The organism is Streptomyces mauvecolor (assembly GCF_039532965.1).
Classification (GTDB): domain Bacteria; phylum Actinomycetota; class Actinomycetes; order Streptomycetales; family Streptomycetaceae; genus Streptomyces; species Streptomyces violascens.
Genome location: NZ_BAAASQ010000057.1, coordinates 1 through 57,671, shown reverse-complemented (window position 1 = coordinate 57,671; position 57,671 = coordinate 1). Strand labels below are relative to the sequence as shown.

34 protein-coding genes and 3 pseudogenes (1 of these 37 running past the window's edge) are annotated in these 57,671 nt (G+C 70.3%); 20 read left to right on the top strand and 17 right to left on the bottom strand.

Features of this window, described 5'->3' with window-relative positions:
- The 8 genes from ABD346_RS38125 to ABD346_RS38090 all read right to left on the bottom strand — a co-directional run.
- A protein-coding gene (locus ABD346_RS38125; protein WP_344380906.1) for an ABC transporter ATP-binding protein crosses the window boundary here: on the bottom strand, nt 1-1,699 show its 5' portion. 5 nt of this gene lie to the left of the window's left edge; the window shows 1,699 of its 1,704 coding nt (coding positions 1-1,699); it begins with the start codon at nt 1,697-1,699; its stop codon lies beyond the left edge, outside the window.
- Nucleotides 1,686-12,587 (bottom strand): non-ribosomal peptide synthetase, encoded by a 10,902-nt coding sequence (locus ABD346_RS38120; RefSeq protein WP_344380905.1) that lies wholly within the window; start codon nt 12,585-12,587, stop codon nt 1,686-1,688. The genes ABD346_RS38125 and ABD346_RS38120 overlap by 14 nt, the downstream gene beginning before the upstream one ends.
- A gap of 57 nt (nt 12,588-12,644) precedes the next feature.
- Complete coding sequence (locus tag ABD346_RS38115; protein WP_344380919.1) at nt 12,645-14,339, bottom strand: ABC transporter ATP-binding protein; 1,695 nt, start codon at nt 14,337-14,339, stop codon at nt 12,645-12,647.
- Between the two features lie 90 nt (nt 14,340-14,429).
- Nucleotides 14,430-15,485: an iron-siderophore ABC transporter substrate-binding protein gene (locus tag ABD346_RS38110; protein ID WP_344380904.1), complete on the bottom strand. Its 1,056-nt coding sequence runs from the start codon at nt 15,483-15,485 to the stop codon at nt 14,430-14,432.
- A 104-nt stretch (nt 15,486-15,589) separates the two neighbouring features.
- Complete coding sequence (locus ABD346_RS38105) at nt 15,590-16,435, bottom strand: ABC transporter ATP-binding protein (protein WP_344380903.1); 846 nt, start codon at nt 16,433-16,435, stop codon at nt 15,590-15,592.
- A gap of 40 nt (nt 16,436-16,475) precedes the next feature.
- Nucleotides 16,476-17,537 (bottom strand): FecCD family ABC transporter permease, encoded by a 1,062-nt coding sequence (locus ABD346_RS38100; RefSeq protein ID WP_344380902.1) that lies wholly within the window; start codon nt 17,535-17,537, stop codon nt 16,476-16,478.
- Nucleotides 17,534-18,592 carry a FecCD family ABC transporter permease gene (locus ABD346_RS38095; protein ID WP_344380901.1) on the bottom strand — a complete coding sequence of 353 codons (1,059 nt, stop codon included), beginning with the start codon at nt 18,590-18,592 and terminating at the stop codon, nt 17,534-17,536. Before ABD346_RS38095 ends, ABD346_RS38100 begins: the two co-directional genes overlap by 4 nt.
- Nucleotides 18,593-18,783: 191 nt before the next feature.
- Nucleotides 18,784-20,151, bottom strand: a complete 1,368-nt coding sequence (locus ABD346_RS38090) for a lysine N(6)-hydroxylase/L-ornithine N(5)-oxygenase family protein (protein WP_344380900.1) — start codon at nt 20,149-20,151, stop codon at nt 18,784-18,786.
- 263 nt (nt 20,152-20,414) lie between these two features.
- On the opposite strand from ABD346_RS38090, the gene ABD346_RS38085 reads away from it, so the two are divergent.
- Nucleotides 20,415-21,362 (top strand): methionyl-tRNA formyltransferase, encoded by a 948-nt coding sequence (locus tag ABD346_RS38085; RefSeq protein ID WP_344380899.1) that lies wholly within the window; start codon nt 20,415-20,417, stop codon nt 21,360-21,362.
- 557 nt (nt 21,363-21,919) lie between these two features.
- On the opposite strand, the gene ABD346_RS38080 is transcribed toward ABD346_RS38085, so the two are convergent.
- Nucleotides 21,920-22,522: a DinB family protein gene (locus ABD346_RS38080; RefSeq protein WP_344380898.1), complete on the bottom strand. Its 603-nt coding sequence runs from the start codon at nt 22,520-22,522 to the stop codon at nt 21,920-21,922.
- 136 nt (nt 22,523-22,658) lie between these two features.
- The gene (locus ABD346_RS38075; RefSeq protein WP_344380897.1) at nt 22,659-23,606 is read right to left on the bottom strand and encodes an NmrA/HSCARG family protein; all 948 of its coding nucleotides are present in this window, start codon (nt 23,604-23,606) and stop codon (nt 22,659-22,661) included.
- A gap of 287 nt (nt 23,607-23,893) precedes the next feature.
- On the opposite strand from ABD346_RS38075, the gene ABD346_RS38070 reads away from it, so the two are divergent.
- On the top strand, nt 23,894-24,100 hold the full coding sequence (locus ABD346_RS38070; RefSeq protein ID WP_344380896.1) for a DUF5988 family protein: 207 nt from the start codon (nt 23,894-23,896) through the stop codon (nt 24,098-24,100).
- A gap of 205 nt (nt 24,101-24,305) precedes the next feature.
- Here ABD346_RS38070 and ABD346_RS38065 read toward each other — a convergent pair whose 3' ends face one another.
- Nucleotides 24,306-26,018: a purine-cytosine permease family protein gene (locus ABD346_RS38065; RefSeq protein ID WP_344380895.1), complete on the bottom strand. Its 1,713-nt coding sequence runs from the start codon at nt 26,016-26,018 to the stop codon at nt 24,306-24,308.
- Between the two features lie 192 nt (nt 26,019-26,210).
- On the opposite strand from ABD346_RS38065, the pseudogene ABD346_RS38060 reads away from it, so the two are divergent.
- Nucleotides 26,211-26,330, top strand: a pseudogene (locus ABD346_RS38060) (bifunctional ornithine acetyltransferase/N-acetylglutamate synthase); the annotation flags it as partial.
- A gap of 2,942 nt (nt 26,331-29,272) precedes the next feature.
- On the opposite strand, the gene ABD346_RS38055 reads toward ABD346_RS38060, so the two are convergent.
- Nucleotides 29,273-31,135, bottom strand: a complete 1,863-nt coding sequence (locus ABD346_RS38055) for an HSP90 family protein (RefSeq protein WP_344380894.1) — start codon at nt 31,133-31,135, stop codon at nt 29,273-29,275.
- 370 nt (nt 31,136-31,505) lie between these two features.
- On the bottom strand, nt 31,506-32,483 hold the full coding sequence (locus ABD346_RS38050; RefSeq protein WP_344380893.1) for a hypothetical protein: 978 nt from the start codon (nt 32,481-32,483) through the stop codon (nt 31,506-31,508).
- Between the two features lie 388 nt (nt 32,484-32,871).
- Here ABD346_RS38050 and ABD346_RS38750 point away from each other — a divergent pair.
- Nucleotides 32,872-34,006 (top strand): annotated as a pseudogene (locus tag ABD346_RS38750) (IS256 family transposase); the annotation flags it as partial.
- Between the two features lie 69 nt (nt 34,007-34,075).
- On the opposite strand, the gene gap reads toward ABD346_RS38750, so the two are convergent.
- Entirely contained in the window at nt 34,076-35,110 is a 1,035-nt protein-coding gene (gap, locus tag ABD346_RS38035; protein ID WP_344380892.1) for a type I glyceraldehyde-3-phosphate dehydrogenase, read from the bottom strand.
- Nucleotides 35,111-35,354: 244 nt separating this feature from the next.
- On the opposite strand from gap, the gene ABD346_RS38030 reads away from it, so the two are divergent.
- The 10 genes from ABD346_RS38030 to ABD346_RS37985 all read left to right on the top strand — a co-directional run bounded on the left by ABD346_RS38030 (nt 35,355) and on the right by ABD346_RS37985 (nt 48,617).
- The gene (locus tag ABD346_RS38030) at nt 35,355-37,292 is read left to right on the top strand and encodes a non-ribosomal peptide synthetase (protein ID WP_344380891.1); all 1,938 of its coding nucleotides are present in this window, start codon (nt 35,355-35,357) and stop codon (nt 37,290-37,292) included.
- A 65-nt stretch (nt 37,293-37,357) separates the two neighbouring features.
- Nucleotides 37,358-41,950 carry a type I polyketide synthase gene (locus ABD346_RS38025; RefSeq protein ID WP_344380890.1) on the top strand — a complete coding sequence of 1,531 codons (4,593 nt, stop codon included), beginning with the start codon at nt 37,358-37,360 and terminating at the stop codon, nt 41,948-41,950.
- Nucleotides 41,943-43,109, top strand: a complete 1,167-nt coding sequence (locus ABD346_RS38020) for a serine hydrolase domain-containing protein (protein ID WP_344380889.1) — start codon at nt 41,943-41,945, stop codon at nt 43,107-43,109. The genes ABD346_RS38025 and ABD346_RS38020 overlap by 8 nt, the downstream gene beginning before the upstream one ends.
- A 58-nt stretch (nt 43,110-43,167) precedes the next feature.
- Nucleotides 43,168-44,067, top strand: a complete 900-nt coding sequence (locus ABD346_RS38015; protein ID WP_344380888.1) for a diiron oxygenase — start codon at nt 43,168-43,170, stop codon at nt 44,065-44,067.
- A complete protein-coding gene (locus ABD346_RS38010) occupies nt 44,064-44,918 on the top strand; it encodes an aminoacyl--tRNA ligase-related protein (RefSeq protein WP_344380887.1) in 855 nt (284 codons plus the stop codon). The genes ABD346_RS38015 and ABD346_RS38010 overlap by 4 nt, the downstream gene beginning before the upstream one ends.
- Nucleotides 44,899-45,321 (top strand): 4'-phosphopantetheinyl transferase superfamily protein, encoded by a 423-nt coding sequence (locus ABD346_RS38005; RefSeq protein ID WP_344380886.1) that lies wholly within the window; start codon nt 44,899-44,901, stop codon nt 45,319-45,321. Before ABD346_RS38010 ends, ABD346_RS38005 begins: the two co-directional genes overlap by 20 nt.
- A complete protein-coding gene (locus ABD346_RS38000) occupies nt 45,318-45,578 on the top strand; it encodes a phosphopantetheine-binding protein (protein ID WP_344380885.1) in 261 nt (86 codons plus the stop codon). Before ABD346_RS38005 ends, ABD346_RS38000 begins: the two co-directional genes overlap by 4 nt.
- A 97-nt stretch (nt 45,579-45,675) precedes the next feature.
- Complete coding sequence (locus tag ABD346_RS37995; RefSeq protein WP_344380884.1) at nt 45,676-46,497, top strand: class I SAM-dependent methyltransferase; 822 nt, start codon at nt 45,676-45,678, stop codon at nt 46,495-46,497.
- Nucleotides 46,498-46,564: 67 nt separating this feature from the next.
- The gene (locus tag ABD346_RS37990; protein WP_344380883.1) at nt 46,565-47,797 is read left to right on the top strand and encodes an MFS transporter; all 1,233 of its coding nucleotides are present in this window, start codon (nt 46,565-46,567) and stop codon (nt 47,795-47,797) included.
- Nucleotides 47,798-47,813: 16 nt separating this feature from the next.
- On the top strand, nt 47,814-48,617 hold the full coding sequence (locus ABD346_RS37985; protein WP_344380882.1) for an alpha/beta fold hydrolase: 804 nt from the start codon (nt 47,814-47,816) through the stop codon (nt 48,615-48,617).
- Here the strand turns inward: ABD346_RS37985 and ABD346_RS37980 are convergent.
- Nucleotides 48,598-49,743: a helix-turn-helix transcriptional regulator gene (locus tag ABD346_RS37980; protein ID WP_344380881.1), complete on the bottom strand. Its 1,146-nt coding sequence runs from the start codon at nt 49,741-49,743 to the stop codon at nt 48,598-48,600. The genes ABD346_RS37985 and ABD346_RS37980 overlap by 20 nt on opposite strands.
- A gap of 1,460 nt (nt 49,744-51,203) precedes the next feature.
- Here ABD346_RS37980 and ABD346_RS37975 point away from each other — a divergent pair.
- The 3 genes from ABD346_RS37975 (at nt 51,204) to ABD346_RS37965 (ending at nt 53,457) form a co-directional block, all read left to right on the top strand.
- Nucleotides 51,204-51,680, top strand: coding sequence for a hypothetical protein (locus ABD346_RS37975; RefSeq protein WP_344380880.1), 477 nt, complete (start codon nt 51,204-51,206; stop codon nt 51,678-51,680).
- 108 nt (nt 51,681-51,788) lie between these two features.
- Nucleotides 51,789-52,310, top strand: coding sequence for a hypothetical protein (locus ABD346_RS37970; protein WP_344380879.1), 522 nt, complete (start codon nt 51,789-51,791; stop codon nt 52,308-52,310).
- Nucleotides 52,300-53,457: an MAB_1171c family putative transporter gene (locus ABD346_RS37965; protein ID WP_344380878.1), complete on the top strand. Its 1,158-nt coding sequence runs from the start codon at nt 52,300-52,302 to the stop codon at nt 53,455-53,457. The genes ABD346_RS37970 and ABD346_RS37965 overlap by 11 nt, the downstream gene beginning before the upstream one ends.
- A gap of 81 nt (nt 53,458-53,538) precedes the next feature.
- Here the strand turns inward: ABD346_RS37965 and ABD346_RS37960 are convergent, their stop codons facing one another.
- The gene (locus tag ABD346_RS37960; protein WP_344380877.1) at nt 53,539-54,357 is read right to left on the bottom strand and encodes an SDR family NAD(P)-dependent oxidoreductase; all 819 of its coding nucleotides are present in this window, start codon (nt 54,355-54,357) and stop codon (nt 53,539-53,541) included.
- Between the two features lie 393 nt (nt 54,358-54,750).
- Here ABD346_RS37960 and ABD346_RS37955 point away from each other — a divergent pair.
- From ABD346_RS37955 to ABD346_RS37945, 3 genes and pseudogenes are all read left to right on the top strand, one after another.
- Nucleotides 54,751-55,834, top strand: a pseudogene (locus tag ABD346_RS37955) (integrase core domain-containing protein).
- A gap of 32 nt (nt 55,835-55,866) precedes the next feature.
- Nucleotides 55,867-56,967, top strand: coding sequence for a recombinase family protein (locus tag ABD346_RS37950; RefSeq protein WP_344380876.1), 1,101 nt, complete (start codon nt 55,867-55,869; stop codon nt 56,965-56,967).
- Entirely contained in the window at nt 56,937-57,194 is a 258-nt protein-coding gene (locus ABD346_RS37945; protein WP_344380875.1) for a hypothetical protein, read from the top strand. Before ABD346_RS37950 ends, ABD346_RS37945 begins: the two co-directional genes overlap by 31 nt.
- Before the next feature lie 229 nt (nt 57,195-57,423).
- Here the strand turns inward: ABD346_RS37945 and ABD346_RS37940 are convergent.
- A partial coding sequence (locus ABD346_RS37940) for a DUF5915 domain-containing protein (RefSeq protein WP_344380874.1) occupies nt 57,424-57,671 on the bottom strand: 248 nt, incomplete at its 5' end.

Here is a 57,671-nt window from a genome sequence, read left to right as displayed (position 1 = left end):
TGGTCACCGCCAGGCAATACGCCTCGTCGGTGGTCAGCAGCCCGCGGTGGGTGCCCTCGGCCGTGACCACTCCGTCGTCCACGACGAGGACCCGGTCGGCTGCGTCGAGCAGGGCCGGACTGCTGGTGATCACGACGGTCGTACGGCCCCGGCGCAGCTTCGCGATGTTGCGGGCGACGAGCTGCTCGGTGACGGCGTCCACGGCCGTCGTCGGGTCGCGAAGGACCAGGACATCCGTGTCGGCGGCCAACGCCCGTGCCAGGGAAAGCCGTTGGCGCTGGCCTCCGGAGAGGTTCGAGCCCCGGTCGCGGACCTCGTAGTCGAGTCCTTGCCGGTGCAGGGCGACCACATCGGTCAGCATGGACGCCTCGACCGCCTCGGGCAGCATCCGGCTCGTCCCCGACGGGTCGATGTTCGAGCGGAGTGTCCCGGCGAAGATCTCCCCGTCATAGGGGTTCACCAGGATGTGCTCACGGACCGCCTCGACCGAGAGGCCCGCCAGCTCACGCCCGCCGACCCGCACCACCCCCTCATAGGCATCCGGCGGAACCTGCACGGCGAGGATCGACGCGAGCTCCGCCGCCGCACGCGGCTGATAGGCCGCGATCGCCGTGAACTCGCCCGCCGGAACCCGGAACTTCAGCCCCTGCAGGGACCCGTACCGGACGCAGTCGATCTCCAGGGTCTCGCCCGGGGCAGGACGCTCCGTTCCCGGGACCGTCACCGGCGGGGCGGACAGCACGAGGGCCATCCGCTCCGCCGAGGCGCGCGCCATCATCACGTACTTCGGCATGTCCGAGAACTGCCGGAGCGGCTCCATGATGAACTGCGCCAGACCCACCGCCATGACGAGCTGCCCGATGCTGATCTGCCCGTCGAAGGCCAGCCAGCCGGCCGTCAGGGTCACCGAGGCCGCGAGGGTGGCGTTCAGGCCCAACGCGACGCCCGCGTAGGCGCCGTTCACCCGGGCGACGGTGATCGACTGCTCCTTCGCCTGCGTACTGACCCTCCGATAGGACCGGAACGCCGCGTGGTTGCCGCCGAAGCCGTGCAGCGGGCGCAGGCCGGTGATGAGGTCGGCGACCTTCGCCCCCGCCCGCGCCACCCGGGCCTGCTGTTCCTTGGTGCTGGTGCCGATCCGCCTGGACATCACGCCGAGGACGGAGAGGATCGCCACCGTCCCCGCCATGACCAGCAGGCCGAGCGGAAGACTCGCCATGCCCAGCGCGACCGCCGCGATCAGCACCGAGATCATGGAACTGATCAGGATCGGCACCACCTCGACGATGTCGGCGGTCTGGTCGGCGTCCTCGGTGGCGATGGTGAGCACCTCGCCGGACTTCAGGCCGGTGTCCTGGGCCACCGGCTGGAGGCCGCAGGCCGCGACCCGCACCCTCCAGCGGTGCGCCTCGGTCGTGTTGGCCTTCTGCAGCACGCGCATCCCGAACCGCCACGACAGGGACACGATCGTGATGAGCACGGCAAGGACCCCGATCGACACCAGGAGCGATCCCGTGCTCCGCTCCCGCATCGTGTGCTCGACGATCTGGCCGAGCGCGATGGGGAACGCGGTCTCGCCGGCTTGGTAGAGGCCCATGAGGACGGTGCCCCAGACCATGGCGCCGACGTTGCGACGTATGGCCGTCCGGAGGATGTCGGATCCCGGGCGGCGGGATCGCTGGACGTCAGGAGTTGTCATCAAGGTGGCGGGCAATCGCTTCCGGGGTTCGCAGGGTGAACAGATCACGGATGGTGATCACGGGGCCGAACTCGCGGCGCAGGAGTCCGACCAGACGTACGGCCAGCATGGAGTGTCCTCCGAGAGACTGGAAGTCTCCCACCGCGCTCACCTCGTCGTCGTCCAGGTCCAGGGTCTCCGCGAAGTACTCGCAGACCACGGTCTCGGTCTCGGTCTGCGGGCCGCGCTCACCCGAAGTGGTCAGCGCTCCCAGCGGCTTGGGCTCGGGGAGTGCCGAGGTGTCGGCCTTCCCGTTGACCGTGAGCGGGATGCTGTCGACCTGGGCGTAGTGCGTCGGGCGCAGGAAGTCCGGCAGTCCGGAGCCCACCTCGGCGGCGACGTCCGCCAGATCGGCTCCGTCGAGCACGAGGTACGCGGCCAGCCGGTAGGCGCCGCCGTCGACCTGCGGGTCGGGCTGGGCGACGGCGGCGGCGAACCGTACCGCCGGGTGCGCCGCGAACGCGGCCTCGACCTCGCCCGGTTCGACCCGGTGTCCGCGGATCTTGACCTGCTGGTCGGTGCGGCCCAGGTACATCAGGTTGCCGTCGGGCCGCCGGATCACCAGGTCCCCGGTGCGGTACATCCGCTCGCCCGGCGCGCCGAAGGGCGAGGCGACGAACCGGTCCGCGGTCTGGGCCGGCCGGCCGAGGTAGCCCCGGGCGATGCCGATGCCCGAGACGTAGAGCTCGCCGGGCACTCCGTCCGGCAGCGGCCGCAGCCACGGGTCGAGGACGTACACGTCGGTGTTGTCGATCGCCACGCCCACCACCGGGTCCTGGCACTCGAAGGTGCCGACGCCCAGGGTATTGATCGTGTACTCGGTGGGGCCGTACAGGTTGTAGCCCACCGTCCCCTCGGTCGCCGCGAGCCGCTGCCACAGGGCCGGGGTGACCGCCTCGCCGCCGAGGAGCACCAGGGCGGGACGCCGGTCCGGGTTGTCGAGCAGGCCCTCCGCCACCAGTTGCTGCGCGTACGTCGGGGTCACGTTGACGACGTCGATGGCGTGCTCACCGCAGTACTCGACCAGGGCGGGCGCGTCGCGGCGCAGTTCCTCGTCGCAGATGTGCACCTCGTGGCCGTCGGCGAGCCACAGCAGTTCCTCCCACGACATGTCGAAGGCGAACGACACGGTGTGGGCGATCTTGAAGATCCGCTTGCCGTGCTCGGCGAGGACCGGTTCGAAGATGCGCCGCTGATGGTTGATCAGCATGTTGGTGAGCCCGGCGTACTCGGTCACGACGCCCTTGGGCTTTCCGGTCGAGCCGGAGGTGTAGATCGTGTACGCGGGGTGCCGCAGCCGCTGCGGGTCGTCCGGTGCGAAGGTCGTGAACGGCTCGGCCCGCGGCAGCGGGCGGTCCAGTTCGATGGTGTCGCCGGTCAGCCGGTGCGAGACGGAGCTGACGGTGAGGATCACGTCCGGGCGGGCGTCCGCGACGATCGAGGCGATCCGCTCGTCCGGGTGGTCGAGCTCCAGCGGTACGTACGCGGCCCCCGTGCGCAGCACGGCGAACAGCGCCACGATCGAGTCGAGCGAGCGCGGGATCGCGAGGCCGACGGTCCGCTCGGGGCCGAGGCCGCGAGCGGTGAGGACACCCGCCAACTGGCGGCTCCGATCGCGGAGTTGGGCGAACGTCATGCTCCGGCCGTGCGAGACGAGCGCGATCCGCTCCGGGGCCCGGTCGGCCGCCAGGTCGAACCGGTCGACCACGGTGTCCGTGCCGATGTCCGTGCGGACGGCGGGATCGGGCACGGGCCCGAGGCCCGGAAACGCGCCGACCGGCCCGGTCGAACCGACGAGATCGTCGAGGACGCGCACATAGTCGTCGAGGAGGCGGCGGGCGCTGTCGCTGTCGCCGTGGCGGTGCTCCAGCTTGACGGTGAGCCGGTCGCCGGGGGTGACGACCCAGGTGTACGGGTAGTGCGTGGAGTCGTCGGACTTCACCCCCGTGATGCCGTGGCGGGTGTTCATCTCGGCGAACGCGTCCGTGTCCAGGAAGTTCTGGAGCACGAAGAGGTTGTCGAACAGGGCGTCGTGCCCGCCGGCCCGCTGGATCTCGCCGAGCCCGATGTGCTCGTGCTCCATGGCCTCGACCCTGGCCGTCTGCACGGCCGACAGGTAGTCCGCGACGGTGTCGCCGGGCCGCGCCCGCGTCCACATCGGCACGGTGTTGAGCAGCACGCCGACGATGCCGGAGAGGGATGCGCCCTCGCGGCCGGAGACGGTCACGCCGAACACGGCGTCGCTGCGGCCCGTGTGAGCGCCGAGCAGAAGTCCGAACGCGCCGGTCAGGACGGAGTTCAGGGTGACCCCGTGCGTCCTGGCGGCCTCCCGCAGCTGCCGCGACTGCTCGGCGGACAGCGTGTGGACGAGCGCGGGCGGCAGGTCCTGGGAGAGGGACGGCGCCGGCCCGGCGAGCAGCGTCGGACCCGTGAGCCCGGCCAGGTGCCCGGCCCAGAACCGCTCCGAGGCGGCCTGGTCCCTGGCGGCCAGGGTCCGGGCGTAGTCCTCGAAGGAGGGTGTGGCGGGACGGGTGTCCGGCTGCTCTCCGGCGAGGACCGCCTCGTACGCGGCGAAGAGGTCGCGCAGCACGATCTCGCGGGACCAGCCGTCCCACAGCAGCAGGTGGTAGCTGAGGAGCAGGCCGTCGCGGCCGTCCGGCAGCCGGACGACGGTGAGCCGGATCAGCGGGGGTTCGGCCGGGTCGAAGCCGGTGGTGCGGTCGCGGACGCGCAGGGCCTCCACCTCCGCTTCGGTCGACAGCTCGACCGTGCGGACGCCGATCGGCCGTCCTGCCTTGAGGACCTGGACCGGATTCCCGTCGTCGTCGGTGGTGAAGCCCGCGCCGACCACGGGGTGCCGGGCGATCACCGAGGCCATCGCCTGGGCCAGCGCGCCGGTGTCCAGGCGCCGGTCGAAGGAGAAGTAGCTCTGCGCGACGTAGTGTCCGGCCGAGCCCGCCAGCTGGGACTGGAAGTACAGGCCCCGCTGGAGCGGAGTGACCGGCGCCGTGCGCTCGGCCGTCACGGCGGAGTCCACGATGGTCTCCAGGGCGCGCAGCCAGTGCGTGGTGATCTCGTCGGGGATCTCCTCGGCGAGGGTGAAGGCGGCGTGCAGCCTGCCGGTGGCCGCGTCCGTCCAGGCGTTGACCTCCACGGCGTACGGGCTGCCCTGGTCGCCGCCGGTGATGTGCGGGGCCTGCGATTCACTGCCCCGGCCGAGGTAGTTGAACAGCACCTGGGGACGGGCGGTCAGCAGCGGCGCGGTCTGCGGGTTGAGGTACCGCAGCCGGCCGTAGGCGAGGTGTCCGGCCTCGTCGGGCTGCCGCTCGGCGAGTTCGCGGGCGGCGGCGACGGGGTCGGTGTGCGCGGTGAGCCGGACGGGCGCGATGGCGGTGAACCAGCCGACCGTACGCGTGTAGTCGTGGTGTTCGAGGACCGGGAAGCGGCCGTGCCGTTCCAGCTCGATCGCGAGATCGGAGGGAGTTGCCTGGATCTCGGTCAGGGCGGTGCGCAGCGCGCCGCACAGCAGCTCGGTGAGCTGGACGCCGAGCGCGGCGGGAGCGGTGCGCGTGACCCGGTCGCTCGCGTCGGGCCCGAGCACCACGGTGGTGTCGCGCAGCGCGCCCACCGACGGCAGCAGCGCGGGAGCCCGCAGGGTGTCGATCCAGGGCCCGAGGCCGTCGGCGTCACCCGCGGACCGCAGGGTCAGCGCTTGCGCGTACTCGGCGTACGGCGTCGTCTCCGGTGCGAGGGGCTCCCCGCGCAGGGCGGCCGCCAGGTCGTCGAGCAGGATCAGCCAGGACACCGCGTCGACCGCGATGTGGTGCACGGTGATGACCAGGGTGCCGGTCGAGGCGAGCCACGAGAACGCGATGACGTCCCCGGCCTCCGGGTCGAGCAGCCCGGCCGCCTCGTTCGCGGCGGCCTCGGCGTCGGCGGAGACCGCGCGCACGAAGACGGCCTCGCGGGCCGGTTCGGTGCGCAGCGTCCACACCCCGTGCTCGGTGTTCAGCCGCATCCGCAGGGCGGGGTGGGCGGCGAGGACCGCGTTGGCGGCGCGCTCGGCGTCGGCGAGCGTGGTGCCCTCGGCCGGCCGCAGCGTCCGTGCCTGGGCGAACCGGGCCAGGGATCCGCCCAGTTCACGCTGGCGCAGGATGATCGGCGTGGGCGGCACGGGGCCGTCCTCGCGGTGTGCCGGTGCGGAGGCGGCCGCGGGGGTCCCCGGCTCGCGGGTGCCGAGGAGTTCGGCGAGGGCTCGCGGCGTCTTGTGCAGGAACACGTCGCGGGGCGCGATGGCCAGTCCGAGTGCCCTGGCCCGGTTGACCACCGTGATGGCGACGATGCTGTCGCCGCCGGCCCCGAAGAAGTCGGTGTCGGCGTCCGCGTCGGGGTGGTTCAGCGTGTCGGCGTAGATGCCGACCAGCGATCCGACCACGGATCCGGTGGCGGCCACCGGCGTCTCGTCCCGCGCGGCCCGGGCGGTCAGGGCCTTGCGGTCCAGCTTGCCGTTGACGGTCAGCGGCAGCGCGTCCACGTGCAGGATCCGGCCCGGCACCATGTGCACGGGCAGCTTGGCGGCGAGGAGCGCGGAGAGGTCTCCGGGCACCCGGCCCACGACGTGCGCGACCAGGTGGTCGCCGCTGTCCGCGACGGTGACGGCCACATCGACCACCCCCGCGAGGTCCCGGACCGCGGACTCGACCTCACCGAGCTCGATGCGGAAGCCCTTGAGCTGGACCTGGTCGTCGGCACGGCCGGCGAACTCCAGCTCGCCGTCGAGGGTGCGGCGGGCGAGGTCGCCCGTGTGGTACATGCGGGAGCCGTCGTTCGCGAACGGGTTCGCCACGAACCGGCCCGCGGTGAGGCCCGGCCGCCCCAGGTAGCCGAGCGACACCTGGTCGCCGGCCACGTAGATGGCGCCCACCCGGCCCGGCGGCACCGGCCGCAGCCGGTCGTCGAGCAGGTAGGTGGTCAGGCCCGGGACGGCGCCGCCGATGGGGCTGACGTCGCCGCGGGCGAAGTCGTCGGCGGTCAGCACCCGGTGGGTCACATGGACGGTGGTCTCGGTGATGCCGTACATGTTGACCAGTTCGGGCGAGGCGGCGCCGTGGCGCTCGACCCAGCCGTCCAGCCGCCCGAGGTCCAGCGCCTCGCCGCCGAAGATGACGCGGCGCAGGGCGGTCAGCGGTTCGGCGGCGTGCCGGTCGGCCTCGATGAACTGGTAGAAGGCCGACGGGGTCTGGTTGAGCACGGTCACTCCGCACTCCCGGACAAGGCGGTGGAAGTCCACCGGCGAGCGGGTCAGTGCGTAGTCGGGAACGAGCAGTTCGCCGCCGTGCGCCAGCGCGCCCCACAGCTCCCAGACCGCGAAGTCGAAGGAGTACGAGTGGAACTGGACCCACACGTCGTCCGGGCCGAAGTTCATGTCCGGCCGGGTGTTGGCGAGCAGGGTCACCACGCTGGAGTGCGGGACGACGACGCCCTTGGGCCGGCCGGTCGAGCCGGAGGTGTAGATCACGTACGCGGGGTCGTGCCAACTGACGGCGGGTGCCGTCAACTCCCCGTCGTCCTGCGGCAGTTCGTCGCCCTGCACGAGGACGCGGGCCGGGACTCCGGCCTTCGCGAGCAGCGCCGTGAAGCGCTCGCGCTGGTCCGGGTCGACGAGGACGGCCTGGGGGGCGGCGTCCGCCAGGACGTATTCCAGCCGGTCGTCCGGATAGGCCATGTCCAGGGGTACGTAGGCGCCGCCCGCGCTGACGATGGCGACCAGGGCCACGACCTGCTCGATGGTGCGCGGGACCGCGACGGCCACCCGTCGGCCCGGCCGGACTCCGGCCGCGCGCAGGGCGGCGGCCAACTCGTCCTTGGCAGCCGCCAGTTCACCGTAGGTCAGCGACCGGGTGGTGCCGTCGAGAGCGCACTGGGTGACGGCGGTCGCGGCCGGGTCGCGACGGGCCGCGGCGTCGAACAGGTCGCCGAGCGTGGCCGGGGTGATCGGTGACGGGGTCCGGGTCCCCGGCGGGACCAGGTCGCCGACCGGGGTGTCGGGCCGGTCGAGGAGGCCGGTGAGGGTGTGCGTGAACCTGCGCAGGATGTCCTGTGCGCTGCTCTCCCGCAGCAGTTCACCGTCGTAGATCAGGTTGAAGCCCGGGCGTCCGTCGAGGGACCTCTCCACGACCAGCGTCAGCGGGTAGTGCGGGGCTCCCTCGTTGACGAGTTCGGTGACGACGAGCGTGTCGCCGGGGCTGCGCAGGGCGGTGACATCGGTCGCCACGTCGAACACCACGAGGGTGTCGAAGAGGGACCCGACACCGGCCCGACGCCCGATCCGGGCCAGCGAGACGTGCTGGTGCGGCAGGACGGCGCCCTGGTGTTCGCGCACCGCGGCGAGGAGTTCGCGCGCCGTGGTGCCGGCGGCCCAACCGGCGCGCAGCGGGACGGTGTTGATGAACAGGCCGACCATGTCGCCGATGCCGGGCACGTCCGCGTCGCGGCCGGAGACGGTGGAGCCGAACACCACGTCCGTGGAGCCCAGGATGTCGCCGAGGGTCAGCGCCCAGGCGCTGTGCACGGCCACGCTCAGCGTGACACCCGCGGCCCGCACGGCCGCGTCGATGTCGCCCGCCGGCTCCGTCGAGGTGTCGGCGAACCGGTCGGACGGGGTGTGCTCCCCGGCCACCAGCGAGGGGCCGGGCAGCCCGTCGAGCTCGGCGGCCCACACACGGTCGCTCTCGTCGGCGTCGCGGCCGGCGAGCCAGCTCACGTAGTCGGGGAAGCCGCCCCGCGGGTACACGCTGCCCGGTGCGTGGTACTCGGCGAGCAGTGCGCGCAGCATCGGCGGCACCGACCAGCCGTCGGCGATGATGTGGTGCACGGTCTGCACGAGCACGTTGCGGCCCGAATCCGGGTCGCGGAACAGGGTGAACCGCATGAGCGGGCCGGTGGCCAGGTCGAAGCCGGTGCGGCGGTCGCGCTCGGCGTGCTCGCGGATCTCCTCGTCGGTGATGCCGGGCCGGTCGACCGTGGTGAACGGCGCTTCGGCGCCGCCTTCCAGGACGGAGACGACGCGGCCGTCGGCGAGGGCGACGAAGCGGGCGGCGAGGTTGGGGTAGAGGGTGAGCAGCCGGGTCGCGGCCGCCGCGAGCCGGCCGGCGTCGATGCCGCCCTCCAGCGTGAGCAGTTGCTGCTCGACGTAGCTGCCCGCGGAGTCGTCGTCGAAGACCGAGTGGAAGTACAGGCCTTCCTGGAGCGGGGTGAGCGGCAGGACGTCGCCCAGCTCGGGGCCGTCCAGGGCGTCGACGTCGTCCTGGGTCAGCCGCACCAGCGGGAAGTCGCTGGGCGAGTGGCCGCCCCGGTCGAGCGCGGCGAGACCGGCGAGGGCGCTGCGGAAGTGGCCGCCGAGCGTCTCCACGTCCTCGTCGCCGAACATCCCGTCGGGCCAGGAGACGGTGATGACGAGTTCGTACGCGCCATGGGCCGCGGGTTCGGCGATCGCGTTGAACTCCAGGGCGCGCGGCAGACGCATCCTCGGATCGCGCTTCTCCCCCAACTGGCCGGTGGTTCCGGCGAGTTGCCAGTCCTCGGGGGTGCCCGCGTCGAAGCGGCCCAGGTAGTTGAACAGGACCTGGGGCGCGGGGGCGGTGAAGGTGGCGTCCGTCAGGTGGCGCAGGGCGCCGTAGGACACGCCGTTGCTCGGTACGCGGGCCAGGTCCTCCTTGACCGCCTTGAGCGCGGCGGCGAGGTAGGCGGGGGCGGTGAAGTCGCCCGAGGTGCCGGGGTCCACGGTCACCGGGAAGAGCGTGGTGAACCAGCCGACGGTCCGCGACAGGTCCGGCTCGGCACCGGCCGCGACGTGGCGGCCTTCGCGTCCGTGGCCTTCGAGTTCGATGTGCGCGAACGTCTGGTCCTGGCCGCGGTCGCGGCGCCAGCGGGCGAGGGCGACGGCGAGCGCGGTCAGGAGCACGTCGTTGACGCCCGCGTGGAACTTCGCCGGGACCTCGCCGAGGAGCGCGGCCGTGAGGTCGGCGCCGACCGTGAAGGTGCGGTGCCGTTCCCGCTCGACCGTGTCGGCGTCGGACAGCGCCCGCCTGCCCAGCGGTGCGTCCGGCCCGGGCAGGGGACGTTCGAAGTAGGCGCGGTCCTCGTCGAAGGCGGCGCCTTCGAGGAGCTGCGTCCAGCGCCGGAACGACGTGCCCACCGGGGGCAGTTCGATCGTCTCGCCCGCACAGGCCCGGCGCCACGCGGTGGCCAGGTCCTCCATCAGGACGCGCCAGGAGACTCCGTCGATCACTACGTGGTGGATGACGACGACCAGCTGGCGCGCTTCCCGGCGCCAGACGGCGCGCAGCATCACGCCGTTGTCCGGGTCGAGCCCCGCGGTTGCGAGGTCCACGCACGCATCGAGCGGCCGGTCGCTCTCCTGCCAGTGGGCGGTGGCTCCGTCGGCCTCCGGGATGTCGAAGCTCCAGCGCTCGCCGCGTACGAGCCGGGCGCGCAGCATGTCATGCCGGGCGACCACGGAGGTGAGGACGGCGTCGAGGGTACCGGCGGTGAGGTCCGCCGGGGTGTTGAGGACGACCGACTGGACGAACCCGTCGATCGCGTCCGTGGTCTCGCCGAGCCACTGGAGGATGGGCGATCCCGTGACGGGGCCGGTGGCTACGTCGCCGCGGTCCACCGGCGTCACGTCCTCGCGGCTCGCCACGGCCGCCAGCGCGCCCAGGACGCTGTGGGAGAAGATCTGCCGCGCGGAGACGTACAGGCCCGCCTCGCGCAGCGCGCTCAGCAGGGAGATCGCGAGGATGCTGTCGCCGCCGAGCTGGAAGAAGTCCTGGTCGACGCCGACTTCGTCGAGGCGCAGTACGGAGGCGACGGCCGCGCACACGGCGCGCTCGTCGTCGTTGGAGGGCCGCACGAACGAGCCCGTCACGATCCGGGGCTCGGGCAGCGCCCGCCGGTCCAGCTTGCCGTTGGCGGTGAGCGGGAACTCGGCCATCACGACGATGTGGGCGGGCACCATGTACTCGACCATGTGCTCCACGGCCCAGGCCTTGACCTCGTCGGCGCTCAGGTTCTCGCTGCCGGCGGCGGGGATCACGTACCCGACGAGATAGGTGCCGCCCGCGCTGTTCTTCCTGGCGACGACGCAGGTGTGCCGCACCCGGGGGTGTTCGGCGAGGCCCGCCTCGACGTCCTCCAGTTCGAGGCGCATGCCGCGGATCTTCACCTGGTTGTCGGCGCGGCCGAGGAAGTCCAGGGACCCGTCCGGGGCGAACCGGGCGAGGTCGCCGGTCCGGTAGAGGCGCGATCCGTCGTTCGCGAAGGGGTTCGCCACGAACCGGGAGGCGGTCAGGGCGGGCGCGCCCACGTAGCCGCGCCCCAGGAGGAAGCCTCCCACGTAGAGTTCGCCGCCGACCCCGACCGGGACCGGGCGGAGCTCTTCGTCCAGGACGTAGAGCTGGGTGTTGGGGTTGGCCTTGCCGATCGAGGTCGACAGGCGCTCCGCCTCGCCCCGGTAGATGACGTGGGAGACGCCGATCGTGGTCTCGGCGGGCCCGTACCCGTGGTACATCGGGATGCCGAGGCGGGTGCGGAACCGTTCGTACAGCTCCGGGGTGAGCACCTCGCCGCCGCACCACACGTGCCGCAGGCTGTCCAGGCGCCCCGAGTCGCCCGCGATCTCCAGGAGGACGTCGAGCATGGACGACACGAGATAGGTGAACGTGACGCGCTGCTCGGCGATCACACCCAGCATGTGGTGCGGGTCGCGCTCGCCGCCGGGGCGCAGGACCACCAGGCGGGCGCCGCACACCAGCGGCAGGAAGATCTCGTTTATGGATATGTCGAAGGACAGCGGCGCCTTGAAGAGCGAGGCGTCGTCGTGGCCGAAGCCCAGGATCTCCTCGACCTGCCACAGCAGGCGCTCGCTGATCGCCTCGTGCCGGATCATCGCGCCCTTGGGGCGGCCGGTCGAGCCGGACGTGAAGATCACGTAGGCCAGCGAGTCGCCCCGGACGGTGACTTCGGTGCCTTCGACGGGGCAGCTGTCGTACTGCCAGTCGTCGAGGTCGACGGCGACGGCGGCCGGTTCGGCGGGGTCGTGCTCGCCGGAGTCGTTGAGCTGGACCACGACCCGCGCGTCGTCGATGACGACGGCGCGGCGGGCGGCGGGCCACTGCGGGTCGAGCGGCACGAACGCGCAGCCGGCCTGCAGGACTCCGAGCAGGCCGGTCACCATGTCGGCCGAGCGGCCAAGGGAGATGCCGACGACCTGTTCCGCGGCGAGTCCGCGGCCGAGCAGGTGGTGGGCCAACTGAGCTGACTTCTCGGCGACTTGACGGTACGTCATGGTCCGGTGTTCGTCGACGACGGCCACCGCGTCCGGCCTGAGCCGGGCCTGTTCGCGGAACATCTCCACGATGGTCGGCCGGACCCGGTCGGCCGCGGTGTCGTTCCAGCCGGCCAGTGTCCTGAGCCGCTCCGCCACGCCGGAGGGGCCGATGGTGCCGATGGGCCGGTCCGGGAAGTCCGCCAGGTCGTCGAGGGCGAGCTGCGCGTCGGACGGCAGGACGCCCTCGGGGACGGCGATGGGGATGCCCTCCGCGGCGGCTTCGCCGACCGCCCAACCGCTCGGCGCGCCACCGCCGTTGTCGACCCAGCCGAGCACGTCCGCGAACAGCGTGTGGGGTGCGAGCTCAATGCCGTCCGGGCTCTGGCCAGTTGCCCAGTACGCGAGACCGGTGGCTGCCGCCTCGGCGACGGTCCGGTCGGAGTAGCCGGCCAGGCGCCGGCGCACGTCGGCCAGACGCGCGGGAGAGAACAGCACGAGACGAGCGCTCGGTTCCATCATCGAAGACTCAACACCCTTCCAAGGCACATAGGTAACCCTAACCTAAATTAGGGTTACCTAACTACCTTCTCTCCAGGCCCGCCAGAGCCGCGCGTAGCGGCCACCCAGAGCCACCAACTCCTCGTGCGTGCCCTGCTCCACGACCCGTCCCGCGTCCAGCACCGCGATACGGTCGGCGGCCACCGCCTGGGTCAGCCGGTGGGCCACGAACAGCGTGGTGCGGCCCGCGCAGGCGGCCTGAACGGCGCGTTCCAGTTCGGCGGCGCCTTCACTGCCGGCCTCCGCGGTCGACTCGTCGAGCACCACCACCGGCGCCCGGCCCAGCACGAGGCGAGCCAGGGCGACATGGGCGACCTTCATGCCGTCCAGGCGCTCCCCGCCCTCGCCGACCTCTGTGTACAGCCCGTCGGGAAGGGCCTCGACCCAGGTGTCGGCGCCCACGGTGCGCAGCGCGTCGGTCAGTTCGGCGTCGCTCGCCTCCGGTGCGGCCAGCCTCAGATCGTCGGCGAGCGGGCCGGAGAACACGTGCGTCTCCTGGGTCAGGACGCTCACCAACGCCCGCGCATCGACCTCGTCCAGATCGGCGAGATCGGTCGCCCCGACGCGCACCGAGCCGGACTGCGGGGTCTCTATCCCGGCGACGAGCGCGGCCAGCGTCGTCTTGCCTGCGCCCGTGGCTCCCACGAGGGCCAGTGAGCCGCCCGCCGGGATCGTCAGGCTGACGTCCCGCAGGACCGGCTCCTCGGACCCGGGGTATCCGAACGTCAGCCCCTCCACCGCCACCGGGTAGGGGGTGCCGTCCCGCGGCGCGGCGGCCGCATGACCCACCAGGCGCTCCGCCGCGGGCTCCGTCAGCACCCCGACGAGCCGCGTCAGACTGGCGCCCGACTTCTGCGCCTCGTCGAAGGTGAACATGATGGCGCCGAGCGGCGTGAACAGCCGGTGGAACACCAGCGGAGCCGCCGACACGTCGCCGAGGCTGGCACTGCCGGTCTCCAGCAGGACGTAGCCCACCACGAGGATGAGAACCAGGCCGATGAACTCCGCACGGTTCTCCCGGCCGACGAACCGGCCGAAGAAGCGGAACACCTCGATCCCGTAATCCCGTACCCGCTGCGAGTCGTTGGCGACCTTCTCGCGGAACGTCTCCTCCAGGCGGTACGCCCGCACCGTGTCGATGCCGTTCAGACCGCTGATCAGGGCCTGCGCGCGGTCGGCCTGGGCGAGCCGCTGTCTGCGGTAGAGCGGGGCGGACCGGGGCAGGTACCAGCGCAGGGCCAGTGCGTAGGCGGGCAGCGCGCAGGCTCCCGCGAGACCGAGCCGCCAGTCGAGACCGAACATGCCGATCGTGGCGACGGCCACCAGCACACCCGCGGAGAACACCGTGGGAATGGCCGAGCGGATGCCCTTGGACAGGACGGCCACATCGTCGCCGACCCGGGACAACACGTCACCGCGGCCCACCTGTTCGACCCGGGCGATGGGCATCCCGAGCACGGCCCGCACAGCGCCTTCCCGTAGGTGGGCGAGCAGATCCGCACCGAGGCGCCCGATCAGATACGTCGACACCGCGGTGGCCGCCGCGCCGAGCAGCGCGGCGTCCACCATCACCACTCCGGTCGTCAGCAGGGCCGAGCGCGGCTCGCCGCCGACCACTCCGTCGACCACCCGGCCGAGCAGCAGGACCGGGAGCATCTGGAGCGCGGCTCCGGCCACCGTGCTGAACACGGTGGCGGCCGTCAGCCACGGCATCTCGCGGCAGCGGGCCGCGACCCATCCGGCCGCCTCACGGCCACCCGTCGTGCGCAGGGTGGCCGGGGCGGCGTGCGTCTGCGTGGTCACCTAGCCGACCGACTTGACGAGCTGGTCGATGGCGTACGGCAGGGAGAGCAGGGTGGCCTGCGACATCGCCGCGCCGGCCGCCGGGCCCTCGCTGTCGAGCAGGTAGGACACCTTGTTGGCCTTGTAGACCTTCAGGTTGCTGAAGAGCTTGTCCTGCTTCAGGGCGTCCGTGTCGGCCTTGTCGTTGATGACGAAGACGCGGTCGACGTCGACGAGGTCCATGCGCTCGGGCGAGAGCTGGGTGGAGAAGCCGGACCCCGCGATCCTGTCGATCTCGGTCTGGCCCTTGAAGCCCATGCCGGTCAGGAGCTGGCCACGCACGTCGGCGGTGGTGAACGGCGTGACCGAGTTCTTGTACCAGGACAGCGCGACGGCGGTCTGGCCCGCGAACTCGGGGTGCGCCTTCTTCACGCCGGCGAGCTTGTCCTGGATGCCCTGGACCATCTTCTTGCCGTCGTCGGCCCTGCCGAGCGCCGCGGCGATCTGGAGGGCGTTGTCCTGCCAGGGAGCGCTGAACGGCTCCTTCTCGGCCTTCGTGCGGCCGACCGTCGGCGCGATCTTGGAGAGCTTGTCGTACGCGGCCTTGTCGATCTCGGAGTAGACCGCGACGATCAGGTCGGGCCGAAGGGCGGCGATCTTCTCGAAGTTGGGGCCGGTGTCGCCGTTGTTCATGACGACGTCGGGCTTGGCGCCGCCCCACTTGTCCTTCACCCAGGGCCACTGCGTGTTGATGTCGGGGCTCCGGTCCGACGGGTTCGGGTACTGGTCGACCATGCCGACCGGCTTGACGCCGAACGCGAGCACGGTCTGGTCGTCGGTGTAGCCGACGGTCACGACCCGCTTCGGAGCCTTGTCGATCTTCGTGGATCCGAAGGCGTGCTCGACGGTGACAGGGAAGGCACCGGCGGCGGCCGGGGTGTTGGCGCCGTCGTCCTTGCCCTGGTCCGCCGATTCGGAACCGCATCCCGCGAGGAGTCCTGCGCCGAGGGCCGCGGCGGACACGGTCGCCGCCAGCCGCCGCCAGGGCTTCATGCGTGTCGTTCGGTCGAGGAGCATCCGGAATCCCTTGCTTTCTTGCTGTCCACTGCGGCCCGAATCGGGCAGGCAGACCTTAGCCGCTTCAGTAAGGTAAGCCTAGCCTAAGTCGCAGTGCGGACGGCTCAGCGGACCGGACTCCGGACGTGGGTGCGGCCGATCGGCACGATGAGCGGCCGGTCCCCCACCGGATCGTCAATGACCTGCGCCCGCAGGCCGAATGCCTCGTGCAGCAGCTCGGAGGTCACCACGTCGCGCGGGTGCCCCTGCGCCAGGACCGCACCCGCCTTCATCACGATCAGGTTGTCGCTGTAGCGCGCGGCCAGGTTGAGGTCGTGCAGCACCATCACCACGGTGCAGCCGGACTCGTGCAGGTCGTCGACGAGGTCGAGCACGTCGACCGCGTGCGCCAGATCCAGGTACGTGGTGGGCTCGTCGAGCAGCAGGAGATCGGTGCCCTGAGCGAGCGTCATGGAGATCCAGGCGCGTTGGCGCTGGCCCCCGGAGAGCGAGTCGACGGGGCGGTCGGCCAGGTCGGACACCCCGGTCAGGGCCAGCGCGCGCTCCACCACGGAGACATCGTCCGAGGACCACTGCCGCAGCCAGCTCTGGTGCGGATGACGGCCCCTGGCGACCAGATCGGCCACGGTCAGGCCCTCCGGCGCGACCGGCGACTGCGGCAGCAGGCCGAGCTTCTTCGCCACGTCCCTGGTCCTGAGCCTGCCGATGTCCTCACCGTCCAGGACGACCGATCCCCGGGTGGGCTTGAGCAGCCGCGAGAGGGTCCTCAACAGGGTTGATTTCCCACAGCCGTTGGGGCCGATGATGGTGGTGACCACCCCCGGCGGGATCGTCACGTCCAGCGCGTCGATGACCGTCCGTTCGCCGTAGCCGACCGTGACGCCCTTGGCCGCCAGCCTCGGAACGTCGGCGACTGCGGACTCGATCCCGGTGATGTACTCAACGGCCATGGCTACCCCTCTATTTAGGCTTGCCTAACCTTTCTATCACCTAGCGGCGGTTCGCCCGCACCAGGAGGTGGATGAGGAAGGGCCCGCCGATCGCGGCGGTGACGACGCCGACCGGCAGGGTGATCGGCAGCGCGGTCCGGGCGACCAGGTCCGAGCCGATCAGCAGCAGCGCGCCCACTGTGGCGGAGGCCACCAACGGCGGTGTCGGGTGCTTCGTCAGACGCATCGCCACCTGCGGCGCCACCATGGCGACGAACGGGACAGGACCCGCCGCGCTCACGGCGAACCCGGCAAGCAGCACCGCACACAGCAGCAGCACCGCGCGCACTCGCGCGTGCCGGACGCCGAGGCCCGCGGCCACGTCGTCGCCGAAGTGCAGCGGCTTGAACTGGAAGGCCGCGCCCAGCACGATGGCCATGAGGGCGAGCGTGCCCCAGAGCGCCACCGACACGTCGTCCCACGACCGGTTGTCCAACGAGCCCACCAGCCAGGCCTGAGCCCGCGCCACGTCCTTGATGTCGGCGGTGACGAGCAGCCAGGTCGTGATCGCCTGCATCACCGCGCTCACGGAGATGCCGATGAGGATGAGCCGGAATCCGTCGACGCCGCGCCGCCACGCCATGAAGTACACGAGCAGTCCCGTGGCGAGACCGCCCGCGAGCGCCGCCCCGGACAGGCCGACCGAGCTGGTGACCGCGGCGGCCGCACCGCCCGACACCGTCACCAGGAACACCGCCACCGCGCTCGCGCCTGAGGTGATCCCCAGGATGTCCGGACTGGCCAGCGGATTGCGGGCGATGGACTGGGTCAGCGCCCCGGACACCCCGAGCGCGATGCCCACGACGAGTCCGGCCAGGGCCCGCGGCATGCGCAAGTCCATGATCACGAAGTTGTCGACCCGCTCGCCTCCGCCGAAGAGCGTGGCGATCACCTTCGGCAGGCCGACGGGGAAGTCCCCCACGGCGATGGACAGGCAGAACAGGAAGAAGGCCGCCGCCATCAGCAGCAGCGTGACCAGGACGACCCTGAGCCGCCAGACGAACGACACGCGGCCGAGCCGCACTCCCGGCGCCACGGCCGGCTTCATCACTGTCTCGTTCATGCGCTCTTGAACTTTCCCCGCCACACCAGGACGGCGAAGAACGGGGCGCCGAGGAGGGCGACGAGGACGCCGGCGTCCAGCTCACCCGGGCGCACCACGACGCGTCCGACGATGTCGCAGACCAGAAGGACGACCGCGCCGAGCAGACCCGCGTACGGCACCAGCCAGCGGTAGTCGGGCCCGGCCAGGTACCGGGCCACATGCGCCACCATGAGCCCGAGGAACGCGATGGGACCGCACGCCGCGGTGGCCGCCCCCGCGAGCAGGGTGATCGCGACGATGCCGACGGTCCGGATCAGCGTGATGTTCACGCCGAGTCCCCGCGCCACGTCGTCACCGAGGTTGAGCAGGTTGACGGACGGCAGGAGGACCAGAGCCAGCACGAGCCCGACGACGATGAACGCGGTCATCGGCCAGATGACGCGGAACGGGACACCGGCCACCGAGCCGACGTTCCAGAACCGCAGCGCGTTCAGGGCCGCCTTGTCCGACAGCGCGACCGCCGTGGTCATCGCCGCGAGGAACACCGTGACCCCCTGCCCGGCCAGGGCGAGGGTGAGCGGATTCCCGGCCCCCCGGCCGATGCTCGAAAGCCCGAACACGACGCCACCGGCGAGCGCGGCCCCCAGGAAGGCGAACCAGATGTACTGGAAGGGGTCGGCGAGCCCGAGGACGGAAATGGCCGACACGACGGCGAACGAGGCGCCGGTGTTCACCCCCAACAGGCCGGTGTCCGCGATGGGGTTGCGGGTGAACCCCTGAATCAGCGCACCGCCGACGCCCAGCGCGATGCCCGCCACGATCGCGAGCACCGTACGGGGTACGCGCACGGTCTGCACGATGAGCCGGATGTCCGTGGCCTTCTGGTCGCTGTCCGGCCCCGCGAACAGCCCGTGCCACACCTCGGCCGGGGTCAACGCCCGTGCGCCCACGGCTATGGAGACGACGGCGGCGACCACGAGGATCGCGACGACAGCCGCCAGACCCACGATCCGCCGCTGTCTTGCTCCTACGATTCCGGACGGTGCGGGTCGTTCCACTGTCGTCGTGCCCATGTCGAAAGAGGCTACCCGGGCACCTGCGCCGGGCCGTTGGGGCGTCTCGCCCTCGCCCGAGGGCGGGCCGCCGGCGTGGCGACGAATGCCAGGGAGCACAGGCCTTCCTTTCTCGTGCCTGATGCGTACGCACCGCTGCCGTGCCTGGGCGGCGCGAACGCCACGAGCACGGCAGCGGGCCGAAGGACAGGTCAGCGGGCCGCCTGCCCGACTCCGCCGTCGGCCACTTCCGCGACAGGGCCCGTCGCGTCGGGCACGTCCTTGAGGTCGCGGTCGAGGATCGAGTCCAGGATCTCGCCGACGCGTATGGCGGTGTTGGACAGCAGGGAGGAGGTGATGCCGTGAGTGTGCTCGGTGCCGCCCTGGAGGTAGATGGCGCAGCGCAGTTCGGGGTCGGTCGCCACCCGGTAGTCGCGCTCGACGCGGACGCGCCCCTCGCCGTCACGGTGGCAGCGGTCCGCGACCGAGCCGAGCAGGCCCAGGCCGTCGGCCTGCAGGTACCCGGTGGCGCAGACGACGACGTCGGCGTCCACCAGGCTCTCCTCGCCGGTGACCAGGGACTTGACGGTGGCGCGCACCCCGTCGGCGGTCTCCTCGACGGCGGTCAGGCGCGAGACGTTCAGGAAGCGCAGCCGCTCCTCGCCGAGCACCTTCTCCTGGTACGCCTGCCGGTACAGGTCGTCGATGAGGTCGATGTCCACCACGGAGTAGTTGGTGTTGCCGTGATAGCCCATCAGCTGTCGCTTGACGTCCTCCGGCGCCGTGAAGTACTCGTCGACCGCCTGGGGGTCGAAGATGCGGTTGGCGAAGCTGCTGTCGTCCGCCGGGCTGTAGCCGTAGCGGGAGAAGACCGCGCAGACCTCGGCCTCGGGGAAGCGCCGGTGGAGGTAGGCCACGTTCTCGGCGGCGCTCTGGCCGGCGCCGACGACGACGAAGCGCGTGGGCTCGGTGCCCTCCAGCTCGTCGACCTTCTTCAGCAGATCGGAGTTGTGCCAGACGCGGTCGGTCCGCTCGATGCCCTCGGGCATGACCGGGCGCAGTCCGGTGCCGATGACGAGATTGCGGGCGCGGTGCACGACGACCTCGTCGCCGGAGCGAGCCGTCACGTCGAGGTACTCCACCACGCCGTCACGCACGACGGGTTCGACGGAGACGACCTGGTGGCCGTAGGAGACCATGTCGTCGACCTTGGCCGCCGCCCACTCGAAGTAGTCGTGGAACTCCACCCGGAGCGGGAACAGGTTCTTGTGGTTGACGAAGTCGATCAGCCGCCCCTTGCTCTGCAGGTAACAGAGGAAGCTGTACTCGCTCGACGGGTTCCGCAGCGTCACCAGGTCCTTCATGAAGGACACTTGCATCGTGGCGTCGTCGATGAGCATGCCCCGGTGCCACCCGAAGCTCGGCTGCTGCTCGAAGAAGTGAGCGGTGACCGCCTCATGCCTTCCGACGCGCGCGTTGTGCTCGCTGAGCGCGATCGCCATGGCGACGTTCGACGGCCCGAAGCCGATACCGATCAGATCGTGGACCAGTGGTGCGTCGCCAGGAAGAGCCTGTGACATGTCACTCCCATTCGTGCGGGACAGCCGCCTGTCAGGCGTCGTGTCGGGGGGTGGAAAAAAGGGGGGAGTCCAGGCACACCGTGACCGGCAGCCGATCGGAACTTAGGTGAGGCTAACCTGATTCAGTCGCCGCTGTCGAACAGACAACCCGCACATATCGCCCACCCCCGGGTCAATCAAGCCCAGAATTGGCGTCGTTGCGATGTTAGGTAAGGCTTGCTTTACTTAACCTGATTGTTTCGCTCTTCTGAGGAGGAACCCCGATGCGGGTCGTCATGTTCGGCTATCAGACCTGGGGCCATCGCACCCTGAAGGCGCTCCTGGACTCCGAGCACGACGTCGTGATGGTCGTGACACACCCCCAGAGCGAGCACGCCTACGAGAAGATCTGGAGCGACTCGGTCGCCGAACTCGCCGAGGAGCACGGCGTTCCGGTCGTCATCCGCAACCGCCCGGACGACGACGAGTTGTTCCAGCGGCTGAAGGAGGCCGACCCGGACATCATCGTCGCCAACAACTGGCGCACCTGGATCCCGCCGCACATCTACACCCTGCCCAGGCACGGCACCCTCAACGTCCACGACTCGCTGCTGCCCAAGTACGCCGGCTTCTCGCCGCTGATCTGGGCTCTCATCAACGGCGAGTCCGAAGTCGGCGTCACCGCGCACATGATGGACGAGGTGCTCGACGCCGGCGACATCGTGCGCCAGGAGGCGATCACCGTCGGCCCGACGGACACCGCCACCGACCTCTTCCACAAGACGGTCGACCTCATCGCCCCGGTCACCATCGGCGCCCTCGACCTGATCGCCGCCGGACAGACCGAGTTCGCCAAGCAGGACCGGACGCAGGCCAGCTTCTTCCACAAGCGGGCCGAAGAAGACATCCGGATCAACTGGGACTGGCCCGCCGACGTCCTGGCACGCCTGGTCCGCGCCCAGTCCGCCCCGTATCCGGCCGCCTTCACCTTCCACCGGGGCAAGCGCCTCGAGGTGCTCTCCGCCGTCGTGTCCGAAGGCGTGTACGGCGGCACCCCGGGCCGCATCTTCTACCGCGAGGGCGAGGGTGTCGCGATCGTCGCCGGCGCCGACGCCCGCACGGGCCGCAACCACGGCCTGGCCATCACCCGGGTACGCACCGAGGACGGCCGGGAACTGCCGGCGACGGAGTACTTCAAGTCCATGGGCGGCTACCTCACCGACCGCCCCTGACACCGGCGGCACGCTTGCCGCCCCTGATCACTGGCCCGCCCGGACGGTCCCGGGAGGGCCGGTGCGGGCCGCCGCACGGACCGTCCCTCCGCGCGGCGGCCCGGGTACCCCCGGCCGACGGTGGGTGCTGGTCTGCTCCCGGCCCCGCCCTGACAGCGGCGCCGGCCATCGCCCAGTCATGCATGCATGTCGCAGGACGCTGAGGTCTGGCACGCCGAATTCTCGGCCGTCCCTCCAACCAACTGCGTCCGCCGGTCCACCAGGAGGCGATCGTTCGGCTCCTGCCGGGCCGTCCTCAAAGGCATTCCGGCGAGTTCGGCGACGTCACCACAGAAGTCGAGGTCGCCGGGTCCGACATCGATCCCGCAACCGCATTGCCGGGTGGAGAACCTGACAGGCAGCAGACTCATCGGCCACATCACGCTCGTGGTTGTCAGGTCCTGGCACGCCGCCTCCTCGCCAGGGCGCTCGGCAGGTTTGCCGTGGACGAACACCGCTCCGGTGCGGACGATGCCACGAGGTCGGGCGCGCTCACGGCCCGCCGGCGCTGCCGGACATCAAGTCGCTTGAGAACTCCGAGCCTTGATCGGTGCGGCCGACCTGGCAGCCTGCTCGATCTTCGCGCGGTGGGCCGCACGAGCTTCCTCGTCGATCTGCTTCTCGTGTTCGGGGCGCAACCCGGTCCGGCCGTCGAGGCTCTCGCGCAGGATGTCGGCGTGCCCGGCATGCCGGACGGACTCGCCGAGGACATGGACCATGATGGCGAACAGGTTCGTGTTGCGATAGGGCTCCGGCCACCACGGAACGTGGCCGGGGGCGTCGAGGGGAAGATCGTTGATCGTCGCGTCCGAGTGTTCCCACGTGCGCCGGTAGAAGCCGATGATCTGTTCTCGGGTCTCGTCCTCGGTCGCCCACAGATCGCTGCCGTCGGAGTCCTGCCACCGGGGCAGCGCTTCCGGGGAAGGGCGGTCGAAGACCTCGCCGAAGTACCTGGCCTCGACGGTGGCCACGTGTTTGACCAGGCCGAGAAGACTGGTCCCGGTAGCTGTCAAAGGGCGGCGGGCATCGTATTCGGACAAGCCGTCGAGCTTCCAGAGCAGCGCCTCGCGGTCCCGCCGCAGTCTCCCGTGCAGGTTGTCCTTCGCGAACTCATCGATCATGCGGCATGAGCCTGCCATGGGCTGCTCGTGGCCTCAAGATCCCGTACGTGGTCCACAACGACTCGCGGAGCCGCGGCCTGGCCATGGCCGCCGCCCTGACCTGACGACCTGGAGGACGTGATGGTGCTCGCAGCCTTCAGTCCCAGTGGAATTTGTCCCGGTGAGCGGCCAGCCAGGTGGAGAAGTCCTGGAGGGCCGGGTTGAGGGCGCGAACGGCGTCGAGGTCGCGGGCGCCGGTGAAACGGGCCTCGCAGTCGGCGTAGAACTGGAACATGTTGCCGGCTTCGTCGGCGCCGGGGAACGCGAGCGCGCGGAAGGCGTCCGGTGTCAGGGGCCGGTAGCGCACGGGCCGGCCGAGTGACTCGGAGAGGGCCGCGGCCATGTCGGCGACGGGCAGGTGTTCACCCGCGATGCTGACCGTGGCGGGGATGAAGTCGGTGCCGCGCTTGAAGATGGCAAGCGCCGTCTTGCCGATGTCATCAACGGCGATGCCGGAGAGCCTGCTCTCGCCCATCGGGATGTTCAGTTCGAACGTGCCGTCCTCGCCGCGCTGCGGGGCGAACGCGCCGAAGAGGTTCTCCCAATAGAAGGTGGTGCGCAGGAAAGTGGTCGGTACGCCGTCGTCGGTGAAGTAGTGGTCGGCTTCGGCCTTTCCGTCGAAGTGCGGGACTTTGTAGGAGCCCTGGAGCGTGGGCATCCGGTCGTCGTCCAGCGGAATGCACTCGCGGGTGTCCTCCAGGGTGGACCAGATGGCGTGCTGCACACCCGCATGCCCCGCCGCCCGGGCCAGGGCCGCCGCCTGGGCCTTCTCGTGCGCCGCGTCCATGTCCTCCCAGAAGTTGGTCACCAAGTACGCCCCATACGTGCCGTCGAGTGCCGCGACCAGGCTCTCCTCGTCATCCAGATCGGCCTGGACCACCTCGGCCCCCAGCCGTTGCAGTTCCTTGGCCCGGTCCGAGTCCGGCCGGCGGGTCACCGCGCGGACCGCGAAGCCGCTGTCCCGGTCCGCGAGGATCGCCCGAACGAGTGAGCCTCCCTGATTACCCGTCGCGCCGAAGACGGTGACGGTGCGCTGCTCGGTCATCGCGGGCACTTCCCTTCCTGCTTCCTCTGGCACCTTGCTGTGCCCGGCCAGGCGTATTCCGCTGCGAAACCTATGCCGACGGGGCGGTCCCGGTCGGCGGTAACACGCCGCCCGCAGGTTGAGTCCTTCCTCGTACATGCTCATGGCGTGCCCGTCGGCTGTGTGCGGGACAGACCTGCCCGCGCCTGACCAGGCGCGGACCTTCATGGGAGGCGAGGCTCCCGGGATCGGGGCGGGTCGGCGTGCCGAGGAGGAACGACCGGGCGTTCTGTGGGAAGACTGGGGGCATGAGTAGCACTGCCAGAGCATTCCTCGAAGGTGGGCCGGACGATCTGCCCGAGCGGATCGTGCCGGTCAGTCCGCCCGGGACCGAGCTGAAGATCCCTCACCGTGGCGGGTACGAGCACTTCAAAGTCACGTCACGGCACCAGGAGACCGAGCAGGGTCTCCTGGTCGTCTACGAGTGGTGGGAGCGGACCGAGATCGCGGAGTAGGGGCGGGAACGAGATCGACACCCGCACGCGCTCCCGCCGCTCGATCCGAAAGCTGCCCTCGACGGCCAGCGTCCGGTGCGCACCACAGGCGGACCGGATCGCTCACCTGGGGAGTCCTCCGGCCCCGCCGGAGAGACCCGGCAGGCCGAACGAGCCGACAGCACGCGCCCTCTTGGCCGCGCCCGTCGCTCCGGAACTCCGGCCCTCAAACAGCGGTGCGCACGGTCGGCAGCGGCATCAGGACCGGGCCTGCCGCCGGGTTCTTGCGGCAGGCGTCGCCGCATTCGGCGTCGAGTGAGCAGCACAGCGAGCAGATCGGCCCGGCTTGCACCGGGCAGTCGGCGATGTCCGGGAGTTCGTAGGCCGTCTCGCAGACCGCGCAGGTGTGGGTGGCCGTCACGTCCGCCACAGCCGCCTCCGGTCCGTTCACCGGGTTGGGACGGGCGAGGTAGTACCTGCCTTTGGTGGCCCAGGCGGTCAACGGGCAGAGGACGAGCGCGAGTCCGGCCGCGATGAAGGTCGAGAAGGCTTCGGCGTACCGGCCGAACAGACCGAAGAAGGCCAGGATGGAGACGGCCGAGGCGATCGCCATCGAGCCGAACCCGGCCGGGTTCACCGCGTACAGATAGGCCCTCTTGAACTCGATGTACTTGGGGCTCCAGCCCACCCGCTTGTTGATGACGAGGTCCGCGGCGACCACCGTGATCCAGGCGATGCCCACGTTCGAGTAGAAGCCGAGCAGCTTGTTGAGGGCCGCGAACATGTTCATCTCCATCAGCGTCAGCGCGATGGCGAGGTTGAGGAAGATGTACCAGACCCGGCCCGGGTGGCGGTGGGTGAGCCGGGAGAAGAAGTTCGACCAGGACAGCGAACCGCTGTACGCGTTGGTCACGTTGATCTTCACCTGCGAGACGATCACGAACAGCGCGGCGGCCGGCAGCGCGAACGAACCGAGCCACGGGCGCAGGGCCTCGATCTGCGGGGCGATCGGTTCCAGGGCGTGCGTCTTGCCGACCGCCTCCAGGGCCACGAAGGCGAGGAAGGCGCCGCCGAGCTGCTTGGCCGCACCGATGATCACCCAGCCGGGTCCGGCGGCCAGCACGGCGAGGTTCCACCGGCGCCTGTTCGCCTCGGTCTTGGCGGGCATGAACCGCAGGTAGTCGGCCTGTTCGCCGATCTGCGCGATGAGCGAGAGCGCCACGCCCGTGCCGAGCCCGAAGCCGATCCAGGAGAAGCCGGAGCCCGCGCCCTCGGTGCCGCCGAAGGAGCCGAACGCGCCCCAGGCCTCCGGGGCCTCGAAGGCGAGCACCAGGAACGGCAGGACCATGCCGATGATCCAGAGCGGCTGGGTCCAGGCCTGCACCTTGGCCAGCGCCCCCATTCCGCGGAACACGATCGGGATCACGATGAGCGTCGTCACCAAGTACCCGACCTGGACCGGGAGCCCGATCGCCTGGTGCATGGCCTGGGCCATGATCGAGCCTTCGAGGGCGAAGAAGATGAAGGTGAACGAGGCATAGATGAGGCTGGTGAGCGTGGACCCGAAGTAGCCGAACCCGGCCCCGCGCGTGATCAGGTCCATGTCCAGGCCGTACTTGGCGCAGGCTCGCGCGATCGGTATCCCGGTGACGAAGATGATCGTCGCCGCGGTCAGGATCGAGGCGAGCCCACTGGTGAAGCCGTAGGTGAAGACGATGGACGCACCGATCGCGAAATCGGCGAGGTAGGCGATGCCGCCGAGCGCGGTGGACGCCACCATCGTGGGCGACCAGCGCCGGAAGGAGTGCGGGGCATAGCGCAGCGAGTAGTCCTCGCGGCTCTCGTCGGCGGCCATCCTGGCGTAGCTGCGCCGGGGCCCGCCCTCCGGCGGCGGCTGCGCGCCCGCCTTGGCGGATGGTGCGGCAGCGGTGTCCGTCATCGCGGCTCCCCGTTCGTCGGTCCGGTGTGCGGTACGGACCGGAAGGTAGGAGCCGGACATGACGGCACGCCGCCGCCCGGGATTGCCTGCGCGTTAAGAGAGCCCGCCGCGGGTTAACTCCGCATCACAGGGAGCGGACGCGGGCCGTGGAACACCGGTAGCTGATACGCAAGTTGCGGACCGTCGCTCACTGGTGCCCGCGTGCNCGCCCCGGGCCTGGCCACCATGCTGGTCGTGCTCACCACGGACGCCGACGTGGACGCGGCCGGCCTGGATGCGGCGCTGCGCGATGCGACCCGGCAGACCTTCGACTCCGGGAGGTCCGCCTTTCGGGCTCGCTCCGCCGCCGTCGCCAGGCGGGCGATGGCATCCTTGAACCGGCCGAGGCCGTTGCCCTCGACCAGGGCGGCGATCCGTACGGTTTCGGCGCGTGGCACTTCGCCGTCCTCCCCGCCCTGTTCATAGGCGGTGATGGCGGCCTCCGCCTCGGCCAAGGCCTTCGGGAAGGCTTCGGCTTCCGCCAGGACGCGGGCGCGGCGGTAGTGCACGGCGCCCGTCTCGCACCAGGGGACAAATCCCTCGGTACCGTCCGGCACAGCAGCCTGGACCGCGTCGGCCCGGGCCAGGTGGTCCAGTGCCGTGTCCAGGCCGTCGGCCCCGCGGGCCAGCATGACCAGGCGCGCGAACTCGCACATCATCTGCATGACCAGGGACGGTCTCGGCGCCTCGGCGTGCGAGGCGACGGCACGCTCGTACGCCGCGTCCGCGGCGTCCCAGCGGTCGGCCAGAGCCAGCGTGACGGCCGTCTCCGCGGCCACCATGGTCTGAAGCCCCTGCTCGCCCTCCCAGCCGGCGATGGTGTCCGCGAGCCGCAGGAACTCCTCGGCCGCCGGCAGGAATTCCTCCAGCTCCCGCAGCCCTCGCGCCAGCGTCAACCGCGTCTGGGCGACGAGCCGTTGGTCGAGCGAGGAGGCCTCCCCGTCGGACAGGACGGACTCCAGTACGGCCACCGCGTCGGCCTGCTGCCCTGCGCCCGCCAGGACGTCGGCGAGCTGGAGGCGGGTGCTGGCGGCCTCGTCGTGGTCCCCGTCCTGGTCGAATCGGGCGGCCGCCTCCGAGAGATGGCGTACGGCACTGCCCGCGTCCCCGAGATGCGAAGTGGCGTGGCCGAGCAGCGCGTAGGTGGGAGCCATGGCGAAGTCGCGGTCGTCGTACCGTACGGCGTCGGCGATCGCCTGGTGCAGCAGTTCCACCGCCTCGGCCGGCTCGTTGGAGGCCATCAGGAACTGGGCGAGCAGGGCACGCGGGCGCGAACCGCGCCAGGGCCGTCCGGATGCGTCCACGTCCTTCAGGGCCGCACGCAGCTCGGCCACGGCGCGCTCGACGTCGCCGCGGCGGCCGGCGATGTCGGCCACGAACTGCCGTGCGTTGGCGATGTGGTGAGGGATCGTCAGGCGCTCGGCCTCGGTGTGCAAGGTCCGCGCGAACTCCTCGAACCGGGCCACGGCCGAGTCGGAGGGTTCCGGCAGCTGCCGCAGAACCTCCCGGAAGGCCGCGAAGGTGCAGGAGTACAACACCGTGAGGTACTCCAGCACACGTGCCGCGACCGGGTCCTCTTCGGAGGCCGCTTCTCCCACGCCGAGGGCTCCCCCGCTGAGCGGGGCATCGGTCTTGAGGCGTTCCGCCTCGCGCAGGGCTTCGTCGATGCCGGCTCGGACGGAGTCCGTGTCCACCTCTTCGGTTGAGGCTTCGTTTTCTGCGTCGCCGCCGAAGACAGTCGCCCACGCGAGGACTCGGCTGCGTGCGGAGAGGCCGTGCCAGGGCATGCCCAGCTGGTCGAACAGCGCGGCGGCCCGCTTCAGTTCGCTGATGTTTTCCGGGTGGCGGTCCTCGCGCGAGAGCAGGTAGGCGCGCTGCTCGGCGAGCTCCGCGTGCAGAAGGTCCTGCGGGCCGAGCCGGTCGTCATGGATGGTGGCGCCGTCGGCGAGGCGTTCGGCGATCTCGGCCCACAGCCTGTCGGCCCCCGGGTACCCGGCGGCAGCCAGGCGCCGGGCCTCGCGCACCAGGGAGACGTAGTCCTGGGGCGTGTCCGGTTCGGCGGCGGGCGTGACGGCGGCCGTCGAGCCCGTTGCGGCGGAGGGGCGGGGCAGGGAGGTCCGCAGTCCGAGCGGCAGCGGCTCGTCGAGCAACGGCCTTTGTGCGAGGCGCAGTTGACGGCGCTGTCCGACGGCTGTGGTGCCGTTGCGCTCGTCGAAGGCGTTGGTGAGCCGGTCCGCCTCGGAGCGTACGTGGGTGAGCAGTTCGCCCGTCGTCCAGTTCCTGCCTGGTGGGCCTGCGACGGCGGTGCTGTCGTGCCCTTCCGCGACGAGGCGGCCGAGCAGGACTTCGGCACCGGTGAGGAAGTCGAGGTGGGCCAGCGGAGCGCCCGTCGCCTCGAACAGGGAGCGGTTCTCCGCGAGGATCTCAAGGCCCCGGCCCTCATTGCGGGAGAGCGCGCAGAACTCCATGTGCAGACCGACCTCGTCCTGCATGCCCGTGTTGCCCCGCACCCGCCGGTAGCCGGTGAGGTGGTGGGAGCGGGCCTCGTCGAAGCGGCCCGTACGCAGCAGGGGCAGCAGGGCGCGCGCCTGGCTCATCTGCGGCTCCTCGGTGCAGCCCATGCCGTCGGCGAGGACCGGCCGCCAGGTGTCGAGCGCCCCGGCGTCGTCGCCCGCCAGCACCTGGTGCCGGGCGAAGTGCCGGGTCTCGCACGCCTGGCAGTCGCTCAGCTCGGTGCGGGGACGGGTGGCCCACAGGTCGTAGGCGTCCGCCACGCCCTCACCCGTGTGGGACGCCACGTGGTAGCGCATCGCGGCCACCGGCTGCAGCCCGTGGTCGGCCCCGTCGTAGCGGATACGCATCTGGTCGATCCAGCCGTGGACGGTGGCCAGCGGCACCTCCGGCACCTGGAGCAGGGACGTCGTCACCCACTTGAACCGCCAGAAGACCTGGTGGGCCTCCCACTCGCTGAACGGTGCGGGAGTCGCGTCCCACAGCTTGAGCAGCCTGGCGAAGACGACCGGTGACTTGCGGTGCTCGCCGGTGAACTCGTACGCCGACATCAGTTCAAGGAGGGCCGTGACGAGGACGTCGGGCTCCTCGAAGGGCTCGGCCGCCTCGACGAGTTCTTCGGCGGTGACGGTGCGCTGCCGTCCGTGCGCGCGGTCGTTGTTCTCGCGCAGCGCCTCGACCACGGCCTCGGGGGTGTCCAGCATTTACAGTTCCTTCCTCGGCTCGGAGCCGGGTGCCGCCGTGCCGGGCTGGTGCATGGCGTGGGTGAGCAGGCCGATGAACGCCCGGTTGAGCAGAGCGCTCTCACTCGCGCGCAGCGGGCGCCGGCTGAGCAGCAGGGCCTGCCCGTACAGGGCTTCGGCGGCGGCCACGGCGAGTCCGCGCTCACTGATCGTGAGAGCCTGGCGGACCAGCGGGTTGAGGTGGTTGAGGACGAGCTGGGCGCGCGGGGACTCCTGGCGCAGCGAGCCGAGGATGTCGGCCCACAGCCCGTCGCTTTCGGCCGCGAGGCTCGACCGGGTCCGCTCGTGGCGTGCCTCCCGGTTGTCGAGCAGCAGCGCGGGAGCGGTGACGGGCTGGAAGTCGCGCAGGACGACATCGCAGTCATGGACGCCGATGGTGTCCCGCGCGACGGCGAGGAAGGTGGCCGCGCGCAGTTCGGCGGCCGGGTCCACGGCGTCGAGATGCGCGGTGACGGTGGCCGGGTCGAGGTCGGTGACGGCCGTGCCGGGGCGGATCTCGGGCAGCCGGTGCACGAGGTCGCGGTCGTAGGTGTAGCCGCCGTTCACGACGCCCAGCCCTGCGGCCGCCGCGATGGGAGCGACCTGGCGGAACTCCTCGACGCTGCGGGTGACCAGCAGGGTCGGGTGGGTCCGCGCGAACTCCTCAAGCGTCACGTTGCCGTCGGTGGTCTCGAACGGCAGCCACGGCAGCACGATGCGCAGCAGCTCGTCGTCGTAGCGGGCCAGCGCCTTGACCGCGAGGTGGTGCGTGTCGATGAAGCGGTGCAGCAGGGACGGGTCGCTTGCGGCGAGCCCGGTGAGCCAGTCCCGAATCCGCTCCCCCAGGGCGTCCCGTACGGCCGACAGCGTGCCGTCCTCGTACAGCGCCTCCCGGGAGGCGGTCGGCCGCAGGCTGGTGGTGTCGACCACGCAGCGGACGAAGAAGGCCCATTCCGGCAGCAGTTCGGGGGCCTGGTCCGTGAGCAGCATGCCCTTGAGGTGCACCCGGTGTCCTGCGCGCTGCGCCGGGCTCATGGCCGTGGGCAGCACATACGCGACGCCGCGCAGGCCGGCCGCCGGAAGGTCGAGCTCGATGGTGTCGAGCGGGGTGAAGTCGAACAGGGTGCGGCAGTACGCGGTCATCGCCTCGCGGCGGGCCAGCGGCGAACGGTGGGTCTGTTCCCACGGGGGCGTCTCGTTGGCCTTGTGTGTCTCGCCTCTGGGCCCGACGACGGTGACCTCGTGCCTGAGCAGGCCGCCGTAGTGCCGGGCCAGGGCGACGACCTGCTCCGGGCTCGTCCACTCGGCGGTGTCGGCGCGCGGGACGAGCCGGACGGTGGTGCCGGGCTCCGGGACGGCCGAGGCGGGCAGCGTACGGATGGTGTAGCGGCCGTCGGAGTGGCCGCGCCACTCGACGGCGGGCGCCGACGGGTCCGCGGCGGTGCGGCTGAGCACCGTGATCTCGTCCGCGACGACGAAGCACGCGAGGAGCCCGATGCCGAACTGGCCGATGAACTCCCCACGGGCGGCGTCGAGTCCGGCGCCGTCCAGGGCGCCTTCGGTGGTCCGCTTGGAGCTGCGCCCGATGGTGGCGAGGAACCGGTGGACATCGGCCTCGGTCAGCCCGATGCCGGTGTCCGTGACGGTGAGCGTGTCACCGGTGCGCACCGTGATGGTGCCGCGAGCGCCGGGCTCGATCGCCTGCCGGGCCGTGATGGCGTCGACGGCGTTCTGCAGCAACTCGCGCAGGTAGACGCGGGGGCTTGAATAGAGATGGTGGGAGAGCAGGTCGACCAGGCCGCGCAGGTCGACCTGGAAGGTGTGAGCGGTCTCGGAGTGAGGCACCTGGTGAAGTCTTTCGGTGAGGTGAGCGCGCGCCCGCACCGGGCGGCGGAGCGGGGCGAACGCGGACGGGAGAAGAAGAGAGAGCGGGAGCCGGGCGCCGCGCGTGGTCGGGCGGGGCGCGGCGGCTGACTTGGGCCGTGAACGGACAAGGACCGAAGGCGGGTCGGGCCCGATCCGCGTCGAACCTGCTGTCCGGGCGCATCGCCCGGACCGGAGGGCCGAACGGATGGGTCGCGGTCAACAGCCGCCTTGCTGCGGGACGTTGCCGAGTACGGGCCCGGGTGCGGTGACGACGGGATCGAAATCCGGTCCGGGTGCGGCAAGGGGTATGAACGCACTGGGCCGAACGGGGCGTCTCGGCCGCTTCGGTTCAGCGCTTGGCCGCCGAGCGCCGCTCCCGGTACGCCTCGGCCGGATCGGAGCCGTTGAGGTAGTGCCAGGGGGACTCGGTGACCCGGCCCTCGGTGGCGTCGAAGCACTCCCGTGCACTGCCGTGATCACCGGCGAGCGAGAACGCCATGGCGAAGGTGTTGAGGACCTGGAGCCATCCTCCGGACCGCACGAAGTCCGGGTGCCTGAACGAGTGGTCGGCAGCCTCCCGCAGCGAGGCCGACACCGCGGGCTGTCGGATGTACGAGGCATCCGGCCCTGAATCCAGCGAGAGCCACTGCTCGATGTGCGCCATCGCGACGAGCTGGCCGAGCAACGTGCCCCCGGGCGCGCCGAACGCGGACTCACGCGCGAAGGCGTGCATCTCCTCGTGCGATCCGCTCCACTTGTCGCAGACCTGCTGCAACTGCTGCTGGTGTGCGCCCAGATGGAACCGGTCGCGCCGTACGGCCGCCTCGAACCGCCGCCGCGCGACGTCCTGGCCCACCTGCAGGCCACGTCCGGTCATCTGGAGGCCGAGCCAGGGCGAGGTCCACAGCGGCTCGCGCTCCGCCACCTCGTACAGCTGCCGCTCGGCCGTGCGCAGCCGCGTGTGGAACACCTCGAACTGCTCACGGGAGACGTGCCTGGCCGAGGCACCTGTCCGGGCCTCCCACCCCCAGCTGATGTAGCGGAATCCCGCCACAAGGCGGGGCAGCGCCGCCAGGGGTTCCGCTTCGACGACCCGGTCGATCCATTTCTCCACCCCCGCCGTGTCTCCGGCGGCCCGGACCAGCTCGGTCCGGTCCTCGCTCTCGGGACGCGCTTCGAGCAGGCCCCGCAGCGTGTCCCAGTCCCCCGACGCCGCGGCTTTGCGAACCAGCGCGACATCGGGATCCCCCGAATCCTTCTGTACGCGCGGTACGAGCCGACCGGCCCGTCTCCCCAGCGTGAGCCCCCAGCCACGGAGCACCGCCATGTCCCCACCCCTTGTTGTGTTCGAACGGGGAGGTTCATGGTCACTCCCCCGTGAAGGTAGTGACTATCACGCGTGACTGACAATCGCACACCGATTCCCCTCCGGGGCTGCAGCCTCCGGCCGACCGCGCACGAGGCCGAGGAGCCCTCTCTGCGTCGGCCGTCCCGGCAGGGGCGACTTTGTGGTCGCGGTCAGCAGCCGAGTGGGACGTCATGGAACGTCCTCGTCCGAGGACGAGCCGAAAGTCGCGGAGCCGAAGCAGGTCCGATCGCGGGAAGACCGGGCGGCTCCCGCTCAAGGGCAGAGTTGCAGCGGTGACCTTGCCCACCCGGGACAGGTAGGTACGCTCGCGAACTACCTTGTCGAAGGCCGGGCTTCGACGTCCTTCCCCAAGGCCGTGCTGGAGCGGGCCCTGGAAGCCGAGATGAGCGAACACCTCGGATACGAGCGGGGAGATCCTGGAGGTAACGGGTCGGGGAACTCCCGCAACGGCACCTCACCCAAGACCGTCCTGACCGACGCCGGCGCGGTCACACTGGCGGTTCCGCGGGACCGCAATGGTGACTTCGAACCGCGTCTGGTCCCGAAGAACGCCCGTCGGCTCGCGGGGTTCAACGACCGGATCCTGTCCCTATGCGCGCGTGGGATGAGTGTGCGCGACATCGGCTCCCACCTCGCCCAGACCTACGGCGTCGAGGTCAGTCCCGATGTGGTCAGCAAGGTCACCGACGCCGTGGTCGACGAGCTGGTGACCTGGCAGAACAGGCCCCTCGACACCGTCTGGCCGATCATCTACATCGACGCGCTGTGGGTGAAGATCAGGTCCGGATCCGTGGTCTCCAAGCCGGTCTACCTGGCCGTCGGCGTCGACATGGACGGCCGCAAGGATGTCCATGGTCTGTGGGTCGGAGCCGAGGGCGAGGGAGCCACCACCTGGATGGCAGTCCTGTCCGAACTGCGAAACAGGGGCATCGAGGACGTCTGCATCGTCGCCTGCGACAGCCGGAAAGGCCTGCCCGACGCGGTCACCGCGACCTGGCCCAAGGCCACCGTCCAGACCTGCGTGATCCACCTGACCAGAGCCTCGCTCCGGCTCTCGTCCATGCGGGACCACCCCAAGCTGGTGCCGGCCCTCAAGCCGTCTACACAGCCCCGACCGAGTCGGCCGCAGAACAGGCCCTCGACCTGTTCGAGGCTTCTGACCTGGGTGAACGCTACCCGCGATCGTGCGGACCTGGCGGTCGGCCCGGCCGGAGTTCACGCCCCACCTGGCGTTCCCGTCGGCCATAAGGACGGTGGCCTACTCCACGAACATGGTCGAATCGATCAACTCACGGCTCCGCAAAGCCACCCGCAACCGCGGCCACTTCCCCTCGGAGCAGGCCGCCTTGAAGGTCCTCTACCTCGCGGTCCGAGAACAGATCAACCCCAAAGCGCGCGACACGAACCACGTCGCCGCACACTGGAAAGAGGCGCTGAACCAGTTCTCACTGTTCTTCGAGGACCGGCTCAGCATCCAATGAAACCAGCCGACTTACACAAGATCGCTGACACGTCCCACACTCCCTTTGCCAACTGAGTGTTCGAGCCACTCACAACCCCGGTCGGTCCAGGCTTGCCAGCAGGTGGGCCACGTCGACTGTGCGGTGGGAGAAGCCGGACTCGTTGTCGTACCAGCCGACGACCTTGACCAGGGAGCCCCGCCCTCCGGGGGTGCCCTCGTTGACGACCATCGTGAGTGGGGCGTCGAAGGTGCAGGAGGCGGAGGTGCCGATGATGTCGGAGGAGACCAGGGGGTCCTCGCTGTAGACGAGGAGGTCCTTGAAGGGGCCCCGGGCGGCCTCGGCGAAGGCGGCGTTGACCTCCTCGACGGTGACCGTGCGCTCGACCTCGACGGTCAGGTCGACGATGGAGCCGTCGATGACCGGGACCCGCATCGACAGGCCGTCCAGCCGGCCTGCCAACTCGGGCAGGACGACGCCGATGGCACGGGCGGCGCCGGTGGTGGTGGGGACGATGTTGTGGGCGGCGGCGCGAGCGCGGCGGAAGTCGCGGTGCGGGGCATCGTGCAGGCGCTGATCGCTGGTGTAGGCGTGTGAGGTGTTCATCAGGCCGCGGCGGAGGCCGAAGTGCTGGTGCAGGACGTGGGCGAGGGGGGCGGCGCAATTGGTGGTGCAGGAGGCGTTGGAGACGATCCTGTGGGAGGCATCCAGCTCCCCCTCGTTGATGCCGTAGACCACGGTGTGGTCGACGTTCTTGGCCGGCGCCGAGATCAATACCCGGCGGGCGCCCGCCTCCAGATGGGCCGCGGCCTCGCGTGCGTCGGTGAAGACGCCGGTGGACTCCACGACCACGTCCACGCCCAGCTCGGCCCAGGGCAGGTCGGCCGGGCGCTGCTCGCGGTAGGCCGGAATCGCGCGCTCGCCGATCACTATCCGGCCGTCCTCGACGCCGACCGGTTCAGCCAGTCGACCGTGCACGGAGTCGTAGCGCAGCAGGTTGGCGAGGAGTTCGGGGTCGGTCAGGTCGTTGACGGCCACGAGCTCGATGTCCGGGCGGCCGAGGGCGACCCGGGCGACCATCCGGCCGATGCGGCCGAAACCGTTGATGGCGAGGCGGATTGCCATGGCGAGGTGCTCCTTCGCTCTGTTACCGAGATATGGATTTCGAATGGCGGAGAATTCCTTTTAGAGGCTAATTCCTGGCCCCACTCGTGGGGCGTTCCACACGATGACCGCTTCCGGCCTGACCGCTTGCGGACATTGAATCGCGCAGCCCCACCTGCATAACGTCACTCCGGCGCCACGGAACCGGATGAACGTCCACGGCGTCACTCGCCTGAGCAACTGAGCGCATGGCGGGGGCCGGAGCATGAAGCAGCTCTCAACTGCGGGGGAATGCGCAGTGTCATCAGCAACACCAAAGGCTGTCAAGACGCTTGCCACTGTCATCGAGCAGGTGCGTCGAATAGCCGTCGACAACCCGGAGGCGCCGGCCGCGTCGGACTCCCGGGAATCCCTTTCGTATGCGGAACTTTGGCGGCGCGTAGAAGCGCTCGTTCGGCTGCTGCGGGCCGGCAGGGCCCGGGCCGGAACGCCGGTCGGGGTCTGCATGACGCCGACGGTGACCCGGCTCGCCGCCCTGCTGGGGACGATGGGCATCGGCGCCCCCTATATCCCGCTCGACCCGCACTTCCCGGATGACCGCATCCGGGCCGTCATGGCGGGGGCCGGGGCGGAGCTCGTGGTCGTCGACGGGGCCACCGCGGGTCGATTCGCCGGCCTGCCGTACGGCACCGTTGACGCCTCGGAGCACCCCTCGTACGCCGCCGCACCCGCCGGGGAGCCCGCCCTCGCCGGGCCAGAGTCCTCCGCGCTGGCCTACGTCATCTACACCTCGGGCTCCACCGGCACCCCCAAGGGCGTCGGGGTGGAGCACGGCAGCGTGAGCCATCTGCTGCAGGCCCTGGACGCGGTGCTCCCGCAGATGGCGGACCGTGCCGCGCAGCGCTGGCTGGCCGCCTCGAACTTCTGCTTCGACATGTCGATCGCCGATCTGTACTGGCCGCTGACCCGGGGCATCCCCCTGGTCATCGCCGACATCGACGCGCTGTCCGGACGTTCCGCCCAGGGTGCCGAGTTCCTGCTCGGGACGCTGACCGGCGGCGGTGTCACGCACTTCCAGTCGACGCCCTCCCTCGTTCAGCTGATGCTGCAGGACCCGGCGCCGGCCGCCGCGCTCCGCGGGCTGCACATGGTGCTGATGGGCGGCGAGATCGTGACGCCTGAGCTGGTGGCCCAACTGCGCCCGGTGCCACACGTTCTCAACGGTTACGGGCCCACCGAGGCCACCGTCTACACCACCATCCACGCCTGCTCCGACCGGGACACCGAGCATGTGCCGATCGGCCGACCGCTGCCCGGCGTGCAGCTGCGGGTGGTCGGCGAGGGCGACCGCGAGCAGCCGCCCGGCTCCCCCGGCGAGCTGCTGATCGGCGGCCCGGGGCTGGCCCGCGGCTACCTCAACGACGCGGAGCTCACCGCCCGCAAGTTCCCCGTCCTTGGCGAGGGGGAGCAGCGCGGGCGCTGGTACCGCACCGGCGACCTGGTCACCATGGCCGCGGACGCGACGGTCCGCTACCGAGGGCGGATCGACAGCCAGGTCAAGGTCCGCGGCTACCGGGTCGAGCTCGGCGAGATCGAGGCGGCGATCCGTGCCGTCCCGGGTGTGGAGGAGGCCGCGGTGTTCCCTGTCCGGGACGGGACCGGGCGGGTCACCGGACTGACCGCGGCGGCGAAGTCCGCGGCACACGGGGTGACCGGGGCGACGGTGCGCGCCGGAATCGGCGGGAGGCTCCCGTCGTACGCCGTGCCGGGGACGGTGCGGATCCTGCGCGAGCTGCCGCTCGGCGTCACCGGGAAGCTCGACCGCAAGGCCCTCGAACGACAGCTGACGGAGCCTCCGGCCCGCACCGCCGCCTCCGGCAGCCACGAGCACGTCATCGCCGAGACCTGGGGCGCGGTCCTCGGCGCCGAGGTTGCCCTCGACGCGGACGGCAACTTCTTCGACCTCGGCGGAAATTCCGTCCAGCTCGGCTCGGTCCTCACCCGGCTTCGCGAGAGCTTTCCCGAGGCGAAGCTGCAGTTGGTCGAGATGTACCGGTATCCGACCGTCATTGCGCTGGCCGAACGGATCCGGAGCGGACCACCGTCGGCCCGCAAAGCGCACGGCCTGCCTCGTCCCGCCGGAAATCGACGTACCCCACTCAGTGCGGCAGACCGCAGGCGGCTGGCTCGTCGTACGACATAGCTGTACGCAGCAACCGTACGCAACGGCAGCCGGACGAACAGCAGGCAGGAGAGGGGATCCCACACATGAGCCAGCAGGACTTCAGCGAACTGAGCGGCCTGGACGACTTACAGCCTGAGGCGGCACCGGAGGCGCAGGGTATCGCCATCATCGGCATGGGCTGCCGCTTCCCGGACGCGGACTCCCCGGACCGTTTCTGGCAGAACCTGCTGGACGGCGTCGAGTCGATCAGAGTCGAGGACAGCAACGCTGCCGCGGACGGCGCGGGCTGGGTGGGTGCCCGCTCCACCCTCGACGCCATCGACGCCTTCGATGCCGGCTTCTTCGGTTACAGCCCCCGCGAGGCCGCCCTGCTCGACCCGCAGCACCGGCTGTTCCTGGAGGTGTGCTGGGAGGCCTTGGAAGACGGTGGGGCAGCCGGGCAGCGGAGCACCCCGGAGGTCGGGGTGTACGGCGGCTCCGGCACCAGCCTCTATCTGATGCACCACCTGGGCGGCCAGGCCAGCCGCCCCCGGGCCAACTTCCTGGACACCACCGAGGATCTGCAGCTGCTGATGGCCGCCGACCGCGACTATCTGACCAGCCGGGTCTCGTACAAGCTCGGACTGAACGGGCCCAGCGTCAGCGTGCACGCCGCCTGCGCCACCTCGCTCTACGCGGTGCACCTGGCCTGCCAGGCGCTGCTGGCCGGGGAGTGCGACCTGGCGCTGGCCGGCGGGGCGCACGTGCCGGTCCCGCAGATCGACGGCTACCGGCCGGAGCCCGGCCTGGTGATGTCGCAGGACGGCCACAACCGGACCTTCGACGCGCGGGCCACCGGCACCGTCTTCGGCAGTGGCGTCGGCGTCGTCCTGCTCAAGCCCCTCGATCGGGCCCTCGCCGACAACGACCGGGTGTACGCGGTGATCCGCGGCACCGCGGTCAACAACGACGGCGCGGAGCGGCCCGGCTTCTCCGCCCCGTCCGTCGCCGGACAGGCCGCCGTGATCCGGCAGGCCCTCGCGGCCGCCGACGTCGACCCGGCCACCGTCTCCTACGTCGAGGCGCACGGCACCGCCACCCCGACCGGCGACCCGATCGAGGTCGCGGCGCTGGCCGAGGCCTTCCAGGGCGCGCCGCCGCAGTCCTGCGCACTGGGCTCGGTGAAGACCAACATCGGCCATCTGAGCTGGGCCGCCGGGATCTCCGGGCTGATCAAGACAACACTCTCGCTGTGGCACCGCACGCTGCCCGCCTCGCTGCACTACGCGGAGCCCAACCCGGCGATCGACTTCGCCGGCTCCCCGTTCTACGTGCAGTCCAAGACCTGCGACTGGCCGGTGACCGAGGGACCGCGGCGGGCCGGGGTCAGCGCCTTCGGGCTCGGCGGCACCAACGCCCACGTAGTGCTGGAGGAAGCACCCGCAGCCCCAGCCACAGCAACCCCGGAGACAGCAGCCGATCCCGTGGTGCTGCCGGTCTCCGGACGCTCCGAGACCGCCCTGCGTGAACTGGCCGGCCGGGTCGGCCGCGCGCTGGAGGTCGGCTCGGCGCCGGAGGCCGTCGACGCCGCGTACAGCCTCGGGGTCGGACGGCGGCACTTCGCCCACCGGGCCGCGGTCGTCGCCCCGGACCGCAAGACCCTCGCCGCGGTGCTGGACGCCGTGGCCGACGGCTCAGCGGACGCCGCCGACCGGTTCGAGGGCGAGCTCGGCCTCGCCGTCGGCCGGGCCCCGGCCGTACCGCCCCGTCTGACACTGCTCTTCTCCGGGCAGGGCGCGGAGTATCTGGAGGCCGGCCGGGACCTCTACCGCGCAGAGCCGGTCTTCCGGGACTTCCTCGACGTCGCCGACCCGCTCGTCGAGGGGCACACCGGGGTGCGGATCACCGATCACCTCTATCAGGACCCCGCCCGCCGCGGCATGCCGCTGACCGACATCCGGCTGGCCCAGCCGCTCGTCTACACCCTGCAGTGCGCCCTCGCGCAGCTGTGGCGCAGCTGGGGGCTCACCCCGGACGCCCTGATCGGGCACAGCCTGGGCGAGTACGCCGCCGCGCACTGCGCCGGCGTCTTCGACTTCGCCACCGGGCTGCACCTCGTCAACGAGCGCGCCAAGCTGCTCGACTCGCTCCCCGAAACCGGCGCGATGGCCGCCGTCTTCGCCGACGAGCCGACCGTACGGGAGCTCCTCGACGGCACCTCGACGCAAGATGCCGGCACGGTCGGCATCGCGGCGCTCAACGCGCCAAGGCGCACGGTGATCTCCGGCGACGGGGCCGCGCTGGACCGCGTGGTCGCCGAGGCCGAGCGGCGCGGGCTGACCGTGCGGCCGCTACGGATCAGCCGGGCCGCTCACTCGGCGCACATCGATGCCGTCCTGGACGACTACACGGCTGTCTTGGACTCCGTCGAGCTGCGGGAGCCGACCTTCCCGGTGATCTCGACCGTGACCGGGGCGCCGGCCGGGGCGGAGCTGGCCACCTCCGGCTACTGGCGGCGACAGCTGCGGGAGCCGGTCCGCTTCCTGGACGCGGTACGCAACGCCGCGCAGGGCGACGCCCCGGGGGTGTTCCTGGAGATCGGCCTTTCCAACACCCTCGCCGGGCTGGCCCAGTTGACGCTGGGAGACGAGGGCGGCGAGCGGGAGCCGGCCGTGCTGGAGACGCTGCGCTGGGAGCGCAGCGACCTGGCCTCCACCCGGTTGGCCCTGGCCGGGGCGTACGCGGCCGGGGTCGAGGTGGACTGGGCGGCACTCTGCCCCGGCGGCCGCACGGTCTCGCTGCCGACCTATCCCTTCCAGCGCCGTCGGCACTGGGTGGAGCCCGCCCGTACTGCCACCGCGGCCGACCGCGTCGACAGCGAGGCGATGGGCGCCCTCGACGCGGCGCCCCCGAGGCAGAGCGGCACCGGGCACTACGTCGTCAGCTGGGAGGACCTCCCCCGCTCCGGCGCGGACGCGCGCTCCCTGGCGGACTGCCGGATCCTGCTGCTCGCTCACACGGCAGCACCGGCCGGCCCGGCCCGGGAGTTGGCCCGAGAGCTTGCCGGGCTCGGCGCGCAGGTGCAGGTCCACGACCTCCTCGGGCCCTCGGACCCGGTCGCGGCCGCCGCGCAGGCGCTCGCCGACTACCGGCCGGACACGGTCCTCAACGCCGTCCCGGCGCTGCGCAGGCGGCACGCCGAACTCGGCGGGCCCGTCCCTTCCGAGAACACGGTGGCCGAGGACGTGGCGGCGGCCGGCGGCCTCGCCGCGCTGCGGGCCTATCAGGCGGTGTCCGCAGCAAACCTCCCCGGGGAGCTCACCGTCTGCACGGTCACCGCCGGCGCACACCGCGTGCTCGCCTCCGACGGCGTCGTCCCCGCGCAGGGCGCGGTGACCGGCATCGCCCGGACCGCGCGTACCGAGTTCACCACCGTGCGCCACCTCCACTTCGACCTGGCAGCCGACGCCGTCCGCCAGGGCTGGCCCACCGCGGCGCGCGGGCTGGCGGCGGCGCTCGCCGCGGCTCCGCCCGGCGATGCCGAGTTGGCGCTGCGCGGCGAGCGGATACTGCGGCCCCTCCTGCGCCACGCGCAGCCCCCGGCCGCGGGCGCGGACGGCGGCAAGGGCGGGGGCACTCCGGTACGCGTCCGGCCGGACGGCTGGTACGTCGTCGTCGGCGGGCTGTCCGGGGTCGGCCTGGAGTGCGCGCAGGCGCTGCTGGAGCTGGGCGCCCGCCGACTGGTGCTGTGCGGCCGGCAGGCGCCGGGGCCCGAGCGCGCGGAGCCCGTCGAGCGACTGCGCCGCGCCTTCGGCGCCGACATCCGTACGGAGGCCCTCGACGTCACCCAACGGCCGCAGGTGGACCGGCTGTTCGCCGCGTACGTCGGCGAGGAGGTCCCCCTGCTCGGCGTTGTTCAGGCCGCGGGCCTGATCGACGACGCGATCCTCGACCGCACGGACTGGGAGCGGATGGCGCGGGTGCTTGGCCCCAAGGCGCAGGGCGCCTGGAACCTCCACCGGGCCGCCGCCGCGTACGCCCCCGAGCTGGAGCTCTTCGCCTTGACCTCCTCCTACGGCGGCCTCTTCGGCAACCCCGGCCAGGCCGGGCACGCCGCGGCCTGTGCCTACCTCGACGCCCTCGCCGCCCACCGCCGCTCCCTCGGGCTGCCCGGCCTCTCGCTGGACCTGGGGTCCTGGTCGGACACCGGCATCCTCGCGGGCAACGAGGAGTTCCTCCGCGAGCTGGCCCGGCAGGGCATCGGCACCATCTCCCGCGCGGAGGGGCGCCCCGCCGTGCGGGAGGCCCTGGCCGGCTGGGGATCGGGGCAGGTCGCCGTGCTGCCCAACCGCTGGGACGACCTCCACCCGGAGCACCATCTGGCCACCAACCCGGTGCTCGCCGGGGTCCTCGGCGAGCACTCCGCCGCCGGCGAGGCTCCCGTCCCCGGCGAGCCGGAGGACGTCCTGGCCGCCTGCCAAGAGGTGGTCTCCCGGGTGCTGGGATACGGGCGGGAGGAGCTGGCCGGGCTCGACCTGACGCAGGCCGGGATGGACTCGCTCAACGCGCTCACCATCCGGAACAAGCTGCAGCGCCTCCTGAAAGTGCCGCTGCCGGCCTCGATCTGCTTCGACCGGCCGACCCTGGAGGAGCTGGCCGCCGACATCGACGAGCGGAGGGCACAGGCGCATGACTGACCTGACGCACGTTGCGGAGGAACACCTCACCGGCGTCGTGGCGGCGGAATTCCGGCCGCTGGTGGCCGAGTTTGAGCGGCTGCACCGGGAGGGCGTGGACGGCAACGCCGAGCTGTGCGTCTACCTGGACGGCGAGGAGCGGGCCGTGCTGCGCACCCGTGGGCAGGAGCCGGACCGGTTGCAGCTCGTCCGCTCGGTCGGCAAGGGGCTGCTGTCCGTCCTCGCGCACGCCCTGCACGAGCGGGGCACGATCGATCTGGACCGGCCCATCGCGGAGGTCTGGCCGGCCTTCGCCGCCGCTGGGAAGGACTCCCTCACCCTGGCCACCTTCCTCAGCCACCAGGCCGGACTCGTCGGCGTCGACCGGCGGCTCACCGTCGACGACGTGATCGAGCGTTACCCCGCGATCGAGGCGCTCGCCGCGCAACGCCCGTACTGGGAGCCGGGGGCGGCGCACGGCTACCACGACCTGACCTTCGGCTGGGGAGTGGGCGAGTATCTGCGCCGGGCCACCGGGAAGAGCGTGGACGAACTCCTTGAGGAAGAGTTCCGCAAGCCGCTCGGCGCCGAGGCCCGGATCGGCATCGGCCCGCAGGAGTACGCCCGCTTCGTGCCCTTCGAGGAGGCAGGTACGAGCGGCGCCACCTCCACCGACGTGCTGCATCTGCTCGGGGACAAGACCTCCCTGCTCAGCCGCAGCCAGCTGAACCCGAACCTGCTGCACGCCGAGAAGACCCTGCGCTACCTGGGCGCGGAGATCCCGGGCTGCAACGCCGTCTCCACCGCCCGGCCGCTGGCGCGTATCTTCGCGGCCACGCTCGGCCCGGTGGACGGCGTACGGCTGTGGAACGAGGAGACCCTCAAGCGCGCCTCCCGGCTGCGGCGGCGCGGCCCCGACCGGGTCTTCGCGCGGGAGCGCGCCTACGCCGAGGGCTTCATGCTGCCCGACCCCCATCTGCCGCAGGCCGGCCTGGACGTGGCCTCGTTCGGGCACTACGGGCAGGACTGCGCGCTGGTGATCGCCGTCCCCGAGGACGGGCTGGCCTTCGCCTACACCTCGGCCCGGCTCAACCAGCGGCTCGACCAGTACACCGCGACCGACGAGCGGGCCCACCGGCTCGCCCGGACGGCGGTCGGAGCGGCCCGCCGGGCCCGTTGACACACACCACGAGACACCACACCCACCACTCCACAACCATCCCAGGGGGGACACGTCCATGGCGGACACCCTGATAGCCGAGAACCCGCGGCTGATCGAAATCCTCGACCGGTTGAGCAGCAAGTCGATCGAGGACTACTACAACCCGTACCAGATGTTCGAGTGGCCGGACGCACTGCCGGAAAACATGTGGTGGATGAGCCCCGAGCTGACGACCACATACGGCACGGAGATCGCCGAGGAACTCACCGAGGAAGAGCTCCTGCGGCTCTCCAAGTTCGAGAGCGTGAATTTCTACAGCCTCAACGTGCACGGCATCCGCGAGCTCCTGATCGAGGTCACCCAGCGCATCCACACCGACGACTTCGCCCGGCCCTCGGAGTTCTTCCACCACTTCATCGGTGAGGAGAACGAACACATGTGGTTCTTCGCCGAGTTCTGCCAGCGCTACGGGAAGAAGATCTACAAGCAGCTACGCGGCGGCGCCGAGACCGTACCTCCAGGAAATGCGGCCAGCCTGCTGGTCTTCGCCCGGATCCTGATCTTCGAGGAGCTGGTCGACCACTTCAACCTCCGGATGGCCGACGACGACCGGCTGAACGAGACCATCCGCCACATCAACCGCATCCACCACCAGGACGAATCCCGGCACATCGCCTTCGGCCGGGAGCTGGTCAAGGTGCTCTTCGAGGCCTTCCGTGCGCGGGCCACTCCGCAGGAGCTGACGGCAGTCAGTGACTATCTGAAGCGGTATCTCACCTACAGCTTCGAGACGCTCTACAACCCGCAGGTCTACCGGGACGCCGGCTTGGACAAGCCGCTGGAGATCCGGCGGCGGCTCCTGGAGGGGCCGCGGCGACGCGAGTTCGAGGCGCAGGTCTACCGCAAGACGCTGCCCTATCTGACCCGGACCGGCCTGATCCAGGACGGGCCGGTCGGCGAAGGGGCGGCGAAGTGACCGCCGAGGCGGCCGAGTCCGCAGTCGGCGGCAGCCGCATCGCCGGGGGCCTGGCCCTCCTCGGCCCCAAGGAGACCGCCCTGCTGCGGCTGCTGGACGACGCCTTCCGCGACTGGGGGGCGGCGGAGGGAGCCATGGAGATCTCCGCGCCGCCTCTCTACCCGGTGCAGCAGCTGGCGGATCTGGACGTGTACGTCAACTTCCCGCAGCTCGCGCTGGTCGTCGGGGGGCTCCAGACCCCGGGCAACGGACCGGTTGAGGGCCGCTTCGCGCCGGATCAGCTGGCCGCGCCGAGTCTCGGCCTCTCGCATGCGACCTGCTTCGCCGTCTACCGCTACCTGCAGGACCGGCAGGTAGCCCCGGACACCTTGGTGACCCTGGTCAACCGGTGCTTCCGCCGAGAGGACCACTTCGACGGGCTTCGCCGACTGCTCAGTTTCCAGATGCGGGAGATCGTCGCGGTCGGCACCTTCGAGCACACCCAGGAGGTGATCGCCCGCTACCGGGAGCGGATCGAGGCCCTCCTCGGGCTGCTCGGTCTGGAGGTGGTGGTGGAGGCGGCCACCGACCCGTTCTTCCAGGGCGGGGCGCGCGCCCTGCTGCAGCGGATGGCGCCGGTCAAGTACGAGTTCCAGGTCGACGGCCTCGCGATCGCCTCGGTCAACACCCACCGCAACTTCTTCGGCGAACGCTGCCGGATCAGCTACGGCGAGGAGCGCACGACCGCGTTCACCGGCTGCGTCGCCTTCGGGCTGGAGCGCTGGCTTGCCGTGCTGATCGACCGCCACGGCAGCGCCGACAAGGCCCGTACGACCGTCGAGCAGGTGCTCCATGAGCTCGGCCCCGCTTAGCCCGGCCCCCCGGGTCGCGGTGGACCTCGTGCTGCTCTCGCGGGCCGAGGAACTGCTGGCGCCGCAGCGGCGGCCGGTGCTGGAGCGCATGCTCGGCCCCGGGGAGCTTGCGGGCTGCACCCGGCAGGGCCGCCTGGACGCGAGCGCCGTGGCCGGGGTGCTCGCCGTCAAGGAGGCGGTCTTCAAGCTGTTCCACGTACGCGACCGGCCGGTCCCCTGGCGCTCCATCGAGGTGGCGAGCGGCCCCGGCAGTTGGCCGGAGGTTCATCTTCGGGGGGCGGCCGCGCAGTTGGCCGGGGCCGCCCGGCTGGATTCCGAGATATCCGTCAGCCTGGCCCACGACGGCGGATACGCCGTCGCGGTCGCAGCGGCTGTCCACACCGCAGAAGGGTATTCCCAATGACCGAACAGATCGCACAGGAAACGACCGCACAGGGCATCGGCGTCATCGAGCAGTGGATTCTCGCCAAGCACGAGAACCGCACCGATATCGCCCCGGACGAGGACCTCATAGAGAACCGCCTGGTCGACTCGCTCTCCTTCGTCGAATTCGTCTTCCTCATCGCGGAGACCAGCGGCCAGGAGATCGATATGGACAACCTCGACCTCGCCGACGTCCGAACCCTGGCCGCCATCGAGAAGCGATTTCTTCCCCATTGACCAGCCATTCCCACCGATCCGACCACTGCGCCGAGGAGTGGAGTCTCGCCGAGCACGAGAACCACACCGACTTCACCCCGGACGAGAAAGAGAATTCATGGACGACATTTCCTATACCGCCCAGTGGACCGCGGCCGCCCGTGCGCTGGAGACCGAACGCGCGGACGGCCTGTTCCGCGACCCGTTCGCCCGGGCGCTCGCCGAGCCCCGCGGCTTCGAGCTCCTTGAGCGCTACCAGGGCGCCGCGGTGAGCGACTTCATCGCCGTCCGCACCCGGTACATGGACGACGCCCTCACCCGGCTGTTGGCCGATACCGGCCATCGCCAAGTGGTGCAGCTGGCGGGCGGCATGGACGTGCGCACCCACCGTCTGGAGTGGCCCGCGGACGCCATCGTCTACGAGGTCGACCACGGCGCGCTGATCGACGAGAAGGAGGCCCGACTGGCGGCGCTCGGCGCGGAGCCGAAAGTGCCGACCGTGCCGGTCCGGGCCGACCTGGCCGGAGACTGGCCCACCGCGCTGGCCGCGGCCGGCTTCGACCCCGCACGGCCCACCCTGTGGGTCGCCGAGGGACTGGTCTTCTTCCTCACTGAGCAGCAGGTCGGGGGGCTCTTGGAGACGGTGGCCGGCGCCGCCCCGGCGGGCAGTCGGCTGGTCGTCGACATGACCAGCGCCACCCTGCTGCGGCACCCGCTCACCCAGCCCTTCCTGCGCACGCTGCGCGAGGACGGCACGCCCTGGCAGTTCGGTACCGACGAGCCGGAGAAGTTCCTGGCCGGGCACGGCTGGAGCGTGGAGGACCTGCGGCAGCCCGGCGAGCCGGGAGCCGGGGAGGGCCGCTGGCCGTATCCGGTCACCGCCCGTGAGGTGCGCGGCGTCCCACGCAACTGGCTGCTCAGCGCCGTCACTTGGGCGTAGCCGACCTGCTGGAGGAGGTAGAAATACCTCCAACCACTGCACCCACCACTTTGGAGGTCGTACCGCCGTGGCGGACAACGACACAGCCGCAGACGCCCAGACCCGCTCGGCAGAGGAGCAGAGCGAGACGCCGCCGGCGCTGCCCTGGCGCGCACGGACCGCAATGCTCTCGCTCGGGGCGTTCGTGGTCGGCACCGACGGCTTCATCATCGTCGGCCTGCTCCCCGAGATCCGCAGCACGCTGCACGTCAGCACCGGCGCGGCCGGCCAGCTGGTCAGTGTTTTCTCCCTGGCGTACGCGCTGTTGGGGCCGGTGCTCGCGGCGATCACCGGAAAGTTACCCCGGCGCCGGGTGCTGGTGGCAGGGGTGGCGCTCCTGGCCGTCGGCAACGCGGTGACCGCATCGGCGCACGCCTACGGCCTTGTACTCGGCTCCCGCGTGCTGGCCGGGGCCGGGGCGGCGCTGTACATGGCGAGCGCGGTGGCCACCGCCTCGCATCTGGCAGGGGAGGCACGGCGGGGCCGGGCGATCGCCATGGTGACCGCCGGGGCGACGCTCGCGCTCGTGCTGGGTGCGCCGCTGGGCACCCTGATCGGCGGCGCCTGGGGCTGGCAGGCTGCGATCTGGTTCGTGGCCGCGGTCGGCGCCGCCGTGGCGGCCGTGCTCGCCGTGCTGCTGCCGCCGGTGCAACTGGACGCGGGCGCGACGCTGCGGCAGCGGATCGCGCCGCTGGCCGACGGGCAGGTGCTACGGATCCTGGTGGTCACCCTGGTCGCCTTCGTCGGGGTCTTCCTGCCCTTCACTTACATGAGCGCGGTCTTCGAGCCGGCCCTGGGCGGCGACCCGCAGTCCCGGCTCGCGCTACTGCTGCTGGTCTTCGGTATCGCCGCCACCGGCGGCAACTTGGGCGCCGGGGCCCTGGCGGACCGCTACGACCCGCGACGAGTGGTGATCGGCGCCACGGTCGGCATCGCCGTGGTTTGCGTGCTGATGATGGCCGTCCGGGAGACCTTCCCCCTCGTCGTGGTCGCGATGGCGCTCAGCGGCGTCGTCTCGTACTCGGTCATCGGGCCGCAGCAGCACCGGATCATCGGCCAGGCCCCGCCCGGCGGTGCGCCGCTGGTCGCCTCGCTGAACACGTCCGCCGCCTATCTCGGCAACTTCCTCTCCAGCGCCCTCGGCGCTCTCCTCCTCACCCGCTCCGCGGCCCTGGTGCTGCCGGTTGCCGCAGGCTTCGCCGCAGGGGCAGCGCTCCTCACCTGGCTGCTCCCCACCCGCGGCGCACCCAACGAGTCTTGAAAGAACGGGGAATCACGTGAGCTTGACAAAACGCAGCGTCGACGTCGCCGGGATACCGGTGGGCTACTACGAAGACGGCCCGAGCGCCGGGGCCGTGCCACCGATCGCCCTCGTGCACGGCGGCACCGGGCACCCGGAGACCAGCTTCGCCGGGCTGCTGGAGGCCTTCACTCCGGACCGGCCGGTGCTCGTGCCCGGCTACTCGGGCAGTGACCTGACCCCGCTCCCCGAGGACGGCAAGGTTGACGTGGACCTCCTGGCCGACCAGGTGCTGGGCGTGATCCGGGCCTCCGGAAAGGGCCCGGCGGACCTCTTCGGGATCTCCACCGGCGCCGTGGTGGCCGCGGCCGCAGCCGCCCGGGCGCCAGAGCTGGTCCGCCGAATGGTGCTCCTCGGCGGCTTCCTGCACTACCGCCACCCCTGGCAGCGGCTGCTCGTACGGACCTGGCGCAAGCTCGCCGAGCTGGACGCCAACGCCTTCGCCGAGTACACGCTCCTGCACGTCCTCTCCGACCGTTTCCTGGACTCCATGAGCCCGGTCGAGCGGCTGCGGCTGCGCTCCGGGCTGGCGCCCACCCAGGGCATGGTGGAACTCGTCGACTTCGTCAGCCGGGTGGACATCACCGAGCACGTGACGAAGATCGAGGCGCCCACCCTCGTGCTCGGGATGACCCACGACCAGCTCGTCCCCGTACGGTATGCGCGGGAGTTCCGGGCAGCGATCCCCGGCGCCGACTACGTCGAGCTGGACTCCGGGCACGCGGCAGCGATCGAGGTGCCGGAGGAGTTGCTCAAGACCATCAACGCATTCCTTGCATAGCGCCCGCTGGGCCCGCCGGGCCTGCGTCGGCCCGCTCCGGGAGCGCCGCGGCCCCTTGGGGCGTGCCGAGCCGCCGCGGGCCGGGCAACAGCGAGGGCGGCGGCGTCCGGTGCCCGCCGGGCGCGCCGTGCAGGTCCGGCACCAGCCCGGTCTGTGCCGCCAGCACCCCTGCCTGGAAGCGGCTGCACACCCCGAGTTGGTCCATCAGCGCGGCGACATGGCGTCGGAACGTCCGCTCTGACATACCCAGCCGACGGGCGATGACCTCGTCCTTCCGGCCGGTCGCGAGGAGCTCCAGGATGGCGTCCTGGACGGCGCCGAAGGCCTCGCCGTAGCCGACCGTGCCGTCCGCCAACTCGACACCGGACTCCCAGGTGCTGTCGTACACCCGGTCCAGGACCGCCACCATCGCGGAGTCCTGGACCAGGGTCGCCGTCGGCTCTCCGGCGGGGGGAAAGACGAAGGCCACGGACCGGTCGAACAGCAGCAGCTTCTCCGGCGGGGCGGGCGCGGTGCGCACAAGCGCCCCGTCGGCCGCGACGCCGCCGAGCTGGGCCCGCGCCCTCGGGTGGGCCCGCAGGGTGTGCGGCGCGACCACCCGCACCGCGGCCCCGCGGCGCAGCAGCGTGCCCAGGACGGGTCCGACCAGTCCCAGCGGGCAAGCCTCCACGACCTCGCCCAGGGCGCCGTCGCCGGAGAGCATCAGCAGCGCCTCGCCCTCGCAGCGCGCTGCGGCCTCGGCCAGCCGGTGGCGCAGCTCATCCCCACCCCGCAGGGTCACCGCGCCGCCGCTGGACTCGTGCCGCAGCCCGGAGCGCTGCACCATGTCGAAGACGTCTCCGAAGTGCTTGAGCCGTGCCTGGAACTCGGAGAGTGCGAGCCGCCGTTCGCAGATCTCCCGCTCCATTGGCTCGATCAGCTCCGCGTGCGCCCGGCTCGGGCCGGTGCCGACGACCGGCCCCTCCTCCGGGTTGGAGACCAGCCGCAGCTCGGCCAGCTGCCACAGGATGCGCTCGGCCTGGTAGCGCGGGACATCGAACTGCTTCTGAACGTCCTCCGCCGTGGCCGAGGGCTGCTGCAGGATCCAGGCGTAGACGTCGGCGGCGAACTTCCCATCGAGGCTCATGGGCGGATCTCACTTCGGTGCTCTGGACGCTGTACGGGGCAGGGTGCGGTAGCGATCACGCCGACATCGCGGGTGCGGACGGCGGGTCGGGCACCAAGGGGCGGCCTGGCGGCCTCCGCAGCATTTTCCGCGCCGTCGGGGAACTCGCTCCCCCATGCCTGATCAACGATCGTCTTCGTCGGCACCAGACGTCGCCCGCTGACCAGGATCGTGGCCGGCAACGCACGTTGAAGGGTTCTTTCGGGGCGGACTGTGCACTCCACGGACTGGATCTCCGTCATTCCAAGAATCTGAAACTTCAGCATCACGGCTCCGAATGGAAGAAGGGCTGTGGGGCGCTCCTCGACTGGGGGAGCTGCTCGGCGGAGAGCGGACGGCACTGTGCGCTCTCACTCAAGAGGACATGACAGTCACTGTGTTGAGGCGGCGGGAGGGCAGGGCCGACGGTGGGGGGACAGCCACTCGGATACTCGGCGGCGGGGGGACTCGCTCTGCTGCGTTCTGCAGCTCACGATGGCTCGTGAAAGAACCTTGTCATCAACCGGACTTGACCAAGGTGACGAGCCGGCGACTTTGGCCGAGAGACTGAGCTCGGCGAGGAGGACAGTGGCCTCGGGGTGCCACCGAGCCTTCCTCGCGGCCCCGGGCCAGCCGCACGCAAGGCGCTCAACACATCGCACACGACGGCATGTCACCGGGCTGTCGGCCGACGGCAGCGAAACGGCGCCTTGAACCCACGACATCCTCGTCGCGCTGGGAAACAGGCACCTGATTTGCCATTTCCCCGTGTGCTGGTGCACAGGATGGCAGATCAGTTCCCTTTCGACGATAGCAGCGCAAAGGTCCCCCGTTTCCGACGCAACGCACACTGCCCGTAAGGCACTGCGACTAAACCGGATCAGCCTGGCGCGACGGCCTCAACTTGACTGAGTCCAAAGGGCTCCGGCGTCTGCCGCACGCCATGACGGACCGCGTTCGACCTGACATTTACTCATCTGACCGAGGAACAGGGACCAGGACCTCTCGCGGTGTGCACGAAGTCATCGGTTCCTGCCTTATCTCACTAGTCAGCTACGAACTGTCTGATATTCAAGGTTCCACCAATCGGCGACGCTAGGTCAGCGGTCGATGTCATGTCAACGCATCAACTTCAGCGGACGGTAGAACTTGTCGTGAAACAGTCGGCCTCCCTTGCTCCACCTCACCTTCTCCACCTGGCGTTTCGGGGACAATGCAGGCACGAGGAGCTCACTCGCACGCCCCGCACATCTGCACCTCGGAGCCGGGACTGGCTTGATCACATCCAGACGTATTCACGCCAGCGGGGGCGAGATCTTGTCATCGTCAGCGAGATCAAATGGCCGCTTGCCAGGTGAGGTTGATCGTGGCAGTAATAGGGAAGCGCTTCCAGATGTTCGATAGCGCCTCAAGTGCACGATTTCTCCAGCTAAGGACGATGCATGAGCAGCAGATCAGCACCCCATGAGCCGAGTCGACGCCTGCTGAACCAGCTCGATGAGCGACTCCAGACGCTGATTGCCACCATCTATCCGGACGAGCGCAAACGCCCTGGCTACGCGAAGCTGGCTGAGGACATACGCGCGACGACGGGAGGCTCGATCTCGGGTACGTACCTGTGGGAGCTTGCTACCGGCAAAAAGCGCAACGTAACTCTGCAGCAGTTGGGAGTGCTCGCCGAGTACTTTGGCGTTCCGCCGGAATACTTCCTCAATGACGAGGTGGCCAAACGCGTCAGTGATCAGCTGGCGCTGGCCGCAGCCTTGCGCGATACGAGGATCCGCAATATCGCACTCCGGGCTGAAGGGCTCTCCCCTGCCAGTCTCGACGCCCTACTTGCCATGGTGAACGCCGCGCGCCAGGTGCAGAACCTGACGGATACGCATGACCGTGAAGGGCGAAGCGGGGCGAATGGTTAGGACATCGAATGTCGCCAACGAATTCCAGGGCTCATGAAATGCAGTCCAGTTGGCATTCGCCTGCACGCCTACCGCCGCTGCCCGAGAAGGAGCGTAACGGAATTAATCATGCCGTACGGACACTTCGCCCTGCGTCGACGCTGCCAATCAAAGCTGAAACAGTTCAGTCTTCCCTACCCATTCTCCATGCCGGCGCTCCTGCACCATCTGGCAGACCTGCGCGGGAGATCCCTGTACCTTCACCCGTTGCCACCAAACGCGGCCATTTCGGGAGCCTGCGGCCTGCTGCTCGAAACTGCGACCGATGACCACATCTTTTACGAACAGCGAACGGCTCGGCTCCATCAAGAGCACATCATCCTGCACGAAGTCGGCCATCTTCTCTTTGGCCATCAGACAGTCAGTATCGAGAACGACGCAGACCGCAACATGCTGCTTCCCGATCTCGATCCGCGATTGATTCAGCGTCTGCTCGCACGCACAAACTACGGTACACGCCAGGAGCGGGAAGCCGAGATGCTGGCCAGCTTGATACGCATGAGCGCGGAACAGCCCGGAGGGACGCAACCAGGCGACACTCTTGGACGGCTGGAAGCGGCATTGGGCGTGAGTGGCCGACATGACGGCTGAGCTCGAATATCTCGGAAAGTGGCTGAGCGAACCCAGCGTCATTGTCCTGTGCGTGGCCGTACTTCTCCGCGCACCCGCCGCAGTCCGCTGTCAACAGCAGCGCGGCATCTGGCTCGCAACTGCCTCCGCAGCATTGGCGATGCTACTGAACCTGCCGTCTCTGACCGCCTTCGCCCTTCACCATGGCATCTTGCCCCACTGCATCCCGTTGGCGAAGAACCTTCTCGGCGTCATATCCGCGGATGCCGTTCTCTACTTCATTGCGTCCTCTACCACCAGCAGCCGTCTGCTGACGGCGGTGTTGTGGCTCACCACTTTCTCCGTGACTCCGACCCTCCTAATGTTGACCATAGTTGCGGACCATGGCCCACAGCCCGGAATCCCTGATACCTCCTCCCCCCTCCCCTCACTTGCCTATTGGCTCATTCTGATATCAACCCACCTCGTCACCAACACGCTGTGTGTCCATGTGTGTTGGCAGTACGGTGGGCGCGCAAAAACTCCGCTGCTCGCTGCGAGTCTGCGGCTGTTCGCCCTGGGCACAGGCTTCGCCGGCCTCTACTGGATCGCACTGCTGATGCATCTCACCATGGGATCCAACTGGCCGCTGCCGTACATGCCACTACTCATGGGTGTGCACGGCCTGTTGCGGGCAGCGGCCATCCTCACTCCCTTATTGCTGGCAGTACAAGGTGCCGTATCGGACATCAAAACTGCCTGGAATCTGTGGCCTCTGTGGCGCGACCTGGTGAAGTCCGTGCCGCACGTTGCTCTGACCAGCCCCCGTACTCGCGTACGCGACCTTCTCTGGCCCGGAGTGCCTCGCAAACTGATCGTGTACCGCAAGGTCATTGAGGCCCGCGATGCGATCCTGGTCCTCAGCGACTACATGACACCCGGTGTCCTCAGCAGGGCACGGAGCCACCTGGCCGAAGCGGGTACTCCGGTCTCGAACGTGGATGCAGCGGTGCTGGCATGCGTTATCAGAGACGCCCAACAAGCAAAGATCAAAGGGACGTTCCCGCGGCCCCACCAAACCAATCTGTTCATCGGTGGCAGCGGGGATCTCGCGAGCGAGAAGGTGTTCCTGCTGGAGCTGGCACGAGCCTACGACTCGACAGCCGTCCACAGCTTCACGACCAGATGAACACAGGCGCCGCTCCCGGCGTGTCTCCGATGTTCAGCAGGCAAGAGCCCGTCCCGGCCCCCGTAGCACAAGGCAGGAATCTCAGCGACTTCCAGCTCGGGGCTCAAGATGAAAGTCGAACGCTGCAGTACCAGGGTCGAGCGCCGTCACCCCACCGTCCACCGTGAGTACCGCCCCATTGACGAACGACGCGGCGGGTGAGAGCAGCCAGGTGATGGCCTCGGCGACCTCGCGGGGCTCGCCCGGGCGTCCCGCTGGAACCAGCAAGGTAGCTTCCTCGTACGCGGCGTCGACTCCCCCACCCTGGCGTCCTGACTCCGCGGCGAAGCGCGCCATGCGACGGTCGGCCATCTCGGTGCGTACCCAGCTGGGACACACGGTGTTGGCTCGCAGACCTGCACGGCCGTAGTCGACCGCCAGCGACCGGCACAACTGGAGCAGGGCGGCCTTGGATGTGGCATAGGCGGCGTTGCCGGGCCCGTTGCGGAGCGCGGACACCGAGGCCACCGCGACAACCGCGCCACGGACCTTGAGCAAGTGCGGGAGTGCGGCCCGCAGCAGTCGGAAGGGACCCGTCAGGTTGGTCTCAAGTACCAGCTCCCATGTCTCGTCCGACAGGTCCCCCACTGCCCCGCCACGTCCGACGCCCGCGTTCAGGACCAGGCCGTCCAGCCGGCCGTAGGTGGCCACCGTGGTTTCGACCAAGTGCTGGACAGCGTCAGGGTCTGTGACATCGCTGGGGTGGGCCAAGGCCCCGGTCTCGGAGGCGACTTGGTGCAGCGGCTCCGGCCTCCGTCCGGAGATGACGACATGGTTCCCGCCGGCACGCAGCAACCGGGCGGTCTCAGCACCGATACCGGATCCCCCGCCGGTAACGATGAAAACTCGCTCACCTTCCATGGACTTATCTCCTCGCAACTCGGAAAACATGGGACAAGATCCTACGCAAGGCCGTCGAATTCGGCTGACCGGCGCGCATGTTGGTGCAGGTGGATGGCTGGTTGTGCTACTGACTGGAATTGACGATGGCTTGAACACTCCCGAGGCGCGACCGATGAAGACAGGGGCGAGCGGCCATGGCCGCCTGTGAGCGGCTCGGCCAAACGCTGTCCTGAACTTCGCGGTCATGGGGCCTGTCAGGCTGTGCCTCCTGTGGGTCCGTTCAATTCCGGCGTCGGCCCTCCTCGTCAGCACAGATCCAACCCAGGCCTCACCCTGTGCCGTTCGGAAACTCATCGATGCTGCTCGGAGTGGGTCTGGCGCGCCGTCGCGGCCTGCTGGAACCCTGTCCGGGTGATCGTCTCACTGCTGTATCAGGTGGCGCGGAAACTGCTCTCGGTCCCGGCGATGCTGCTGCGCCGGGACTCGGCCAAAGACGCCGAACTGCTGGTGCTGCGGCATGAGAACGCGGTGCTGCGCAGGCAACTCACCGCGCCGGTACGGTACGAACCGGCGGACCGGCCGTGGTTCGCGGCACTGTCCTCGCTGATCCCCCGGAGCCGGTGGGCGAAGGTATTTCCGGTGACGCCCGGGACCCTGCTCGCGTGGCACCGCAGGCTGATCGCCCGGAAGTGGGACTACAGCAAGCGACGGGGCAGGCCCGGCAGGCCGCGGACCGCGCGCGCTGAAGAGGCTGGTGCTGCGGCTGGCCAAGGAGAATCCGCGCTGGGGCTGCCGTCGGCTCCAGGGTGAACTGGTCCGCCTCGGGCATCCGATGGGCACGACGACGGTCTGGGAGATCCTGACGGCGGCGGTCATCGATCCGGCCCCGCGCCGCGGCGGGCCGACGTGGCGTGAGTTCCTGACCGCGCAGGCCGAGGGCGTCATCGCCTGCGACTTCGTGCACATCGATCTGGCCGACCTGCGCCGGGTATACGCGCTGGTGTTCCTCGAGCACGGCACACGCCGACTGCACATCGCCGGGGTGACCGCCCATCCGACGGGTCCCTGGGCGGTACAACAGGCGAGAAACCTCGCCGCCGAGTTGGGCGTCCGGCTCGATTCACTGCGCTTCCTGCTCCGCGACCGGGACGCGAAGTACACCGCGTCCTTCGACGCGGTCTTCGAGGCCGAGGACACGGAAGTCATCAAAACGCCACCCCGTGCTCCGCGGGCGAACGCCCACTGCGAACGGGTCATCGCAACCCTGCGGCGCGAAGTCCTCGACCACCTGCTGATCTGGAACGAGACCCACACCCGGCAGGTCCTCGACGCCTACGCCCGCCACTACAACCGTCATCGCCCACACCAGTCCCGGAAACAGCTACCTCCCCTCGCCCAGGAGCACCCAGTGCCCGTCACCAACCCGACCGCTCACCGGCTCCTGCACACCCGAGTTCTGGGCGGCGTAATCAACGAGTACAGATACGCGGCCTGACCAGCAGCGACCAGTTTCCGAACGGCACAGGCATGAGCAAAGGTGAGCGCAACCGCATCAAGATCCGGGTGCGCACCGCCATGGCCTCCCAGGCCCAGCTCGAAGGCCGCTTCCTCGGCGGACGCCCGCCCTACGGCTACACACTGGAGGACGCGGGCCCGCACCCCAACCCCGCCAAAGCCGCCGACGGCAAACGCCTGCACCGACTCGTACCCGACCACCCCGTCGCGGCAGCCGTCGTACAGCGGATCTTCGCCGAGTACCTGCACGGCATGGGCTACCTGGCCATCGCCACCGGGCTCACCCACGACGCCATCCCCTGCCCATCCGCCCACGACCGCGCCCGCAACCCCCACCGCACCGGCCCCGCCTGGTCCAAGAGCGCCGTCGCCGCCATCCTCGCCAACCCCCGCTACACCGGCCATGAGGTGTGGAACAAACAGCGCAAGGACGAGGTCCTGCTCGACATCGACGACATCACCCTCGGCCACCGCACCAAACAGTCCTGGAACAAGCCCGACCAGTGGATCTGGTCCGCGCAACCCGTCCATGAACCACTCGTCAGCCTGGACGACTTCAAGGCCGCCCAGGCCCAGCGCACCTCACGGCACCAGCAGCGCGACCACCCGCGGCCACCGCGCACCACCACGCACCCCTACGTGCTGCGCGGGCGCATGCTCTGTTCCATCTGCCGCCGCAAGATGCAGGGCAGCTTCAACAACGGCCACCCCCACTACCGCTGCCGCTACGCAGCCGAGTACGCCCACACCACGGCCCTCGATCACCCGCGGACCATCTACGTCCGCGAGGACGCCGTACTCCCCCGGCTCGACGCATGGATCGCCCAGTCCTTCGATCCTGCCCGGCTCGACCGGGCCCTCCGCGAGCTCCAACGCAGTCAGGAAACCACCCTCACCACCGCCCCGCACTTGAAGTCGCCCGCATCACCATCGCCGACTGCGACCGCCGCATCGCCCACTACCGCGCAGCCCTCGACCGCGGCACCGACCCCGAACTCATCACCGGATGGATCACCCAGACCCAAACCGAGAAAGCAGCCGCACAACGACAGCTCAACGAAACCGACCAGGCCCAGCGCACCGTGCTCACCGAGGACCAGATCCACGAGCTGATCGAACAGCTCGGCGCCATCCACTCCGCCCTCGCAACCGCCGCCCCCGAGGACAAACAGCAGCTCTACCTAGCCCTCGGCCTCAAGCTGACCTACTACGCAAAAGAGCGGATCGTGACCGTTGAGTCACAACCCGCTCTTCTATGTGCGTATAGCCAGTGTCCGAGGGGGAACACGGGCCATAGGCACACGCCGCTGGTCAGCGGCGAAATCACGCTCGCGCGATGAGCCAAGGTCTTCATGCGGCGCCCGATACCCCACGGGCAGTAACGCCGCTCACTCTACTCAAGCTGGGCGGCGACCGGCATCCCCCAATCCAGTGAGGCTCTAGGCCGACACCCACATGCTGGCCTTCAAAACCCAGTCAGCTTTGAAGGCCGGATCACGACGCCACTCAGCCCCGAGAGCACAGCAGCGTCCGTGTAACACGACATGCACAGCCTCAAGAACGGGGCTGTTACGTCTTGCGGAGGTGGAATGTCAGGGACAGGGGTTCGTCTGTGAAAGGCTCGCCGTATGCCGCGTCGGCCTCGCCGGTTGCGTAGTCGGTGGCCAGGACTTCGTCCGCGATCAGGTCCGCGTGGGTTGTCAGGGCTGAGGTGACTTCGGGGTTTGTGGACTGCCAGCGGACCGCGATGCGGTCGGCCACATCGAGCCCGCTGTTCTTGCGGGCCTCCTGGATCAGCCGGATCGCGTCACGGGCCA

Coding starts and splice junctions, on each gene's coding strand:
- ABD346_RS38080 (WP_344380898.1), bottom strand. CDS start 22,522: ATGATCGATGAGTTCGCGAAGGACAACCTGCACGGGAGACTGCGGCGG.
- ABD346_RS37965 (WP_344380878.1), top strand. CDS start 52,300: ATGACGGCTGAGCTCGAATATCTCGGAAAGTGGCTGAGCGAACCCAGC.
- ABD346_RS38065 (WP_344380895.1), bottom strand. CDS start 26,018: ATGACGGACACCGCTGCCGCACCATCCGCCAAGGCGGGCGCGCAGCCG.
- ABD346_RS38005 (WP_344380886.1), top strand. CDS start 44,899: ATGAGCTCGGCCCCGCTTAGCCCGGCCCCCCGGGTCGCGGTGGACCTC.
- ABD346_RS38085 (WP_344380899.1), top strand. CDS start 20,415: ATGCGGGTCGTCATGTTCGGCTATCAGACCTGGGGCCATCGCACCCTG.
- ABD346_RS38025 (WP_344380890.1), top strand. CDS start 37,358: ATGAGCCAGCAGGACTTCAGCGAACTGAGCGGCCTGGACGACTTACAG.
- ABD346_RS37975 (WP_344380880.1), top strand. CDS start 51,204: ATGAGCAGCAGATCAGCACCCCATGAGCCGAGTCGACGCCTGCTGAAC.
- ABD346_RS38115 (WP_344380919.1), bottom strand. CDS start 14,339: ATGCCGTGGCTGACGGCCGCCACCGTGTTCAGCACGGTGGCCGGAGCC.
- ABD346_RS37950 (WP_344380876.1), top strand. CDS start 55,867: ATGAGCAAAGGTGAGCGCAACCGCATCAAGATCCGGGTGCGCACCGCC.
- ABD346_RS38105 (WP_344380903.1), bottom strand. CDS start 16,435: ATGGCCGTTGAGTACATCACCGGGATCGAGTCCGCAGTCGCCGACGTT.
- ABD346_RS37960 (WP_344380877.1), bottom strand. CDS start 54,357: ATGGAAGGTGAGCGAGTTTTCATCGTTACCGGCGGGGGATCCGGTATC.
- ABD346_RS38095 (WP_344380901.1), bottom strand. CDS start 18,592: ATGGGCACGACGACAGTGGAACGACCCGCACCGTCCGGAATCGTAGGA.
- ABD346_RS37980 (WP_344380881.1), bottom strand. CDS start 49,743: ATGAGCCTCGATGGGAAGTTCGCCGCCGACGTCTACGCCTGGATCCTG.
- ABD346_RS38075 (WP_344380897.1), bottom strand. CDS start 23,606: ATGACCGAGCAGCGCACCGTCACCGTCTTCGGCGCGACGGGTAATCAG.
- ABD346_RS37995 (WP_344380884.1), top strand. CDS start 45,676: ATGGACGACATTTCCTATACCGCCCAGTGGACCGCGGCCGCCCGTGCG.
- ABD346_RS38050 (WP_344380893.1), bottom strand. CDS start 32,483: ATGGCGGTGCTCCGTGGCTGGGGGCTCACGCTGGGGAGACGGGCCGGT.
- ABD346_RS38120 (WP_344380905.1), bottom strand. CDS start 12,587: ATGATGGAACCGAGCGCTCGTCTCGTGCTGTTCTCTCCCGCGCGTCTG.
- ABD346_RS38030 (WP_344380891.1), top strand. CDS start 35,355: ATGAAGCAGCTCTCAACTGCGGGGGAATGCGCAGTGTCATCAGCAACA.
- ABD346_RS38110 (WP_344380904.1), bottom strand. CDS start 15,485: ATGCTCCTCGACCGAACGACACGCATGAAGCCCTGGCGGCGGCTGGCG.
- ABD346_RS38070 (WP_344380896.1), top strand. CDS start 23,894: ATGAGTAGCACTGCCAGAGCATTCCTCGAAGGTGGGCCGGACGATCTG.
- ABD346_RS38000 (WP_344380885.1), top strand. CDS start 45,318: ATGACCGAACAGATCGCACAGGAAACGACCGCACAGGGCATCGGCGTC.
- ABD346_RS38090 (WP_344380900.1), bottom strand. CDS start 20,151: ATGTCACAGGCTCTTCCTGGCGACGCACCACTGGTCCACGATCTGATC.
- gap (WP_344380892.1), bottom strand. CDS start 35,110: ATGGCAATCCGCCTCGCCATCAACGGTTTCGGCCGCATCGGCCGGATG.
- ABD346_RS38015 (WP_344380888.1), top strand. CDS start 43,168: ATGGCGGACACCCTGATAGCCGAGAACCCGCGGCTGATCGAAATCCTC.
- ABD346_RS37970 (WP_344380879.1), top strand. CDS start 51,789: ATGCCGTACGGACACTTCGCCCTGCGTCGACGCTGCCAATCAAAGCTG.
- ABD346_RS38100 (WP_344380902.1), bottom strand. CDS start 17,537: ATGAACGAGACAGTGATGAAGCCGGCCGTGGCGCCGGGAGTGCGGCTC.
- ABD346_RS38020 (WP_344380889.1), top strand. CDS start 41,943: ATGACTGACCTGACGCACGTTGCGGAGGAACACCTCACCGGCGTCGTG.